The organism is Streptomyces spororaveus (assembly GCF_016755875.1).
Classification (GTDB): Bacteria; Actinomycetota; Actinomycetes; order Streptomycetales; family Streptomycetaceae; genus Streptomyces; species Streptomyces spororaveus.
The window spans coordinates 3,553,149-3,610,819 of record NZ_BNED01000005.1; the positions used below are offsets into that span (position 1 = coordinate 3,553,149).

A 57,671-nucleotide genomic window follows, 5' to 3' on the forward strand; every position below is an offset into this window, starting at 1 on the left:
CCCCCGCACCACAGCCCCGGCCCCGGCCCCGGCCCCGGCCTCAGGCCCAACAGGCCCGACGGGCCCGACCGCCACCACCGGAACCGCCGGAGGCTCCGGCGGCGACCCCGCCATGTCCGGGACCAGCGCCCCCGCGGCCTTCCGCAGTGCCGCCCACCGAATCTCCCGCACCCCGCTGTCGTGCCACCTGTCGTCCACGCCCACCACCCCGTCGCCGTCGGCCTCGGCATCGCCATCGGCGCCCCCCACCGCCGGCCCGATCGCCGGCCGGGTCCGCCACGCGTGCACCGCCACCGCCACCGGCACGGCCAGCACCGCCGTCCAGGCGAAGGCCGCCACCCCGGTGGTCCACCACACCGGCCCGAATTCCGACAGCCGCCGCGACCCCAGCGGCCCCGCCGAGGCCGCCGAGAGCCCGGCCATCGCCAGCCCGCACACCACCGCGCCGAGGGCGGCGGTGAGCGCGGTCTCCCCGTACGAGACCTCGCGCGCCCGGCGGACCGCGAACCAGCCCACCGCGAGCCCGGCGACCACCGGCACTCCGGCGGCCGCCCAGGTCAGCGGGGTTCCGGGCCCCTCGGCCGGGAGCGCGGCCAGCAGCGGGAAGCGGGGCAGTGCGGGCGCGCCCGGGAAGCCGAGCGGGGTGGCCGTCACGCCGGCGCCCAGGGCGAAGCCGGGCCCGAGCGCGTAGGCCGCGCCCCAGACCATCGCGTTGGGGATCAAGGCGAGCGCGAGCAGCAGGACGGCGAAGCGGCCCGACCACACCCCGGTCAGCGACAGGAACGAGGCCTGGACCTCGGCGCCGTGCCACGCGAGCGAGGCGCCGACCACGAGCGCGCCACCGCCCAGGAGTACCAGGGCACCGCCCGCACCCGCCCGGAGCGCGAGCGCGTACCGGGGGCGCGCGGCCGCCTTCCGTACGCCCCCCGGCAGCCAGGACGGCAACGGCCCGAGCGGGCGTCCCCGGGCTCCCCACACCCCGCCGGCGGCGGCGAGTACGGCCACCAGCGGGATGTGCCAGGCCGCGCTGATGGGGTCGGCCGACATGGGGCCGCCGGCGGCGTACACCGTGACGAGGGCCCCGACGGCGAGATAGCCGCAGAGCACGGCCGAGAGCACGGCTCCGGCGGGCAGCACCTCCTCGTCGTCCTCCTCGGCGGCGCTCCCCAGCCGGGCGGCCCGCCGCATGAGCAGCACGGGCAGTGCGACGAGGAGCAGGGGAGTCATCCCGACGGGTGCGGGGAGGCCGGACAGGGTGTCGTAGCGCACCAGCTCCGTCCCGTGGGCGAGCAGCCACAGTCCGGCGGCGAGGTGCAGGGCCCCGCCGGGGCCGCTGTCGGGGTAGGGGGAGCTGATCCACAGCACGATGACGAGCACGGCGAGGAAGCCGAGCCCGAGTCCGGCCGCCACGGCGCCGCCCACGACGCATGCGGCGGCGGCCGGTGAACGGCGCCGCACTCCGGCTCGCGGGGCCGCTGACAACGGGGTCCCGCGTTCGGTCACTTGGGTCACCCCGCCATGGTGCCAACGACACGCGCTATGAACGGGTAACAGGCGAATGCCCGTGGTGTCGCTCAATATACGTTTATGTACTTTTTCGCCCAGAGCTGCCGGTTTGCGGGGAGTGTGGCATGACACGAAGCGTCGAGACGACCTCCCCAGAGGACTCGGAGCTGAGCCTGCCCACCCCCAAGGAGCGCCGCAGGCTGCGCGAGGCGGCGGAACTGACACACGATGAGGTCGCGGCGGCGGTAGGAGTCACCGTGTCGACCGTCCGCTCCTGGGAATCGGGCCGCACGGCTCCCCGTGGGCGCAAGCGCGAGGTGTACTCGCAATTCCTGGCGCGTCTGGCGGCCCCGCCGCCGCACGCCGGTCCCGCCGGGGCGCCCGGGGAGGCGAAGACGGCGAAGGCTGCGGCGGAACCCGCCGCGGACCCACCCGCCGCCGACACGCCGACCCCGGCCGGCCCGACCACGGCCGGCCTCACCACGGCGGGCCTGACCACGGCCGGCCCAACCGCGGTCGGCCCAACCGCGATCGAACCACTCACGAACGGCCCCGTCACGGGCGGACCGGCGCCGAACGGACCGGACACGGACCGACCGGCCCCGGACGCGCCGGCCGACCCCGACGAGCCCGCGGCGGAGCACCCCGCGAGGGTCCCGGCACCGGGCCCCGCCGAAGCCTTCGACGCCCTCTACGCCCACGCCGCCCGCGACCTCGCCCGGCAGGCCTACCTGCTGACCGGCCGTCGGGCACTCGCCCTGGAGGCCGTCGAGAAGGCCTTCGTCCAAGCCTGGGACCGGTGGCCCGAGGTGGCCGCCGACCCGGATCCGGTGGGCTGGGTGCGCGCGATCACGTACGAGTACGCGCTCTCCCCCTGGCACCGCTTCCGGCGCGCCCACCTCCATCCCGACAAGCCGCCCGCCGAGCCCGCCGACCGGATCCTGCTCGACGCCCTGCTCTCGCTGTCCCCCGCGAACCGCCGTACCGTCCTGCTCTACGACGCCGTCGGGCTCGACCTCCCCGACACCGCCGCCGAGACCGAGGCCACCACACCCACCGCCGGCAACCGGCTCGTGCACGCGCACGCCGACCTCGCCGACCGGATCCCCGAACTGGCCGACGTACCGCTGGAGAAGCAGTCCGCGCTGCTGCGCGACCTGTTCACCGCGCTGCGACCGGCCGTCGACCTCGACCCGCGCGCGGCGGCCGCCGTGCGCGGCGGCGGCGAACGCCGCACCCGGCTGTGGACCCGCGCGACCCTCAGCCTGACGGCGATGATCGCCGTCTCGACGGCCTACACCCTCATGACCGCGCCCACCCACTACGAGCCCCCGCTGGCACCCGGCGAGAGCGTCTCCGGGGTGCCCCCGCTCGCCGGCCCCCCGCAGGTCACCGAACGGAGCAGGCAGCTCCACGACAAGCTCCGCGCCGACCCGGAGGCCGGACCGGCGCGGCTCGCCCCGAAGGCCGAATGAGAACGGGCGTGGCCCGCACCCCCCGAGGGGTGCGGGCCACGCCCGTGCGTTCGCGCGTCCGTACGTGGATCCGTGGATCCGTACGGCGACCGTCTACTTGGCGGCGAGGATCTCGCGCGCCAGCTTCGCGGTCTCGGTCGGCGTCTTGCCGACCTTCACGCCGGCGGCCTCAAGGGCCTCCTTCTTGGCCTGCGCGGTGCCGGAGGAGCCGGAGACGATGGCGCCCGCGTGGCCCATGGTCTTGCCCTCGGGGGCGGTGAAGCCCGCGACGTAGCCGACGACCGGCTTGGTGACGTTCTTCGCGATGAAGTCCGCCGCACGCTCCTCGGCGTCGCCGCCGATCTCGCCGATCATGACGATCAGCTCGGTGTCCGGGTCGGCCTCGAAGGCCTCCAGGGCGTCGATGTGCGTGGTGCCGATGACCGGGTCGCCACCGATGCCGACGGCGGAGGTGAAGCCGATGTCACGGAGCTCGTACATCATCTGGTAGGTCAGCGTGCCCGACTTGGACACGAGACCGATCTTGCCGGGCTTGGTGATGTCGCCCGGGATGATGCCGGCGTTGGACTGGCCGGGGGTGATCAGACCCGGGCAGTTCGGGCCGATGATCCGGGTCTTGTTGCCCTTGGCGGTCGCGTACGCCCAGAAGGCGGCGGAGTCGTGCACCGCGATGCCCTCGGTGATGACGACGGCCAGCGGGATCTCGGCGTCGATCGCCTCGACCACAGCGGCCTTGGCGAAGGCCGGCGGGACGAAGAGGACGGAGACGTTGGCGCCCGTCTTCTCCATCGCCTCGGCGACGGAGCCGAAGACCGGGACCTCGGTGCCGTCGAAGTCGACGGTGGTGCCGGCCTTGCGCGGGTTCACGCCGCCGACGATGTTGGTGCCGTCAGCCAGCATCAGCTTGGTGTGCTTCATGCCCGTGGCACCGGTCATGCCCTGGACGATGACCTTGCTGTCCTTGTTGAGGAAGATAGCCATGTGAGTCTGTGACCTCTGCCCTTACTTCGCAGCCGCGAGCTCGGCGGCCTTGTCGGCCGCACCGTCCATGGTGTCCACGCGCTGGACCAGCGGGTGGTTGGCGTCCGAGAGGATCTTGCGACCCAGCTCGGCGTTGTTGCCGTCGAGACGGACGACCAGCGGCTTGGTGACCGCCTCGCCCTTGTCCGCGAGCAGCTGCAGCGCCTGGACGATGCCGTTGGCGACCTCGTCACACGCGGTGATGCCACCGAAGACGTTGACGAAGACGGACTTGACGTCCGGGTCGCCGAGGATGATCTCAAGGCCGTTGGCCATGACGGCGGCGGAGGCGCCACCGCCGATGTCCAGGAAGTTGGCGGGCTTGACGCCACCGTGGTTCTCGCCGGCGTAGGCGACGACGTCGAGGGTGCTCATGACGAGACCCGCGCCGTTGCCGATGATGCCGACCTCACCGTCGAGCTTGACGTAGTTGAGGTTCTTCGCCTTGGCAGCGGCCTCGAGCGGGTTCGCGGCGGCGTGGTCCACGAACTCCTCGTGACCCGGCTGACGGAACTCGGCGTTCTCGTCGAGCGAGACCTTGCCGTCGAGCGCGATGACGTCGCCGCTCGCGACCTTGGCGAGCGGGTTGACCTCGACGAGGAGCGCGTCCTCGGCGATGAAGGTCGCCCAGAGGGTCACGAGGACCTCGGCGACCTTCTCGGCGACCTCGGCCGGGAACTGCGCCAGCGCGACGATCTCGCGGGCCTTCTCGATGGTCACGCCCTCGTTGGCGTTCACCGGGACCTTGGCGAGCTTCTCCGGGGTCTCCTCGGCGACCTGCTCGATGTCCATGCCGCCCGCGACGGACGCCATGGCGAGGAAGGTGCGGTTGGTCCGGTCGAGGAGGTACGAGACGTAGTACTCCTCCAGGATCTCCGGAGCCGTCTCGGCGATCATCACCTTGTGGACCGTGTGGCCCTTGATGTCCATGCCGAGGATGTCCGTCGCCCGGGCGACGGCCTCGTCCGGGGTGGCGGCCAGCTTCACGCCACCGGCCTTGCCGCGGCCGCCGACCTTCACCTGCGCCTTGACGACCGACTTGCCGCCCAGCCGCTCGGTGGCCTCGCGAGCCGCCTCAGGCGTGTCGATGACTTCACCGGCCAGCACCGGTACACCGTGCTTGGCGAAGAGGTCCCTCGCCTGGTACTCGAACAGGTCCACGCGCGTCCGTCCCTTGTCTTCAAAGATTCGCAGTGATTCGCGGTTGTCTGCTATCTGCGTGGGCGTGCCGCGGAGGGCAACGTGACGGCGCTGTCACAAGGAAGGCGCACACGGTGACCGTGGACGCGGCATGTCCGTCCCGCAGGTTATCCCCGAGGGACGTGGGTCCCTAAATCGCAGATCACACCTGAGCGGTGATACCTGTCACAGATCGCCTCACGGTTGAACTGGAAGTTCGTGTGATTCACCGATTCACACGACGGGCGTGGACGGCGCCGCGCCGGGGCCCGGACGGAGCCGTCAGGGGACCGGCAGGGGGCGCTTCTCCAGCGCCGCGGCCATCACCTCCGGAAACAGGTCGGGAGTGCAGGCGAAGGCCGGCGCCCCAAGTGCCGCAAGGGCTGTGGCGTGCTCGCGGTCGTAGGCCGGGGCGCCCTCGTCGGACAGTGCCAGCAGGGTCACGAACTCGACCCCCGCCGCCTTCATCGCGGCGACCCGCTTCAGCATCTCGTTGCGGATTCCGCCTTCGTAGAGATCACTGATCAGGACGACGACGGTATCGGCGGGGCGGGTGATCTTCGATTGGCAGTAGGCGAGGGCGCGGTTGATGTCGGTGCCACCGCCCAATTGGGTGCCGAAGAGGACGTCGACCGGGTCGTCCAGCTGGTCGGTGAGGTCGACGATCGCGGTGTCGAAGACGACCAGACGGGTGGCGATCGAGTGCATGGAGGCGAGGACCGCCCCGAAGACGGATGCGTAGACGACGGAGGCCGCCATCGAACCCGACTGGTCGATGCAGAGGATCACCTCCTTCTTCACCGACCGGGCCGCCCGGCCGTAGCCGATCAGCCGCTCGGGGACGACGGTGCGGTATTCGGGCAGGTAGTTCTTGAGGTTGGCCCGGATCGTGCGGTCCCAGTCGATGTCGTGGTGGCGGGGGCGGCTGATCCGCGCCGACCGGTCCAGGGCGCCGGTCAAGGTCGCCCGGGTCCGTGCCGCGAGCTTCTTCTCCAGCTGCTCGACCACCTTGCGGACCACGGCCCGTGCCGTCTCCTTCGTCGTCTCGGGCATCGCCTTGTTCAGGGAGAGCAGGGTGCCGACCAGGTGCACGTCCGGTTCGACGGCCTCCAGCATCTCCGGTTCCAGCAGCAGGGCGGCCAGACCCAGCCGCTCGATGGCGTCGCGCTGCATGACCTGGACCACGGAGCTCGGGAAGTACGTACGGATGTCCCCGAGCCAGCGGGCCACGTTCGGCGCGGACCCGCCGAGCCCGGCCGACCGCGCCCCCGGCGTCCTGCGGGACCCGGTTTCGCCGCCCCCGCCGTACAGCGCGCCGAGCGCGGCGTCCATCGCCGCGTCCCGCCCGGTCAGCGCACACCCGGTGCCGTCGGCCTCACCTCCGCCGAGCACCATCCGCCACCGCCGCAGCCGCTCGTCTCCGGCCGTGCCCATGTCCGTACCGCTCATCCGTCCGTCCCCCTCCACTCGTCGTGTCCACCTGTTCCAGCCCCTCGTTCAGCACCGCCGGCGTTCGAGGCGCGGGGGTCCCGGGGCGGCGCCCCGGAGACGGCGCCGCACCTCACCCGGCGAGCAGCATCCGCACCAGCCCGGTCACCGCGTCCGCCCGCCCGGGATCCAGCTCCGGGGCGAAACCCGCGGGAGCCGAACCACCGGGCACCGCGGCGGCGGAACCGCCCGGCCCCCTCCGCACCAGCTCGCCCAGGCTCCGCTTCACGCCCGGCTCGTACGCCCCGAACGTCCGCCGCAGCAGGGGGAGCACGTCGGTGAACGCGCGCTCCGGCACCTCCACCAGCCAGGTGTCGATCAGGCCCAGCAGCCGGTCGTCGTGGACCAGCAGCGTGCCCCCGCCCGAACTCCCGCCCGCGAAGCCCTCGATCCAGCCCGCCGCGTCGGCCGGGGCGGACGCCGGGGACAGGGCGAGCCCCATCAGCCGGGCCGTTTCCCCGGCCGGCAGCCTCCCGTCGTCCAGGAGCAGCCGGGCCGCCCGGCCGCGGATCAGCCCGGGCACGGTGTCCCGGCCGGCCAGTGTGGCGAGCACCGCGAACCAGCGTTCCCGCAGCCCTGCGTCGGCGTCCGCCAGCAGGCCGATCGCGCCGTGCACCCCGTCCACGTGGCCGCGCATCTCCGCCGCCGCGTCGGCGTCGAGTCCGGCCGTGCAGGCCGACGGCAGCGCCACGCATATCCGCTCGGCGAGCCCGGCCGCCACGGAGCCGAGCGCCGTCGCGTCGGTGCCGCGGACGTCCCCGTACCGCAGCGAACGGGCCAGGGCCGGCAGGGCCTTGGCGAGCCGCGCCACATCGGTGTCCAGCGCGGCCCGGTCCGCCAGGGCCCGCAGTACGGCGGGCAGCGCCTGCGCGAGCCCGGCCAGCAGGCACTGCTCGGCCAGGGCCGTCACCTCGCCCAGCTCCTCGGCACCGGCGGCGTCCGCCTCGGCCTTGGCGGTGGCGGCGCCGAGGACGGTGGTCCCCCAGATCCCGGCCTCGGCGATCCGTACCGACAGCTCCGGCTCCCAGCGCAGCCGCCAGGTCTCCCGGAAGGTTCCGGTGCCGGACCGGGAGGCGGCAGGTGTGCCCCAGCCGATCCCGAGCAGCCGCAGCCGGTGCAGCAGCAGGGACTTCGCCGTGTCGGTGTCCTTGCGCAGGTCCAGTTCCAGCTCGCGGTCCTGTGCCTCGGCCTTGAGCCGCAGCGTGCGCTGCTGCCGGGTCAGGTCCCGCTGGAGGGGTACGACGGGGGCTTCGTCCGGGACCTCTCCGAGTACGTCGCCGACGACGAGCCGGTCCTCGATGAGCGCGAGCGGTATGTCGGAGCCGTCGCACATCACCGCCCGGACCGCTTCGAGGGTCTCCGTCAGGCCGGGCAGCGGCCGGCCGCGCATCGCGGCCAGGGTCTCGGCCAGCCGGACCGCCTCGATGACGTGCGCCGAGGAGACCTGCCGGTCCTCCTCGCGCAGCAGGCCGGCGACCTTGGTCAGCCACCGCTCGACGGGCCGGTCCCGGGCGGTGAAGAGGTGGGCGTACCAGCCGGGCGAGGTGATCCCCGCGCCGTACCCGCCGGCGCGGGCGAGCCTGCGGTGGGTCCAGGGCACCCAGGTGGTCTCCACCTTGACCTTGGGCAGGCCGCTCAGCAGGGCCTTGTCGGCGGCCACGGTGGTTCTGGACCGCAGTGCGGGGACGTGCCAGGCCCCGCACACCACGGCGTAGGCGTCGCCGAACTCCCTGCGGGCGGCCCGCATCCGCTGCCGCATGTACGCCTCGCGCACGAGGTCGCGCCGGTGGCCTCCGTCGCCGTACGCCTCGCGCAAGGCTCCCATGGCCTCCCCGAGCGCCTCGAACGCGCCGAGCACGTCCTCCCCTCCTCCCCCGGCGCCGCGGTGCTCGACCACGTCCTCCCACCAGCGCTCGGGGTCGTCGTATCCGGCGGTCTCGGCGAGTACGGCGAGAGGGTCCAGCCGGACGGCGTCGGGCTCGCTCCCTTCCGGCCCGTCCGCTCCGGCGGCGAGCGAGTGCGCGGCCGGGAGGTCGATGAACCGGACCGGGACGTCGTGCTCCTGGGCCCAGCGGATGGCCACCCATTCGGGCGAGAACCCGGCCAGCGGCCAGAACGCGGCCCGGCCCGGGTCGTCCGCCGCGTGCGCGAGGAGCGCGACGGGCGGCCGCATGCCCTCGTCGGCGGCGAGCGGCAGCAGCGCGTCCCCCTCGGGCGGGCCCTCGATCAGCACCGCCCGGGGCCGGGCCGCCTCCAGGGCCGCCCGGACGGCACGGGCCGAGCCGGGCCCGTGGTGCCGTACGCCCAGCAGCAGCGGGCCCCGCGTCGGGCTCGGGCTCATACGGTCACCTCCCGGCAGGCCCGGTAGAAGTCCTTCCAGCCGTCGCGCTCGCGGACCACGGTCTCCAGGTACTCCTGCCAGACCACCTTGTCGGCCGCCGGGTCGCGGACGACGGCGCCGAGGATTCCGGCGGCCACGTCGGAGGGGCGCAGCACGCCGTCGCCGAAGTGGGCGGCCAGGGCCAGGCCGCCGGTGACGACGGAGATGGCCTCGGCGGTGGACAGTGTGCCGCTGGGCGACTTCACCTTCGTGCGGCCGTCGCCGGTGACCCCGTCGCGCAGCTCGCGGAAGACGGTGACGACGCGGCGGATCTCCTCCAGGCCCTCGGGCGCGGCCGGCAGGTCGAGGGCGCGGCCCATCTGGTCGACGCGGCGGGCGACGATGTCGACCTCGGCGTCGGCGGTGGCCGGCAGGGGCAGCACCACGGTGTTGAAGCGGCGGCGCAGTGCGCTGGAGAGCTCGTTGACCCCGCGGTCGCGGTCGTTGGCGGTGGCGATGAGGTTGAAGCCGCGCACGGCCTGCACCTCTTCGCCGAGTTCCGGTATCGGGAGGGTCTTCTCGGACAGGACGGTGATGAGGGTGTCCTGGACGTCGGCGGGGATGCGGGTGAGCTCCTCGACGCGGGCGGTCATGCCGTCGGCCATGGCCCGCATGACGGGGCTGGGGACGAGCGCCTCGCGGCTGGGGCCGTGGGCGAGCAGCCGGGCGTAGTTCCAGCCGTAGCGGATGGCTTCCTCCGGGGTGCCGGCGGTGCCCTGGACGAGGAGGGTGGAGTCTCCGCTGACGGCGGCGGCGAGATGCTCGGAGACCCAGGTCTTGGCGGTGCCCGGGACGCCCAGCAGGAGCAGGGCGCGGTCGGTGGCCAGGGTGGTGACGGCGACTTCGACGATGCGGCGCGGCCCCACGTACTTGGGTGTGATCACGGTGCCGTCGTCGAGCGTGCCGCCGAGCAGGTAGGTGGCGACGGCCCACGGGGAGAGCTTCCAGCGGGTCGGGCGGGGCCGGTCGTCGGCGGCCGCCAGGGCTTTCAGTTCGTGCGCGAAGGCGTCCTCGGCGTGCGGTCGAAGAGCCTCTGCTCGCTGCTCGTTCTCGGGCGTGGTCATGGTCCCCCTCCAATGCTCGGCAGCCGCTTCCGACTGCTGACCCCACGGTGCACCACGCCACTGACAACGGACCCTGCCGATCGCGTTGTTGCTGGTCAGAGCGATTGTCAGTGGGGGTCTCTACGGTGGTTCACATGACTGATCAGGGGGACCGCTGGACAGCGGAACAGGTACTGGATCTGGCTCCTGACGATGCCTCACGCAAGGCGGGGGGCAGACTCGGCGGGGCGGGGCCGTGGTTGCAGACTGGAGGTTCCGCTTCCGGTTCTGTATGGGGGTTGTGCAAGGGCAGCGGCAGCAAGCCGTACCGCACCGTCGTGGACCTGACGGGCCCCGCGTACAAGTGCTCCTGTCCGAGCCGGAAGTTCCCCTGCAAGCACGCGCTGGGGCTGTTGCTGCTCTGGTCGGCGGAGGGGGTCGGCGAGCCGGACGAGGCACCGGAGTGGGCCTCTCAGTGGCTGGCGGACCGGGCGGCCAAGGCGGCCCGGCCGCCCGGCGGGAGGGCCGCGCCGGTCGACGAGGAGGGGGCCCGGAAGCGGGCCGAGCGGCGGGCGGCGCGCATCGGCGCGGGCGTCACCGAGCTGGAGCAGCGGCTGGCCGATCTGCTGCGCGGCGGCCTCGCGGGCCAGGAGCAGGCGGGATACGCGGGGTGGGAGGAGACGGCGGCGCGCATGGTCGACGCTCAGGCGCCCGGACTGGCCGGTCGGGTAAGGGAGTTGGGGACGATACCCAGTTGCGGCCCCGGCTGGCCCGCCCGGATGCTGGAGGAGGCGGCGCTCCTGCACCTGCTCGACCGGGCGTGGCTGGGGGTGGCCGGGCTGCCGGAAGAGCTGGCTGCGACGGTGCGCGGCCGCGTGGGACTGCCGGCCTCCGGGGAGGGGGAGGCCGTACGGGACCGCTGGCTGGTGCTCGCCCAGTACGACACGGTGTCGCCGGACGGCCGGCTCACCACCCGCCGGATATGGCTGCGCGGGCTGGCGGGCGGGCGGCCCGCTCTGGTGCTGGACTTCGGACCGCCGGGGCGGCCACCGGGGCTGGCGCTGCCGGTGGGGCTGGTGCTGGAGGCGGAGATGCGCTTCCGGCCCGGGTCGGCGGGGCTGCGGGCGGACCTCGGTGAGAGGTTCGCGGCTGCCGTGCCGTGCGCGGAGGTTCCGGCCGGCGTGAGCACGGGGGCGGCTCTGGAGGCGTACGGGGCGGCGCTGCTGCGGGACCCGTGGCTGGAGTCCTGGCCGGTGGTGCTCGGTCCGGTGGTTCCGATACCGGGGGAGCTCGGCTGGCAGCTGGCGGACGCGGAGGGCACCTCCGCCCTGCCGGTGCCCCTCACCGGGGGCGCGAGCCGCTCCCGCGGGGGGCTCTGGCAGCTGGCGGCGCTGTCGGGCGGGGGCCCGGTGACGGTGTTCGGCGAGTGCGGTCACCGCGGCTTCACCCCTCTGGCCGCCTGGCAGCCGGACTCGACCGAGCCGGTCGCCCTGTCCTGATCAGGGGCGGGAACAAGGAAACACATCGCAGGGGGCCTGGGGGGTCCTGTGCCGTCACACGGGGGCGGCGAGGAGAGACGTACGGCGCCGGGGGGCGCCGCACGCGAAACGACGACGAGCCGGGGGGCTTGCATGAACGACAACCACGCCAGCTGAACTCGGGCGGGCAGACGGGGACATCGACGGCTCCGGTCCCGCGGAGGGGGCGGGACCGGAGCGCAGGACACGACGAGGGAGGGGTCCGATGGACAAGGGTGACGAGGGGTACGGGGACTGGGAGGAGCTGGTCGCCGCCGCCCTGCTGGGCACCGAGCGGCGCCGGGGCGGGGGCCCGGCGGGCTCGCCGGAGGCGCTGCTCGACGCGGCGGCCGTGCATGCCGTACGGCGCCGGGCCGGGCTGCGACCGGCCGAGGCCGGGCCGCGCCCCGAGCCCGCGCCCCGGGATCCCCGGCCGGTGCCACCGGAGGCGGCGGGCCGCAGGCTCGCGCAGCTGCTGGCCGGGCGCAGCGGCCCGGTCAACGGCGGCGGGCGGCGCGGCACGGCGCCGGACCTGACGGAGCTGCTGCCGCAGTGGCTGGCCGCGGCCGGGCGGTACGGCTACCGCGCGCCGGCCGCGCTCGTACCGGCGCTGCTGGACGCGGCCCGGGCCCGCACGGACCTTCGGCCGCAGGCCCTGGCCCTGGCCGGGACGCGGGGGCTGTGGCTGGCGCGGATGAATCCGGACTGGCGGTTCGCCCTGCGCGGCGGGTCGGGCGGCGCCGGGGAACTGCCGGCGGTGACGGACCCGGAGGCGGTGGAACGGCTGTGGCAGGAAGGACTGTTCGCGGAACGGGTGGTCCTGCTCGGGGCCGTCCGGGCCCATGAGGCGGCGGCCGCGCCGCGCCTGCTGGCGACGACCTGGGCCACCGAACGGGCCGAGGACCGGCTGATGTTCCTCGATTCGCTGCGGGTGGGACTGTCGGCACAGGACGAGCCCTTCCTGGAGGCGGCGCTGGGTGACCGCAGCCGCAATGTCCGCGCCACGGCCGCCGAGCTGCTGTCCGCACTGCCGGCCTCGGCCCTGGCGGGGCGGATGGCGGAGCGCGCGCTGGCCTGCGTAGGCCCCGAGGGGGTGACTCCGCCGGCCGAGTGCGACGCGGGGATGCTTCGCGACGGGGTGGTCAAGCGACCGCCCGCCGGACGCGGGGAACGGGCCTGGTGGCTCGGCCAGTTGGTGGAAGCGGCGCCGCTGTCGTGCTGGCGGGAGCGGTTCGGGGGGCTCGGCCCGGCGGAGATAGTGGCGCTGCCGGTGGCCGAGGGCGACGGCTGGACGGAGGAGCTGCACGCGGCATGGTGCAGGGCCGCCGTGCGCCAGCGCGACGCGCCGTGGTCGCGGGCCCTGCTCGGCCCGGCGTCCGCGCCGCCCGCGGCGGGTCCCGGTACGGCCTCGCTCGCGGAGCGGGCCAAGCTGCTGGAGACCCTCCCGCACGCGGAGCGGGCGGAGTGGGTCGCGGAGTTCATACGGGCCCACGGGCTGTCGGAGGCGTTCCAGCTGCTCGGGGTGTGTGGGGTGCCGTGGGCGGAGACGCTCGGCCGGGCGGTGGTGGACGCACTGGACACGGCCCGGGACGCGGGCAGCTATCCGTGGAGTTTCAGCGGGGTGATGGGCCTGGCGGAGCGCTGCCTCGATCCGGCGGAAGCGGGCCGGCTGGAGGCCCTGACCACGGCCGCGGAGGACCTGCCGGACGCGGCCCCCGGCGCGGCCGCGTACTGGGCCGAGGCGTTCCAGCGGCTCGTCTCGACCCTGCGGCTCCGCGCGGCGATGCTGGCCGAACTGACCCCGGCCTAGGCCGGGGCAGAGGCCGAGGCCGACCGGGGCCGCATGGGCGCGGCGCGGCGCCGCCCGGTCCGAAGACCGGGTGCGCCACGCAGAACCCGGCGCGGCAACGGCTCGCGGGGCTGAAGGTGCGCGCTACGGCGCTGCCCGGCCTCCGCCGGACCGCCGCAGGCTACTGGCGGACGTGGGCGTTGACCCACTCCACGATGGCGGTCGTCGTCGCGCCCGGCGTGAAGATCTCGGCCACGCCCTTCTCCTTCAGAGGGGCGATGTCGTCCTCCGGGATGATGCCGCCGCCGAAGACCTTGATGTCCTCCGCGTCGCGCTCCTTGAGGAGTTCCAGCACGCGCGCGAAGAGCGTGTTGTGGGCTCCGGAGAGGATCGAGAGGCCGATCGCGTCGGCGTCCTCCTGGATGGCGGTGTCCACGATCTGCTCGGGGGTCTGGTGGAGGCCGGTGTAGATGACCTCCATGCCCGCGTCCCGCAGCGCCCGCGCGATCACCTTGGCCCCGCGGTCGTGGCCGTCGAGACCCGGCTTGGCCACCACCACACGGATCGGACCGGTCACACCCATCGCACTGCCTCCCGAGTGAACGAACGTTAAGTACAGCATCGCGCACGCCGCCGTTTCGCGGTCAATCACGAGGGGGAAATCACACGTGGGACGGCATTGCGCCACCGTGCCGCCAGCCGCACGGCATGGTGGCGCGAGCGCCGCGGGTCCCGCTGAGGCTCAGGGGAGGCCGTCGATGGGGCTGTCCATACCCATGTCCATGCCCTTGTCCGGCGCCGCACTGCGGGCCGGCGCGCTCGAAGTGGTGGTGCTCGGCGGGCACCTCCTGCTGTATCCCACCGGAGTGTGCCAGGAGAAGGTCACCACCCGCCCGCCCGCGACACGGCCGCCGGTCCTCCTTCTGCACGGGTTCACCGACAACCGGTCCATCTTCGTCCTGCTGCGCCGCGCCCTCGGGGCGGGAGGCCGGCACGTGGAGGCGTACAACTACTCGCCCTTCACCCTGGATCTGCGCGTCGCCGCCCGCCATCTCGCCCGGCACGTCGAGGAGCTGTGCGAGCGCACCGGACAGGACCGGGTGGATCTGGTCGGGCACAGCCTGGGCGGGCTCGTCGGCCGGTACTACGTGCAGCGGCTCGGCGGCGGCACCCGCGTCCGGACCCTCGTCACCCTCGGCACCCCGCATTCCGGCACCCGGGTCGCCCCCTTCATGGACGCGCACCCGCTGGTGCGGCAGATCCGCCCGGACTCCGAGGTGATGGCCGAGCTCGCCGCGCCCGCGCCCGACTGCACCACCCGGTGCGTCGCGTTCTGGAGCGAGTTCGACGCGCTGATGACCCCGGCCGGGTCGGCGCGGATCGAACACCCGGATCTGTGTGTGGAGAACGTGCAGGTCACCGGTATCGGACATCTCGCACTGGTCGCCCATCCCGCCGTGATCGCGGCGGTCCGGCGCACCCTCGACGGGCCCGGACTGGTCGCCGTCACGGGCACGGACGCCGCCTCCGTCGCCTAGCCGACGAGCGACCAGTAGTCGAACTAATTTCGAACTCAAGGCCAAGGGTGAGCCTTTCGGCGACCGAAAGACGGCCGAATGCCCGGTTCCGGAGATCTGGGGACCCGGCGAAGATTGTCGATGCGAGTAACCGCCGGGTACAGTCACGCCACTGCTCTCCTCCGGTGAACCTTGAGTTCCCGGCCACCCAGGCCCCCACTGCCGAGGCGAAAGAGAAGTTGGTGAACGACCGCCCAACGTCGGGCCAGTATCCGGATTCCGGGTATGACGGCCTTTCCACCACCGCTTTCGCTGGTGATTCGACCTACGTTGCCTATGAAACGCAGGGCCAGGGGGTCAATTACGCCGCCTACGGCTCCTACGACACCGGTGCGTACGACGCCACCGCGTGGGCCTCGCAGGACAGTTACCTGTCCACGATCCCGGCCCAGGCCGCCCCCGAGGACACCACCGGCAGCTGGGACGCGAGCGCCTGGAACACGCCGAGCGCGGACTACTCGGGCTACGCGCAGTACCAGCAGCCCTCCTTCGGCTACGACACCTCCGGCGAGCAGACCGGGCACTGGGCGATGCCGGGCTACGGCACCACCGGCACCGAGACCGGCGCCTACGACGCCACCGCCTGGAACACCGTCGCCGAGGCCCCGGCCCAGCCCGAGGCCGGCTACGCGTACGAGTACCAGCCCGCGCCCGAGCCCGCCGCGCAGCAGGAGTACACGTACGAGGCGACCACCGTCGGCTACGCCTACGAGGCCACCCAGGCCGTCGTCATCGACTCCGGGCACCAGGGCGGATTCGAGACCGGTTTCGAGGCGGGTTACGAGAGCGGCTCCGTCGCCTACAGCGAGACCGCCGTCTTCGAGGTGCTCTCCGACGAAACCCCGCAGGCCCACGAAGCTCACGAGGCGCACGAGGCGCACGACACGCACGAGGAGCAGGATCTGCCCGAGGTCCACGACCTCCCCACCCAGGCCATGCCCGTGACCTCGGCTCCGCGCTCCGCGCGCCGGACCGCCGCCAAGGGGAACGGCAGGACGGGCGCCGGCGCCAAGGCGGGCACCGGCGGCACCAACGGCGCGGGCGGCGGCAGCAGCCGTCGCCGCAACCCGGCGAAGCGTTCCGCCCTGCTGACCGTGGCCGTGCCCTCCGCCTGCGTGATGGGCGTCGCGGGCGTCGCGGCCGCCTCCGTCGGCGGCCTCACCGGTACGGACCGGCCCGCCGAGGAGCCCACCACGATGGCCGCGCCCGACCCGGCCTCGGTGAAACCGGTCGCGGCGAACACCAAGCTCGACACCCAACTGGTCGCGCTCAGCGCCGACGCGGGCGACTTCGCGGACCGCGCGAGCCGCACGCAGGAGCGCATCGACCTGCGCGAGCGCCAGGAAGAGGAAAAGAAGAAGAAGGCGGAGGAGGCCGCAGCCAAGGAGGCCGCCCGCCCCAAGTTCGCCATCCCCGTGAACCAGCACGGCCTGAGCGCCAACTTCGGCCAGGCCGGCGGCATGTGGATGTCGGTGCACACCGGCATCGACTTCCCGGTCTCCTACGGGACCCCGGTCATGTCGGCCACCGACGGCACCGTGCGCACCCAGTACAACAGCGCCTACGGGAACATGGCGATCGTGACCTCGCCCGACGGCACCGAGACCTGGTACTGCCACCTCAGCTCCACCAAGATCCGCGGCGGCAAGGTCAAGGCGGGCGACGTCATCGCCTACTCGGGCAACTCCGGCAACTCCACCGGCCCGCACCTCCACTTCGAGGTCCGGCCCGGCGGCGGATCCGCGATCGACCCCCTGCCCTGGCTGCGCAGCCACGGCCTCGACCCGACGTAACCGCCCCGCGCAACCGTCCGAGGCGAGCGCCGCGCGGCCCGAAGGCCGCGCGGCCGTCTGTCGTCCTCCGGTCCTACAGCTTCTGGACCGGCGCGTAGCGCAGCAGCAGCCGCTTGGGCTTGTCGTCCCCGAAGTCGATGGTGGCCTGCGCGTCCGCGCCCGCTCCCCTGACCTCCATGACGGTGCCGAGCCCGAACTGGTCGTGCGTGACCCGGTCCCCGACCACCAGGGCGACGACCGGCTTGTCGGCGGCCCGCCGCGTGGCGAAACCGGACGGGCCGGACTTCGTACGCGACGAGGACAGGAAGGCCTCCGGCGAGGTGCCGAACGTCGCCTTGCCCGATCCGGACGACGAGGACCCGTACGACGACCCGTACGACGAGCCGCGCATCGGACCCGCCGGCTTCTGCGTCGCGCCCGTCCGCTTCCACTGGAGGTACTCCGCCGGAATCTCCTCCAGGAACCGCGACGGCGGGTTGTACGAGGGGGTGCCCCACGCGCTGCGCATGCTGGAGCGGGTCAGGTACAGCCGCTCGCGCGCCCGCGTGATGCCGACGTAGGCGAGGCGGCGCTCCTCCTCCAGCTCCTTGGTCTGGCCCAGTGCGCGCATGTGCGGGAAGACCCCGTCCTCCATGCCGGTCAGGAAGACCACCGGGAATTCGAGGCCCTTGGCGGTGTGCAGGGTCATCAGCGTGATGACGCCCGTGCCCTCGGTGTCCTCGTCCGGGATCTGGTCGGAGTCGGCGACCAGCGCGACCTGCTCCAGGAACTCGGCCAGGGTGCCGGAGCCGGGAGCCGGGGCCCCGGTCTCGGCGGCCTCGGCTACCGCGGCCTCCCGCGCCTGCTCGAACTCCAGCGCGACCGCCGCGAGCTCCTGAAGGTTCTCGATGCGCGTCTCGTCCTGCGGGTCGGTCGACGCCTGGAGCTCGGCGAGGTAGCCCGTCCGCTCCAGGACCGCCTCCAGCACCACCGCCGGGCCCGCGCCCGAGTCGACGATCGTGCGCAGCTCCTCCATCAGCACGTTGAACCGCTTCACCGCGTTGGTGGAGCGCGCCGCCATGCCGAAGGCCTCGTCCACGCGGCGCAGCGCCTGCGGGAAGGTGATCTTCTCGCGCAGCGCGAGGGCGTCGATCATCGCCTCGGCGCGCTCGCCGATGCCGCGCTTGGGCACGTTCAGGATGCGCCGCAGCGGGACGTTGTCCTCGGGGTTCGCGAGGACGCGCAGGTACGCGAGGACGTCGCGGACCTCCTTGCGCTCGTAGAAGCGGACGCCGCCGACGACCTTGTAGGGCAGTCCGACCCGGATGAAGATCTCCTCGAACACACGGGACTGCGCGTTGGTCCGGTAGAAGATCGCCACGTCGCCCGCCTTGGCGTCGCCCGCGTCGGTGAGCCGGTCGATCTCGTCGGCGACGAACTGCGCCTCGTCGTGTTCGGTGTCGGCGACGTAGCCGGTGATGACGGCGCCGGTGCCGGCCTGGGTCCACAGGTTCTTGGCGCGGCGGTTCTCGTTGCGCTCGATGACCGCGTTGGCGGCGGAGAGGATCGTCTGCGTGGAGCGGTAGTTCTGCTCCAGCAGGATCGTCGTCGCGTCCTTGTAGTCCTCCTCGAACTGGAGGATGTTGCGGATGGTCGCGCCGCGGAAGGCGTAGATCGACTGGTCGGCGTCACCCACCACGCACAGCTCCGCCGGGGGCAGGTCGGGATAGCCGGCGCCCACCAGCTCGCGCACGAGCGTGTACTGGGCGTGGTTGGTGTCCTGGTACTCGTCGACGAGGACGTGCCGGAAGCGGCGCCGGTAGTGCTCGGCGACGTCCGGGAACGCCTGGAGCAGGTGGACCGTGGTCATGATGATGTCGTCGAAGTCGAGCGCGTTGGCCTCGCGCAGCCGCCCCTGGTACATCGCGTACGCCTGGGCGAGCGTCTTCTCGAAACCGTCGGCGGCCTGGCCGGCGAAGGCGTCCTCGTCGATGAGCTCGTTCTTGAGGTTCGAGATCTTGGCGTTGAAGGCCTTGGGCGGGAACTTCTTCGGGTCCAGGTCCAGGTCGCGGCAGACGAGCGCCATCAGGCGCTTCGAGTCGGCCGCGTCGTAGATCGAGAACGAGGACGTGAAGCCGAGGCGCTTGGACTCGCGGCGCAGGATGCGCACGCACGCGCTGTGGAAGGTGGAGACCCACATGGCGTTCGCGCGCGGGCCGACCAGGCCCTCGACGCGCTCCTTCATCTCACCGGCGGCCTTGTTGGTGAAGGTGATCGCCAGGATCTGGCCGGGGTGGACGTTGCGCGCGGACAGCAGGTGTCCGATGCGGTGGGTCAGCACCCGGGTCTTGCCGGAGCCGGCGCCCGCCACGATGAGCAGCGGGGAGCCCGCGTGCACCACGGCCGCGCGCTGCTGCTCGTTGAGCCCGTCCAGGAGCGTCGCCGGGTCGATGACGGGCCTGGGGGCGCCGTCCCGGTAGTACGCGTCCCCGCTCATGGGTACGTCGAAGGCGCCCCCGAAGAGATCGTCCGCGCCCGCCTCCGGGGCGGCGTGGTCCTCGGGCGGCGGCGGGACCTCGTCGGAGGGAGTGAGGTCCGCCAGGAAACTGTCGTCAAAGAGGCTGCTCATCGCATTCCGAGTCTAGGGGGCGGGACCGACAGGCCAGCACGAGTTCGAGCAGACCGGGGAAACGGAGCTCCAGGTCCTCGCGGCGCAGCGCGAGGAAGAGCTTGCGGCCCTGGGGGCGCTGGCAGATGAGCCCGCTCTCCCGCAGCGTCTTGAGGTGGTGCGTGACGCTGGACCGGGGCAGGTCGGGGACGACCTCGCCGCAGAACGCCTCCTCGCCGGAGGCCAGCTTGCGGACGATCTCCAGCCGGACGGGGTGTCCGAGCGCCGCGAGGACCTCGACCAGCTCGATGCGGTCGGCGGCGGGGTGGGTCGGCTCGGCGGCGGCAGCAGGCATGACCCCACTGTACGCAGTTCTCGTACGGACACGGCCAGACCATTCGAAGATTTCGTACAGTCCACTCACACTCGGCCGTACGAAATCCTCGAACGGACGAGCCGACCCGCTTCTTCGGCCGACCGGAGCGCCTCGTACGCTCGACGCCATGGACGTACTCATCAGTGCCTTCGTCGGCCTGCACATCATCGGGATCGCCGCGCTGCTCGGCGGCTTCCTGACCCAGATGAAGGCGATGAGCGCGGGCACCGCCCGTTTCACGCCCGCCATGCTGCACGGCGCGCTCACGATGCTCGTCACCGGCGTACTCCTGGTCGGCTTCAACCAGATGGACGGGACCCCCGTCAACAACGTCAAGGTCGGCGTGAAGCTCGCGCTCCTCTTCGTGATCCTCTGCCTCGTCTACGTCAAGCGCGACGAGGAGCACGTGGACAAGGCGCTCTTCGGTGCGGTCGGCGGTTTGACCGTGATCAACATCTTCATCGCCGTTCTCTGGCACTGACCCACACCGGAACGATCCACTCCGGTCCTTGACGGCCGACTCCGGTCGTATCGAGCCACTTACGATCATCCCGTCATCCGCCCGTTACCTCCGGGTCTAGCGTCCTCCTCCAAGCACCGACCGAGGAAGGACGTGAGGCCCTCGTGGCCAGTCATCGAAAGCCCAGGCAGCGCACGCTCTCAGGCGGCCCGGTACGGGCGACCGCCGCCACCCTCGCCCTCGCGGGCGCTGCCACCGCCACCGCCTTCGAAGGCGCCGCCCAGGCCGACCCCCGCCTCACCCCCGCCCAGGTGAAGTCGGAGGTGGACCGGCTCTACGAGGAGGCCGAGGCGGCGACCGAGCAGTACAACGGGGCGAAGGAGCAGGCGGACGAGGCCGAACGCGCACTGACCGGACTGCGCGAGGAGACCGCCCGCAAGACCGACCAGCTCAACACCGCCCGCAGCGCGCTCGGCACGCTCGCCGCCTCCCAGTACCGCAGCGGGTCCCTCGGCACCGCCGTCCAGCTCGCGCTGGCGTCCGACCCGCAGGAGTACCTCTCCCAGGCCGCCTTCATCGCGCGCGCCGGGGACCGCAACGCCGCCGGGATCACCACCGTGCGCCGCCGGCTCGACGAGGTCGGCAAGCTCCGCGAGCAGGCCGCCGGGCGGCTCGCCGACCTCCGCTCCCGGCAGGACGAACTCGCCGGGCACAAGGCCGTGATCGAGGAGAAGCTCACCACCGCCAAGAACCTGCTGGCCCGGCTCACCGCCGAGGAGCGGGCCGCCTACGAGGCCCAGTCGCCCGGCGGTCCCGCCGCCGCACCCGCCCCGTCCGCCGCGTCAGCCGGGTCCCGGGACAGCACGCCCCCGCCCCCGTCCGACGGTTCGCGCGCGGCCCGCGCCGTGGCCTTCGCGTACACGGCGATCGGCAAGCCGTACGTCTGGGGCGCCACGGGCCCGGGGTCCTTCGACTGCTCCGGCCTGACCCAGGCGGCCTGGCGTTCGGCCGGGGTCTCCCTGCCCCGCACCACCTACACCCAGATCAACGCCGGCCGGCGCGTGTCCCGCGACCAGCTGGCCCCCGGCGACCTGGTGTTCTTCTACTCCGGGGTGACCCACGTCGGCCTCTACGTCGGCAACGGCCAGATGATCCACGCCCCGCGCCCCGGCTCGACGGTCCGGCTGGCGCCGATCGACTCGATGCCCTGGGCCGGAGCCTCCCGCCCCGCGTGACCCCTCGGCCCCGGGCGGCGTCCGCCGATCGGCGGACGCGGGGGTGTGCGCGGGCTACGGGGCCTTGACGATGCCGCTCAGCCAGCCGAAGGTCTGGGGCAGCTGCTTGGACCACGACTCGAGGTTGTGCCCGCCGACGACCTTCTCCGCGTGCACCGCGGTCGGGCTCTTGGCGATCGCCTTGAGGTCCGTGCCGGACAGGTAGCCGTCCTGCTCGGCCCCCGACATCCACAGCGACACCGGCGGCGGAGTGGGCGCGGCCTGCAGGACGTTCTTCAGGTTGTGCGTCTTGCGCAGTTCGGGGTCCTTGGCGACCAGCGACGAGGGCTCCTGCCCCGGGTCGTTGTAGCCGGACAGGGAGACGGCAGCGCTGTAGCGGTCGGGGTGGGCGATCGCGAGCTTGGCCGCGCAGTAGGCGCCGGCCGAGTAGCCGGCCACGCCCCAGGTGCGGGCCTCGTCCGAGGCCCGGAAGTTGTCGACGACCATCTTGCGGACGTCGACGCTGAACCAGCTGTCCGCGTTGACCTTGCCGGGGATGTTGGCGCAGCCGGTGTCGCCGTTGCCGAGCAGCATGGCGCGCGGTGAGACCAGGATGAACGGCTGCACCTTGCCGCTCTTCATCATCGGCTCCAGCACCTCGTGCGCCTTGAGCCCCTGGAACCAGGACTTGCCCGTGCCCGGTATGCCGGGTATCAGCTCGACCACCGGGAACTTCTTGTCCTTGTAGGCCGGGTCGTCGTACTGCGGCGGCAGCCACACCATGACGTCGCCCTTGACCCCGGAGATCTTGCCGTCGAGCTCGGTCTTCCTGACCCGGCCGCCCAGCCCCTCCACGGGCTGGAACTCCTGCTTGACCTTCGGCGCCTCTTCGACCTTCTTGCCGCCGAGCCCGTCCGGGCCGAGGTCGGGGGCGGCCGTGACGTACTTGCCGGTCCCGAACAGGTCGCTCCAGGACGCGTAGAAGTGCTCGGCCCGGTTGACCGCGACGAACACCACGGCGACGGCCGTGACCTGAGCGAACACCACCATCAGCGCGCGCAGCACGGTACGCACGGCGGCCGGGCCGCGCACCTTGCTCCACACGGCCAGCGGAAGGACGACGGCCATCGCCGTCAGGGCGATCACCGTCGCGAAGAAGGGTGTACCGGTCAAGCTCATCACGCCAGCCTAGAGGGCGGCGTATGCGCTCCCGGTTGCCAGGTCGGCCTGCGGCGTGGGTCACACCGCAGGTCAGACGCCGGACACCGGGGACTCAGACCAGACGGCGGGCCGTCGCCCAGCGGGTCAGTTCGTGCCGGTTGGAGAGCTGGAGCTTGCGCAGGACGGCCGAGACGTGCGACTCCACCGTCTTCACCGAGATGAAGAGCTGCTTGGCGATCTCCTTGTACGCGTACCCGCGCGCGATCAGCCGCAGCACCTCGCGCTCGCGCTGCGTGAGCCGGTCCAGGTCCTCGTCGACCGGGGGCGCGTCCGTCGAGGCGAACGCGTCGAGCACGAAGCCCGCCAGCCGCGGCGAGAACACCGCGTCCCCGTCCTGTACGCGGAAGACCGAGTCCACGAGGTCGGTGCCGGTGATGGTCTTGGTGACGTACCCGCGCGCACCGCCCCGGATGACCCCGATGACGTCCTCGGCCGCGTCCGACACCGACAGGGCCAGGAACCGCACCGGGTTCTCGGCGGCCGACATCAGCGGGGCGCAGCGCCGCAGCACCTCGACGCCACCGCCGCCGGGCAGGTGCACGTCGAGCAGGACCACCTCCGGCCGGGTGGCGGTGATGACGGTGACCGCCTGGTCCACGTCGGCCGCCTCGCCGACGACCTCGACGCCGGTGCGGTCGGTCTCTCCGATCTCGGCCTGTACGCCCGTACGGAACATCCGGTGGTCGTCGACGAGCACCACCCGGACCCGCCTGGTCTCCCCCACGCCCGCGTTCTCTCCGGCCTCGGTCATGCTGTGTTCGCCGCCCTCTCCATCTCCAGCTCGACTTCCGTGCCGCCGTCGGGCGCGGACCGCAGCCGTGCGGTCCCGCCGTTGCGCTGCATCCGGCCGATGATCGATTCTCGTACGCCCATGCGGTCGCCCGGTACCGCGTCGATGTCGAAGCCCGGTCCCCGGTCCCGTACGGACACGAACACCGTCTGCCCCTCCACCTCCGCGTACACCTGTACGGGCCCGCCCTCGCCACCGTACTTGGCGGCGTTGACCATCGCCTCGCGCGCGGCCTGGACCTGTGCGGCCAGCCGTTCGTCGAGCGGGCAGTCGCCGACGACCACGACCTCGATCGGGACGCCGTGGTGGTCCTCCACCTCGGCGGCGGTCTTCTTCACGGCCTCCGCGAGGGTGGCCGGCTCCTCCGCCTCGTCCTTGCCGGTGCCCTCGGGCTTGTAGAGCCAGTTCCGCAGTTCGCGTTCCTGCGCCCGCGCGAGGCGGCGGACCTCGGAGACGTCCTCCGCGTTGCGCTGGATCAGGGTCAGGGTGTGCAGCACCGAGTCGTGCACGTGGGCGGCGACCTCGGCCCGCTCCTGGGCGCGGATGCGCATCAGGCGTTCCTCGGAGAGGTCCTGGGTCATCCGGATCAGCCAGGGTCCGGCCAGCAGGGCCACGCCGACGAGGACGGCGAGCGTGGCCGTGAGGACGTTGCCGAGCTGCGCGGCGGAGCCCCGTACGACGATGAAGACGGTCAGGCCCACCCCGACCAGGGCGACGCCCGCGAGGGCCCGCGCGGCCTGGAAGAGCCGGCCGTTGCGTCCGGCGGCCGTCGACCAGTGGGCGCGGCGGGCGTTGTCGGCCTGTCGCCATACGAGCACCACCCCGGCCCCGACCAGCAGCGTCGGCCACACGTACCGGCCGGACGCACCGCCGGCCTGGACCTTGGAGATGAAGATGCCCGCGCCGACGAACAGCGCGATCAGCGCGGTGATCTGCCCCCGGTCGGGTTTGCGCAGCCGGCGGGTGCCGTCGGGGAGGTTCTCGAAGAAGGAGCGGTGCCCGGTCCGGCCGCCGACGCCGAGCGGTACGAAGACCCAGAACGCGGCGTACAGCAGCACCCCCAGTCCGTCGCCCCACATGAACAGCAGGAGGAACGCCAGCCGGACCCAGCCCACCGGCAGCCCGAGGTGCCCGGCGAGACCGCGCGCGACACCGCCGAGCATCCGGCCGTCGGCGCTGCGGTAGAGCTTGCGCTGCGGGACCTCGTCGGCGTCCGGTGCGTGCGGGGTACGGGGAGCGGCGGCTACGGGCATGTCACCAAGGGTCACATGCCCGGTGGGGGCGGGGCATCAGGGCATCCCCCCAGATCGACCGGGGGGATATCAGGGTTGCACCAGGGTAGGGCCGGATGCCGCGCGCTCCGGCGGCCCGTCACCATGGACCCATGACCGAAGTACACGACGCCCCGCCGACCGGGCACGGGGCCCCGCCGGCCGCCGATGCCAGGCCGCCCCTGCACCGCAGCAAGCGCGACAAGGTCCTCGCGGGCGTGTGCGGCGGCCTCGGCCGGTACTTCGACCTGGACCCGGTGGTCTTCCGCGTCGTCCTCGGTGTCCTCGCTATCACCGGCGGCGTCGGTCTGATCTTCTACGGCTTCGCGTGGCTGCTGCTCCCGCAGGAGGACGAGGAGGACAGCGAGGCGAAGAAGCTGCTGACCGGCCGGGTCGAGGGCGCCACCCTGGCGGCGGTGTTCGCCGCGCTGGTGGGCTGCGCGCTGTTCCTGTCGATGCTGGACAACGGCGGGCTGGCGGCCTTCTCGGTGCTGGTCGTCCTCGCGCTGGGCGGGGCCTCGTACTGGTCGCAGCGCAAGCGGCACTCCGGCCGGCCCGAGGCGCAGGCGCCCGCCCCGGCCGGTCATGCCTCCCGGGCCGCGCACTCGCCGGCCCCGCCGGAGACGCAGGCGCCGCCCACTCCCGGCGGCCCGTCCTGGTGGCGGGACCCGCTGGTCAAGGACGGTACGACCGGGCCGGTCGGCGGGACGGGCTACCTGTGGGGGCCCGACGACACCGCCGACGCGGCGGTGACCGGCCGCACCCCCGCGGCGGCCGCGAAGGCGCCCGTCGCCCCGGCCCGCCCGCGCGGCGGCATCGGCGGCCGGGTGTTCGTACTGGCGCTGCTGGCCGCGATCGCCGGGACCGCCGCCACTTGGGAGGGCAACCCGCTCGGCGAGGCCCTGCAGACCGGGCTCGCCGCCGCGCTGGTCGTCTTCGGTCTGGGCCTCGCAGTCAGCTCCCTGCTGGGACGCACCGGCTTCGGCACGATCGTGCTGGCCGTGTGCACCGCGGGCCTGCTCGCGGGCGCGGCCGTACTGCCCCGGGAGATCGGCACGGACTGGCGGGAGGTCGAGTGGCGTCCGGCCGCGGTGGCCGACGTGAAGCCCGTGTACGAGGCGGGGACCGGGCTGGCCACGCTGGACCTGAGCCGCCTGGACGTGCCGAAGGGCACCACGGTCGCCGTCGAGGCGTCCATCGACGCGGGCCGGCTCAAGGTGGTCCTGCCGCGGGAGGTCACCGCCCTGGCCGATGTCACCATCCGGCGGGTGGGCGACGTACAGATGCCCGGGGACCGGGCGGACCGGATCGAGCGGGCCGGACCGCAGAACCGTACGGAAACCCTCGCGCCGGCGGCCGGCACCGAGGCCGGCGGCACGATCGAACTGCACCTCGGCGCGGACTTCGGACAGGTGGAGGTGGCCCGTGCGGCGTCATGAGTTCCAGCCGGGACGGCTGATCGCGGGGCTGGCCCTGACCGTGGCGGGCGTGCTCTACCTGCTCGACAGCACCGGCGAGGCGGACCTGCCGTGGTTCGCGGTCGTCCCGATCGCCATGGGCGGGCTCTCGCTCGCCGCGCTGGTCGGGCTGGTGACCTATGCCGTGCGCCGGGACAGGCGCGACCGGATCACCGAGTCCAGCGACAGGTAGGGCGCCCCGGCGAGGATCAGCGGGGTCCACGCCATCATGTAGATCAGGTCGTTGCCGTAGTAGTACGGGGTCACCGCCCACGACACCGTGAGCCACAGGCTGAGCGCGATCAGCGCCCCGCCGACGGCCGCGATGCGGGTCAGCAGGCCGGCCAGGGCCCCGAGGCCGACCAGGATCTCCCCGATGGCCAGGGCGACGGCGAAGCCGACGGGTGAGTTCAGCGCCAGGTCCACCATGGCGGGGATCGCGGAGGTGTCGCGCACCCCGCGCATCAGGTCGCCGATGGAACCGTCCCCGGAGGCGGAGAGGAACGCCGGGTCGGTCAGTTTGTCGATCCCCGCGTACACGAAGGTCACGCCGAGGAAGAGCCGCAGGGGCAGCAGCGCGTGCCGGGAGGCCAGCTCACGCAGCCCCGCCGCGACGCTGGGGGTGCCGGTTTCAAGAACATCGGTTCGGTTCACGGGACATGTGTACCCCGATCACTCGGCAACATCGATGGTGCAGCGGTTGGATTCCACCCCTGCGGCGGTGACCACCTGGACCTCGACGCGGCCCGGCTCCACCTCCGCCGGGACCGGAACCGTCAGTACGGCGTCGGAGGGGTTGGTGAATCCGCCCGCCACCGGGACCAGCGGCACGTGCACGTGCACCGCCCCGATCCGTACCACCAGACGGGCCAGCATCTCCGGCGTCTGCGCGCCGGGCGGCACGAAGCCCACGCCCCGGATCTCGATGTCGTCCCCGGGGCGGACGGCCGCGTCCAGGTCCCCGGGCTCCCGTCTGCGCACCACCGACAGCACCAGCGGGCGGCTGCCCTCCGCGTACTTCGCCGCCAGGTACACCGCGGCCGACAGGGCCACCAGCAGGGCCAGCGCCCAGGGCAGCTGCGGCAGCCGGTCGGGGAAGCGCGCCAGCGAGGCCGCCGCGTAGGCGAGGACCACCGTCGAGACGAGCACGTACTGCGCGTCCGGGAAGCTCCCGCGGCCCGCGTCGTCCGTCAGGAGGTCCGCCCCGCGCGGCCGGTCGGCGGGCAGCTTCTGCAACCGCTGGCCCGCGATCCGCACGGAGACCACCCGGCGCACCAGCACCGCCACGGCCGAGGTCAGCGAGACCACCGCCAGCAGCGGCAGCGCCCGGTCCAGCGCGAGGCCCGCGTAGAGCGCCTGCCGTTCGGGCCCGGGCGCCGAGGCGGCCAGCCGCAGCGCGGGCAGCAGCGTGGCGAAGGCCGTCAGCACCACCCAGGCGCTGGGCACCGCCTTCGAGGTGGACAGCCGGTTGTCCTCACCGACCAGCGGGGCGAGCAGCCCGCCGCGCACGGACTGGGCGCGGGCCGCGACCGTGAGCAGCCCGGCCAGTACCAGGGCCGCCAGCAGCCCGGCGGTGCGCGCCGTGGACCAGCCGGTGCCGAGCGCGGCGGCGACCTGCACCAGCAGCAGGACCCCGGCGGCGATCCAGACGGCGAGGACGGCCCGCCGCGAGAACAGGTACAGCCAGGAGTTCCCTGCCTCCCGGCCCCGGTCGGCGACGGTGCGGGCGGACAGGGTCAGCTCGTCGGAGACCCACTGCCGGGAGGCGCCGAGCGAGTGGGCCACCGCGGCCGGCACGCCCTGCCCGGAGGCGAACTCGTCGCGCTTCTCCAGGAACGCGGCGACCGCGCGGCGGTGGCCCTCGCGGGCGCACTCGTCGCAGGCGCAGGCGGTCGTATGGGTGCTTCGGGACATCTCTTGGACAGCCACGTACGTGCCGCCTCTCTGAACTTCGGTGCAATGCCAGCGAATTGTGCACCACTGCGGCAGTGCTCCGGATTGCGCACGATGTCAGAGCAGGTGATTAACGGTTCATGATGTTGACGCCACCAGCTCCCTGAGTGGCTGGTAGCTCACCCAGGCGGCCAGATCGGACCCGAACCGCTCGCGCGTCAGGGCCGCGGCACGGTGGTCGATGGGCACCGGCTTCCCGGCGGCGCGGGCGGTCAGCTGCACCTGCGCGGCCCGTTCCGCCTCGATGAACCACCAGACCGCGGCGTCCACGGAGTCCCCCACCGTCAGCAGTCCCCGGTTGCGCAGGACCAGGGCCTTGTACGGGCCGAGCGCGAGCGCGGTCCGCTCCGGCTCGTCGGCTCCGGTGTACTCGTCGAGGAGCGCGTGGTCCTCGTAGAAGGCGCAGGCCTCCTCGGTGATCGGGGCCAGCAGCTCGCCCAGGGCCGCGAGGGCACGGCCGTAGGGGCCCTGCGCGCGGACGACGGCGACGACTTCGGGGCGCCGGCGGTGGACGGCCGCGTGCACGGCGAAGGCCAGCTGGTTGACCCGGCGCCCGCCCCGGACCACACGCCCGTCCCCGTCGACCAGCAGCAGGTCGTCGGCGGTGAGCCCGGCGAAGGCCCGGCCGAAGGGGTTCACCCAGTAGCAGTCCTCGAACTCCGGGTCCCGGGCGGTGACCTGCCCCGCCACCCCTTCGTCGTACCCGAGGCGCCCCAGCAGCCGCAGCGCCTCGGCGAGCCGCTCCTTGCGGTGGGCGCGCGCCGCTTCGGCGGTGTCGTGCACGGGCGGCATCTCGAAGCCCAGCCGCTCCACGGGCACGGGTACGGGCTGGTCCGGCATGGGCGCTCCTTCGGACGGCTCGGTTCGCCGCGCAAGGTACCCGGGCCCCTGCCAAGTGGCCAGAGGAACGGCGAAGCCGCCGCCCGCGGGTGCGGGGCGGCGGCTTCACGGCGATCCGGGTGGGACTACTCCCACTCGATGGTGCCCGGGGGCTTGCTCGTGCAGTCGAGGACCACCCGGTTCACCTCCGGTACCTCGTTGGTGATGCGGGTCGAGATCCGGGCGAGGACCTCGTACGGCATGCGCGTCCAGTCCGCGGTCATCGCGTCCTCGGAGGAGACGGGGCGCAGCACGATCGGGTGGCCGTAGGTGCGGCCGTCGCCCTGGACGCCGACGCTGCGGACGTCCGCGAGCAGGACGACCGGGCACTGCCAGATCTCGCGGTCCAGGCCGGCCGCGGTGAGCTCGTGGCGGGCGATGGCGTCGGCCTCGCGCAGCAGGTCCAGGCGCTCCTTGGTGACCTCGCCGACGATGCGGATGCCGAGGCCGGGGCCCGGGAAGGGCTGGCGCTGGACGATCTCGTCGGGCAGGCCGAGCTCCTGGCCGACCATCCGGACCTCGTCCTTGAACAGCTGGCGCAGCGGCTCGACGAGCTCGAACTCGATGTCGTCGGGGAGCCCGCCCACGTTGTGGTGGGACTTGATGTTGGCGGTGCCGGTGCCGCCGCCGGACTCGACGACGTCCGGGTACAGGGTGCCCTGGACCAGGAACGCGACCGCGGGGCCGTCCTCCTGGAGGATCTCCAGCTGCGCCTGCTCGAAGACGCGGATGAACTCACGGCCGATGATCTTGCGCTTGGTCTCCGGGTCGGAGACGCCGGCCAGGGCGTTCAGGAAGCGCTCCTGCGCGTCGACGACCTTCAGCTGCACGCCGGTCGCGGCGACGAAGTCCTTCTCGACCTGCTCGGTCTCGCCCTTGCGCATCAGACCGTGGTCGACGTAGACGCAGGTCAGCTGCGAGCCGATGGCCTTCTGCACGAGGGCCGCGGCGACCGCGGAGTCCACGCCGCCGGAGAGACCGCAGATGGCGCGCTTGTCGCCGACCTGCTCGCGGATGGCCGCGATCTGCTCCTCGACGATGTTGCCGGTGGTCCAGGTGGGGGCGAGGCCCGCGCCGCGGTAGAGGAAGTGCTCCAGGATCTGCTGGCCGTGCGTGGAGTGCATCACCTCGGGGTGGTACTGCACGCCGTACAGCTTCTTCTCGTCGTTCTCGAAGGCCGCGACCGGGACGACGTTCGTCGACGCGGTGACGGTGAAGCCCTCGGGGGCGGCGGAGCAGGCGTCACCGTGGGACATCCACACCGACTGGTTGTCGGGGGTGCCCTCGAAGAGGGTGGAGCCGGGCTTGGAGACGGCCAGCGGGGTGCGGCCGTACTCGCGGGCGCCGGTGTTGTCGACCTGGCCGCCGAGGGTGACCGCCATCAGCTGGAAGCCGTAGCACATGCCGAAGACGGGGACGCCGGCCTCGAAAAGCGCACGGTCCAGCTGCGGGGCGCCCTCCTCGTACACGGAGGACGGACCGCCGGAGAGGATGATCGCCTTGGGGTTCTTGGCCAGCATCTCGTCGACGGGCATCGAGCTCGGCACGATCTCGCTGTAGACCCGTGCTTCGCGGACTCGGCGGGCGATGAGCTGGGCGTACTGGGCGCCGAAGTCGACGACGAGAACCGTGTCCGGGGCGCTGTCGTGGGCGGCGGAGGGTGCTTCTGGCACGGGGCGGCCTTCCGGCGGAAGAGGTGGCTGTTTTGTCGATTCTAACGGGGGACGCCGGGCCCTCTTCGTCTCACCATCCGAATCGGGTTGGCCCGGAGGGGGACGGACCGGTAATAATCCGTTCCATGCGCAAGCAGCTGAGCTTCCTCTTTACCTATGGCACCGGTCGGTCCGGTCGCCATGGGTCCTCGTGATGCTCGCTTGAGCCACTGACTTCCCGCAAGCGCCCCGGTCCGACAGGACCGGGGCGCTTGCGCGTTTCCGCTCCTGCCGGCACGACACGACCCACAGGAGAGAACACCATGAGCGTCACCACCACCCCCGAGCAGCTGATCGCCGACTCCCGTACGCGCATCGACGCCCTCGACGACCGGATCATCGGCCTGATCCAGGAGCGGATGGCCGTCTCGACGGTCATCCAGGACGCCCGGATCGCGTCCGGCGGGCGCCGGGTGCACCTGTCGCGCGAGATGGAGGTGCTCTCGCACTGGAGCGACGCGCTCGGGAAGCCCGGCACCGCCCTCGCCATGACCCTGCTGGAGCTGTGCCGCGGGCGTGTGTGACGGCTGTTCGTCACCCGTCCGGACCGTGACCGGCCCCGGGGCCCTTCGTTGGTGAGGATGTCCGCGACAGCCAGCCGCGGAACCGCAACACCACGCGTGGATCCGCTGGAGCGATGAGACGCACGCCCCGTGGAGCGTGCGTCGTGGGACCTCGCTCCTTCGCGTGACCGGACGGCAGGGGACAGCAGCCCGGTCACCCCGTAAAGGACGGCCGGCCCTGGGGACGCCCCGGGCCGGCCGTTCTGCGTGGTCGCGCGTACGTGGCGTACGCGGTCAGGCGTGCCCGCCCGCCTTGCGGCGGAACGCCAGGAACAGCCCGCCGCCGACGGCCAGGAGCACCGCGCCGCCGAGCGCGATCGCCTGGGCGGAGCTGCCGGTGGAGGCGAGGCCGCCGCCGTTGGCCGTGACACCCGTACCGGTGGCCGAGCCGCTCGGCGTCGTGGTCGCGGTGGGCGTCGCGGAGCCGGTCGGGGCCGGCGAGGCCGTGGTGGTGCCGCTCGGGGTCGGGGACGGGGTCGGTCCGGTGCCCTTCGCGTTGATCACGAGGGCCGCCGTGTCGTTGCCGTGGTTCGGGTCCCAGCGCTGGCCCGTGGTGCCCTGCGGCGTCGCCCGGCCGACCGTGACCGAGCCCTTGGCGTCCGCCACGGCCTTCTCGATCTTCAGCTGGAACGGGTAGGAGAACGTCTCCTTCTCCCCGACGACATGGCCGGAGGAGCAGAAGTAGCGCGGCGCGCCCAGCGCCTGCTCGCGGTCGCCGCCGTCCGCATTGACACCCTTGCATCCGGCCGGGACCTTCGTGACCCTCGCTCCCGCCGGGATCACGACGTCGGTCCGGGCGATGTCGTCACCGAGGCGCAGGTCGGCGACCCACGCGGGGCCGTTGTTGCGGAACCCGAAGTCGACGTCGACCGTGTCACCGGCCTTGCCCGTGAGGGACGCGCCCGTGGCCACCAGGTCGGCGGTGTTGCGCGTCGCGAAGTCGAACTCCTGGATGTTGTTCCAGGGGTCGAGGTCCGCCGCCGGCTGGGCGGAGCGGGCCGCGGCCTTGGGAGCCTGCTTCGCCGCGGCCAGCTTGTTGCCGCCCGCCGGCTTGGCCGCGCTCGCGGGCGCGCGGTTCTTCGCCGCCTTCGGCTGGTCGCCGGCCGCGTACACCGCGTAGGTCAGGCCGTCCATGAAGGCGTGCGGGGCGGCCTTGAGGGTCAGCGGGCCGTCGACGCCGTAGACCGCGCCCGGCTCGTACTCGCCTTCCAGCAGGCACTGGACCGTGGTCCAGCCCGTGGTCCACGGCCGGCCCGGACGGGTGTCGTCGGAGTAGGAGCAGTTGTCGTACTGCTCGACCAGGTCGATGCCGTGCGAGGTGCGCATTTCGAGCACCACGCCGTCGACGGGGTCCGTGCCCTCGTTGGCGAAGACGATCGACAGGTTCTGCTTGTCGCCCGGCTTCTGCTCCGCCTTCAGCCTGGCCCGCTCCAGCACCAGGTCGGGGCCGCCGACGCGCACCTTGGTCGTCGCGGACTTGAAGGTGGCGCCTTCCGCCGCGCCGGTGACCGTCAGGTCCGCGGTCGCACCGACCTTGCTGTCCTTGGCCGCAGTGAGGTCCAGGTCCACGACGGTGCTCTCGCCCGTCCACAGGGCCCAGCGCTTGCAGGTCACGGCCGCGGCCGTGAGCTTGCAGTCCGCGCCCTGGTGCTTGGCGAGCGTCACGTCGGCGATGCCCTTGAGGGCGCCCAGGTCGATCGTGAAGGTGCTCTGGCGGTCGAACGTCTTGTCGGAGTCGTTGACGATCCGGAACTCGACCGAGGTCTTCTGCGGCTCACCGCCCTGTCCGGGGTGCGGGCGCAGGCCGATCCCGGCCGGTCCGGCCAGGGTGAAGACGGGGTCCGCGGCATGTGCGGGAGTGGTGGCCAGCCCCAGGGCCACGAGGGCACCGGCAGCCAGCAGGGAGGTGCGCTTTCTCATGCAGCCGTTGACTGCCGAACAGGAGTCGCAGTTGCACACTCCCCTGTGTGATCGACACCACAGCCCGGCCCTGCGGATTCCGGTACAACCATCAAGGCTGAACATCTGTCACGTATGTACCGCGGTGGGTACCGCGCTCGGAGGGGGAGCGCGGTACCCACCGCTGTCATCCGGCCGGTTCCGGATCCCGTGGGGGAATTTCGGGGACCGCCAGGAAAGGCAGCCTCAGCGCGCCGAACGCGTCCTTGGGGACCGCGGGGCGCACCGGCTCCACCGCCTCCAGGCGGACGTACGCGGATCCCTGCTCGGGCCGCGGGTCCCGCTCGCCGTTGTTCGGCCAGTACGACATCGCCCGTTCCGCCTGCGCGGTGATCGTCAGCGACGGGTTCACCCCGAGGTTCGCGGAGACGGCCGCGCCGTCCACCACCGAGATGCCCGGGTGCCCGTACAGCCGGTGGTACGGGTCCACCACACCTTCCTCGGGCGAGGCGCCGATCGGGCAGCCGCCCAGGAAGTGCGCGGTCAGCGGGGTCCCCATCAGCTCGCCGACGTTGCTGCCCGGGAAGCCGTTGATCTCCTCGGCCAGCAGGGTGGCGGCCTGTGTGGCCTCCGCGATCTGGACCGGGTTCGGGGTGCCGTGGCCCTGGCGGGCGGTGAGCAGGCCCTTCCCGATCCCGCCGGGCTTGCGGTAGGTGGTCAGGGAGTTGTCCAGCGACTGCATGACCAGGCCGATGATGGTCCGCTCCGACCAGCGCCGGTTGGACAGCGAGCGGGCGAACTGCACCGGGTGCCGGGCACTGCGCGCGAACCAGGCACGCACCCGGTGGGCGCTGTAGGGCACCTGCAGGACGGTCATGAACCCCATGGCGTTGGAGCCCTTGCCGTAGCGGACGGGTTCGATGTGGGTGTCGGCGTTGGGGTGCACGGACGAGGTGATCGCCACGCCCCGGGTGAAGTCGGTCCGGCGGTCGTCTCCGTGCCGCCTGCGGTAGCGGCGGTCGTCGGTCTGCGCGCCGACGATGCCCTCGGAGTTGGTCCGGGTCAGTTCCCCGAGCCGCCGCGAGAGCCGCGGGAGCTCGCCGCGGTCCTTCATCGTGTGCAGCAGGGTCTGCGTTCCGTAGGTGCCCGCCGCGACGACGACGTACCGGGCGCGCAGCACCTTCGCCCGGCCCCGGCGGCGGCCGTCGGTGGGGACGGTGCGGACGCGGTAGCCGCCCTCGGGGTGGTCGGAGAGCGCGGTGACCGTGGTCATCGGGTGGATGACGGCGCCGGCCCGTTCGGCGAGGTACAGGTAGTTCTCGTTCAGGGTGTTCTTCGCCCCGTGCCGGCAGCCGGTCATGCACTCGCCGCATTCGGTGCAGGCCTTGCGGGAGGGGCCGGCGCCGCCGAAGTACGGGTCGGGGACCTCGTCCCCGGGCCGGACCCTGGGCGCCGCTCCCTCCTGGCCGTCCTGCCCGTCCCCGAAGAAGACGCCGACCGGGGCCATGTGGAAGGAGTCCGCGACGCCCATCTTCCCGGCGGCCGCCTTGAGGTGGACGTCGGAGGGGGTCATGGTCGGGTTGAGGCGCACCCCGAGCATCCGCTTGGCCTGCTCGTAGTAGGGGGTGAGCTCGTCCCGCCAGTCGGTGACCGAGGCCCACTGCGGGTCCTCGAAGAAGGCGGTGGGCGGCACGTACAGGGTGTTGGCGTAGTTGAGCGAGCCGCCGCCGACACCGGCGCCCGCGAGCACCATCACGTTGCCGAGCAGGTGGATCCGCTGGATCCCGTACAGCCCGAGGGCCGGAGCCCACAGGTAGTTGCGCAGGTCCCAGCTGTTCTTCGGCAGGCTCTCGCGGGTGAAGCGGCGTCCGGCCTCCAGGACGCCGACCCGGTAGCCCTTCTCGGTCAGCCGCAGGGCCGAGACCGATCCGCCGAAGCCGGATCCGATGACGAGGACGTCGTAGTCGTACGACTCAGACACGGTGCTGCCCCTTAGCGGAGTCGGAGGGCCTTCATGACCTTGAGGCTGCGGGTCATGAACGCCGCGTACTTCTCGTCGTCCATGCCCAGCGAGGGCGCCATCGGGAGCAGCCGCTGGTGGGCGACGGTCTGGGCCTCGGTGTACTTGAGGATGCCCTCGGAGCCGTGGCGGCGGCCGAGGCCGGAGTCCTTCATGCCGCCCATCGGTGCCTGGGCGCTGCCGTAGGCGGGGGCGTAGCCCTCGTTGATGTTGACGGTGCCGGTGCGCAGGCGCGCGGCGACGGCGTGGCCGCGGCGTGCGTCCTTGGTCCAGACGCTGGAGTTCAGGCCGTAGGCGGTGGCGTTGGCCTCGTCGATCGCCCGGTCCTCGTCGGTGAAGCGGTAGATCGAGACGACGGGGCCGAAGGTCTCCTCACCGCACACCGCCATGGGTGCCTCGACGCCGTCGAGGATGGTGGGCTCGTAGAAGAGCGGGCCGATGTCGGGGCGGGCGGTGCCGCCGGCGACGAGGGTGGCGCCCTTGGCGACGGCCTCGTCCACGTGCCGCTGTACGGTCTCCAGCTGGCGCTCGCCGACCAGGGAGCCCATGTCCGCCCCGTACGCGAGGGAGGCGCCGAGCCGCATGGCCTTCGTACGGGCGGCGAACCGCTCGACGAAGGCGTCGGCGATCGAGGCGTGGACGTAGAGCCGCTCGATGGAGATGCAGAGCTGGCCGGCGGAGGAGAAGCAGGCGCGGACGGCGCCCGCGGCGGCCTTCTCGATGTCGGCGTCGTGCAGCACGAGCATGGCGTTCTTGCCGCCCAGTTCGAGGGACACCCCGACGAGGCGGTCGGCGGCGCCCCGGGCGACTTCGCGGCCGGTGCGGGTGGAGCCGGTGAAGGAGACGTAGTCGGCGTGCCGGACCACCTCGGGGCCGACGACCGGGCCCTCGCCGAGCACGATCTGGAAGACCTCGGCGGGCAGTCCGGCCTCGATCAGCAGGTCACGGGCCCACAGGGCGGTCAGGGCGGTCTCGGTGTCGGGCTTCATGACGACCGCGTTGCCCGACACGAAGGCGGGCAGGGCGTCGCCGACCGACAGTTCGAGGGGGTAGTTCCAGGGGGCGATCTGACCGACGACCCCGCGCGGCTGGCGCAGTTCGGTGACCTTGGTGAGGGTGGGCATGGCGCCGGTGTGGCCCTTGGGGCGCAGGTACCCGGGGGCCTTGCGGCCGTAGTGGCGGGACGAGACGGCGACCGCCTGGACCTCCTCGTGGGCGTGCAGGCGGGCCTTGCCCGTCTCCAGCTGGATGAGGTCGAGGACCTCGGCCTGCCGGGCGAGGACCAGGTCGTGGAAGCGCAGCAGGACCGCCGCCCGCCGGCGTACGGGGACGGCCGCCCAGGCGGCCTGGGCGGTGCGGGCCCGGTCGAAGGCCTCGGCGACGTCCTCGGGGGTGGCCTCCGGGAGCTCCGCCAGCCGGGCCCCGGTGAAGGGGGTGTGGTTGGCGGTACGACCGGAGCCGATCACTCCGCGGGTCAGCCGGGCGACCAGGTCGGGGGTCACCACATCGGCGGCGGTGCGGGCACCGGCCGGGGCCGGGGCCACCGGGTTGGTGGGCTGCGGTGCGGTGCGGAGGGGGGCGTCGGAGGCCTGCGAGTCCGTCATGCCGGTGAGCGTATTGCGCCCGGAGGCCTTTGGGTACCCGCCGGTAACCGGATTTTGCCTTTTCCGCCAGTGATCGCTGGCAGGATGCCGGGATCAGGGCTTCTTGGGCGGCTCCCAGCCGCTGAGCACGATGTCGAACTGCTGCTCGGTCGTGGCCCAGTCGGCGATCGGGCTCGACATGTAGATCGCGTATTCCGTGCCGTCCGGGGTGACGTACATCTGCTCCTTGGCCCGGCGCGGACCCGGGTGGGTCTGCTTCTCCGTCCAGGTGAAATCCCAGAGCGCGGCGCGGGTGCTGTCGCGGAAGGTGTTCTGGTTCAGCCGCACCTTCTTGTAGTCCGTCCGCTTCGCCACCTGCTTCTCCAGGTCGAGCAGGTGCGAGTACGGGTCCCGGTAGTCCGGGGTGGAGTCGGAGGCGATCCGGATGAAGTGCTTCCCGTCGTCCGGCGTGTAGTCGATCTGGTCGCCGTTCGCCTTGCGCGTCCAGCCCTCCGGGACGTACAGGGTGAAACCGGCGAGGGGGTCGGTCACCTTGGACCAGCCCGCCGGGGGCCCCGCCGTGGTGACCACCTCGTCCGGGCCGTCGTCCTCCCCCGTGTCCCCGGTGTACTTGAGCACCCCGAACACACCGCCGCCGCCGAGCAGCGCCGCCACCAGGGCCACGACCACGGCCCGCCCCCGCCAGCCCCGGGCCGGGTCGGCGGTGGTCGTGGTGGTGGTGGCCGCGGGCGTCAGGGGCTCCGCCAGTGCGGCCGTCGGTCCGATCTCCGCCGGCGGAGCCGGCGCCTGCGGCCGCTCCTGCGCCGGGGCCAGCTCCTCCGAACTCACCGCGCGCGTGGGCACGTACGCCTGCGCGGCCTTCGGTTCCCGGCCCTCCATCGCCTCCAGCAGCATCCGCTCGGCCTCCTCGGCCGAGGGGCGCTCCGTCGGATCCTTGCGCAGCAGGGAGGTGATGACCGGACCCAGCGCCCCGGCCTGGCGCAGCGCCGGCGGCTCGTCGTTGACCACGGCCTGCAGGCTGGAGATGGGCGACGTACGGCGGAACGGGGAACGGGCCTCGACCGCCGTGTACAGGGTGGCGCCCAGCGACCACAGGTCCGAGGACGGGTCGGGGATCCCCCCGGTGACGCGCTCGGGAGCCAGGTAGTCGATGGAGCCGACGATCTCGCCGGTGCGCGTGATGGACGAGTCGCCCTCGATCGCGGCGATCCCGAAGTCCGTGAGCAGCACCCGGCCGTCCTTGGCGAGCAGTACGTTGCCCGGCTTCACGTCACGGTGCAGTACGCCGACCGCGTGCGCGGCGCGCAGCGCGCCCAGCACGTGCAGTCCGATCCGGGCCGCCTCGCGGGGCTCGATCCGCCCGGCCGCCTTGGCCGCGTCCGCGAGTGAGGGCCCGTCGATGTACTCCATGACGATCCACGGCCGGTCGTCGTGCTCCAGGACGTCGTGGACGGTGACGACCGCCGGGTGCTGGATCCGGGCCGCGGCCCGGGCCTCCTTCTGCGTCCGGGCATGCATGACGTCCCGGTCGGCCTGGGCGACGTACAGACCCGCCGTCAGTTCCTTGACGGCGACGGTCCTGTGGAGGAGCTCATCATGCGCACGCCACACCTTGCCCATGCCGCCCCGGCCGATCGGCTCGACGAGCCGGTACCGGCCCGCCAGCACGGCGCCCCCACCTGTCTGCTGTTCCACGAAATCCCGCCGCTCTCTGCACTTCAGGCCAGATTACGGAGCCCGGAGGGGCTGCCGGAACCGCCCGGGCGCCGAAAGACGGCACTGTGACGCAATCGCCGTACTGATCAGTCGTCAGTATCCGTTCAACCGCCCGCCTTGTAACTCGCCGTGGCCTTCTCGAAGACCTCGGTGACTTTGGACTGCTCGTCCTCCGGACCGGTGACCAGGACGACGTGGTAACTGCCGCCCAGCGCCACGACGAAGTTGCGCGCGAAGACGTTGCGGCCGGTCCCGTCGATCCACGTGTACCGGCCCGTAGCCCGCAGTTGCTGACCCACTTTGGTGGTCTTCACATCGCCGACGGTCGACCAGGTGGACGTCCGGTACGGGGTCAGTTCCGGCTCCTTGTCCTTCTGGTAGGCCGCCGGATCCGGATTGCCCTGGACCTTGTCACGGCCGGGAACGACGGTCAGCACGAACTGCCCGTCGGTGTACCGCACCTGACCGGACTCATTGATTCCGCGACGCTCCCAGCCGTCGGGCACGGCGATCTCGAAGTGCTCCGGGTCCTGCTGGGTGGTGTAGCCGGCCGGGGCGGGGGCCGGGGCGGCCGACGATTCGGCGGGCGCCGTCGTCTGCGGGGCGGGCCTGGACTCGGGCGTACCCGAAGGGACCTGGGAGGGGCTGGGCTTCGCCGGTGCCTGCGTCGTGCTGCCCCGGGCGTCACCCGCGGGCTCCTGGTCGGCGGCCCGGGGCAGGAACAGCATCGCGTACGCCACCCCGCCGGCGAGGAGGACCAGGATCCCGACGAGCAGGCTCCGGCCGAGGGCCGGCGGCTTGCGGGGTCCCGCGGGATTGCGGTGCCGCCCGTGGACCTCGCCGCGGCGGCGTACGACGGGCAGCCGCGCCGGATCCGGCTCCGGCATCGGGAGCGTCGCGAACCCGGCGTCCGGCTCGGGCGCGGACCGTACGAGCGAGCGCAGCCAGCCGCGGAGCTCCTCGAAGTCGGGCCGCTCGGTGGGGTCCTGGCGCAGCAGCGACTCCACGACCGGCCGGAGCGCACCGCACTCCTCGGCGAAGGCGGGCGGCTCCGCGCAGACCATCTCGACCAGCTCGGCGACGCTGTCCTCAGGGTACGGGGCGTGCCCCTGGACCGCGCGGTAGAGCAGGGCGCCGAGCGCCCAGAGGTCGGTGGCGGGCCCGACGGGGGCGGCGAGCTGCCAGTGTCCGTGCACGGGGCCGGCCTGCTCGGGGGCCCACCGCTCGGTGACGGCCCCGACGACGGCCATCCGGGTCTGCCGCGCGCGCTCGGCGTCCAGGCCGGTACGGGGGCCGCCGGACCAGCCGTTCGGCCGGGGTCGGCCGGGGGCGGCCGGGGCCGGGGCCTCGGCCTGCCGGTAGCCCTGGGGCAGGGCGAGTTGGGCGGGCAGGGCGGGGCGCTCGGACTGTTCCTGCGGTGCCGGTTCCGGTTCCGGCACCGGTTCCGGCTGAGGTACGGGTACGGGTACGGACGCGGGCTCCGGTTCCGGTTCCGCGGCGGCCGCGGGCAGCTCCGCCCGGCGGGGGGTCGCGCCGTGCCAGGGGGCGGCGACGCCGGTCTCCGGGCCGCCGTACGGGTACGAGTACCCCTGCGGGAGGGTCGACCCCGCGGGCCTGCGCTCGGGCGGCGCGCCGGCCTCGACTTCGGCGCCCGCCCCGGCCCTGCGCTCCTCGGTCACCCGGGCGGCGGCCGCCCGGGCCCCGGCCCGGTAGGCGGCGATGGCCCCGGCCCGCGCGGCGGCCTGGAGGTCGGGGCGGTCCTGCGGCCGGCCGGGGGTGATGTGGTCGGTGTACCGCGGCCCGGTGTCGTAACCGGGGGCCACCAGCGGCGCGTACGCCACGTCGACCGGGTCGGCGGCCGGCGCCGGGACCGGACCGGGGTCGGGGTCGGGGTCGGGGGCATCGGCAGGGCCGGGGAGCGAGGCCGGAACCGGAGCTCCGACGCCGGGGGTGGCGGTGGCGCTGGCGCTGACGCTGGCGGCATCCCACCCCGCCCCTCCGCCACCGGAGTCCTCGGCGCTCGGGACGGGGTCGTACCCGCACAGGGCCTCCTCCGCCGCGCCGGCCGCGAGGCCCGTCAGCACGACGCGCCCGTCCTCACACACCAACACCGTCCGGACGGTGATGTTCCGGTGCGTCCAGCCGTGCGCGTGCAGCACCCTCAGCGCGGTCAGCACGTCCGACGCCACCTCGGCGGCCCGGTAGGGGCTCAGCGGTTCATCGGCTATCAGCGCGGCCAGCGGCCTGGCCGGGACCAGTTCGCTCACTATCCACAGCGACTCGCCCTCGGCGAACACGTCGAAGACCTGGTCCAGCCGGGGATGGTCCGGGATCGAAGCCGCCGCCTGTGCCGCCTCGATGGCGCGGCGCACGGCCGGCAGATCGGCGGGCGAGCGGCGCGCCGCCGGGACGGCCCTCGGCCCGTCCAGCAGCTCCGCGTCCACGACTTCCGGTAACGGCACCTGCCGTACCAGGACTTCCTGTCCGCTGCGCGTGTCGAAGGCGCGGGTCTCGATCAGTTCGTACTCATCGGACGGCGGCAGGGGCAGGCGGTAGCGGCCGGCCAGGATCCGGCCCGCGTACTCCTCCACATCGCCTCCCCCGAGTGCGGCGGGCTCCCCATGGCCCCTCCGACACGATACGTCGCCGGGGCCGCCCGCGTCCCGGGGTCAGCCGAGCGGCTGGAAGGTCTCGAAGGCGAGGTTGCGCATCTGGGTGCACTGAGGGCCGTCCCACTGGTCGGCGGCGCAGCTGATCATGATGGCGTACCCGTGCGTGGCGTCCACCTTGAACCCGCGGTTGAGCACCCGGATCGTGACGCCGTTCTCCTGGCGCTCGAACTCCCAGTCCGCGACGGTCGGGTAGCCCTTGTACTCCACCGTGTCTATTCGGATCTGCTTGTACCCCCTGCTGCTGGGACCCACGGAGCGGGCGAGCTGGACCCAGGCGGCGCGCGCGTCGTCGCCGGGCTGTCCGGTGTAGTCGACCTGGATCTTCGGGAAGTCCTTGGCGCGGCTGTAGATGGCGCCCGAGTTCTTGCCCGCCGTCTCCAGGTGCTTGAAGCCCTCGGGCATCACCATCGAGAAGTGGAACCCGAAGTCCTGCACCAGGGCGAATCCGGCCGGTACGGTACCGCCCGCTCCCCCGGAGGTGGCGCCCTGTCCCGCGATGGCGGCCGTGGGCTGCTGGCCCTGGCCGGCATCGCCGCCCGTACCGGTGGTGGTACCTGTACCGGTACCGGCTCCGGTGCCCGCGCTGCCGTTTCCGGCCGTCTCGCCGGTGTTCCCCGAGGGCTTCGGGGAGGTCTCCCCGGTCCCGCCGCTGCCGCTGCCGCTGCCCGGGTCCTTCGGGGCCGAGGCCGCCGGCGTGGGCTTGCCGCCGCCCTTGCTCTCGTCCTTGGGGTCCTTGTCGTCGCCGCTCAGGGCGTAGACGATGAGCGAGCCGACGACCGCCAGCACCACGACCACGGCCGCCGCCGCGAGCACCATGGTGCGGCGCTGCATGACGTCCGTGAGCGGCGCCTTGACGGGGGACGGCTTGGACTTCGGCGGCTCCGCGGCGGAGGCGGCCGTGGTGGCGGCCGCGGCCGTCGCGGCCTTGCGGGCGGCCTTCAGCGCGGCGCGGGCGCGTTCGCGCTGCTCGCGGTCACGGCGCTCGCGTTCCTTCTTCGCCGCCCGCTCGGCCGCCTTCTCCGCCTTGTCCGCGGCGGCCTTCTCCACGGCCTCCTTGGCGTCGGCCAGCGAGATCTGCCGGGTCTCCTCCGCCACCGGAACCGCCACGGGGGCCGGCACGGGCTCGGGCGCCGCGAGGACGGCCGTCAGCATGGCCCGGGTGCGGGCTTCGTCGAGCCGGTGGGTCGGGTCCTTGGCGAGCAGGCCGTAGATGACCTCGGTCAGCGGACCGGCGTTCTTGGGCGGGTCCACGGGCTCGGTCATCACCGCGGTGAGGGTGGCGAGCGCGGACCCCTTGTCGTACGGGGGCACTCCCTCGACGGAGGCGTACAGCAGACCGCCGAGCGACCACATGTCGGCGGGCGGGCCGGGCTTGTGGCCGCGGGCGCGCTCGGGGGAGATGTAGGAGGGGGCGCCGACGAGCATGCCGGTGGAGGTGACGGAGGGGTCGCCCTCGACCTGCGCGATGCCGAAGTCGGTCAGGACGACACGGCCGTTGCCGGCGATGAGCACGTTCGAGGGCTTCACGTCCCGGTGCAGGATGCCCTGGCCGTGCGCGGCGCGCAGCACGTCGAGCACCGCGAGGCCGACCTCGGCGGCGCGGTGCGGCGTGAGGGGGCCGTTCTCCCGTATGAACTCGGCGAGCGAGGCGCCCTCGATGAGCTCCATGACGATCCACGGCCGGCCGTCCTCGTCGACGACGTCGTAGACGGTGACGGCGCCGCCGCTGCGGATCCGGGCGATGGCCTTGGCCTCGCGGAGGGTACGGGTGATGAGGCGTCGCTTCTCGTCCTCGTCGACCCCGGTGCTGAAGCGGAGTTCCTTGACGGCGACGGTCCGGCCCAGGGTCTCGTCCTGGGCCCGCCAGACGGTACCCATCCCGCCCTTGCCGAGGACGGCCCCCAGCCGGTACCGCCCGGCCAGCAGCCGCCCCTCGTCCTGCCCGCTCTCGGCGGCCTTGGCCGCGGCGGCCTTGACGGCGGCGGCCATGGCATCGGCCTTCTCGACGACAGGATTGACCGCCGGCTTGCCGGCCTCGGCCTTCACGCCCTCAGGCTTGGCCTCGGGCACGGCCTTGCCCGGCCCCGGCTTCGCGGCCTCGGGCTTCACGTCCTCGGGCTCCGCCGCCGACGCAGCATCAGCCGCAGGCTTCGCACCCTCGGGCGCGGGCACGGCCTTGCCCAGCCCGGGCTTGCCACCCTCAGGCTTCGCCGCAGGCGTCCCGGCAGCCGAAGCCGCGGCGTCTGCCCCGGACTTCTCGCTGCTGGGCTTCGCCGCAGGCGACCCGGCAGGCGACCCGGCAGGCGACTCGGTGTGCTCCGGCTTCGACATGCGTCCCCTCTGCGATCGTGCCGCTGCTCCGCCTGCCCCAGCGGCTGAGCGACCCGGCGGCCGGGGCTCGCGATAACCCGCCCCGGCAGAACCCTCATTGTTCCTCACTCCGCAACGGACGGGCGCCCCGGGTCTGCGGTTCCCCCCTCCGCATCCCGGAGTTACAACGGAACGATGTCGGGCGCCCCCAGCCGCGCCGCGTCCGCCGTCTGGTCGTCCGGCTGGCGCTGCGATTCCCGCTCGGCCTGGACCCGCTTCTCGTAGTGCTCCACTTCCTTCTCGATCTGCTGCTTGTCCCACCCCAGAACCGGAGCCATCAACTCCGCACATTCCCGCGCCGACCGCGTCCCCCGGTCGAAGGTCTCGATCGAGATCCGCGTCCGCCGCGTCAGCACGTCGTCCAGGTGCCGGGCCCCCTCGTGCGAGGCCGCGTACACGATTTCCGCGCGCAGGTAGTCGTCCGCCCCGGACACCGGCTCCCGCAGTCCCGGATCGGCGGCCATCAGGTCCAGCAGTTCCTCCGTCAGCGACCCGAAGCGGTTCAACAGGTGTTCCACCCGCACCACATGAAGGCCCGCCCGGGCCGCGATCCGCGCCCGCCCGTTCCACAGGGCCCGGTACCCCTCCGCCCCCACCAGCGGCACGTCCTCCGTCACGCATTCCGCGACGCGCTGGTCCAGGCCGTGCACCGCCTCGTCGACCGCGTCCTTCGCCATGACCCGGTACGTCGTGTACTTGCCGCCGGCGACCACCACCAGCCCCGGCACCGGGTGCGCCACCGTGTGCTCGCGCGACAGCTTGCTCGTCGCGTCCGACTCCCCGGCCAGCAGCGGCCGCAGGCCCGCGTACACGCCCTGGACGTCGTCACGCGTGAGCGGCACCGCCAGCACCGAGTTCACGTGCTCCAGCAGGTAGTCGATGTCGGCGCTCGACGCCGCCGGATGCGCCTTGTCCAGGTCCCAGTCGGTGTCCGTGGTCCCCACGATCCAGTGCCGGCCCCACGGGATGACGAACAGCACCGACTTCTCGGTCCGCAGGATCAGCCCGGTGCTCGAATGGATCCGGTCCTTCGGTACGACCAGATGGATGCCCTTCGAGGCCCGCACGTGGAACTGGCCGCGTTCCCCGATCAGCGCCTGGGTGTCGTCCGTCCACACCCCCGTCGCGTTCACGACCTGCTTCGCGCGGATCTCGTACTCGACTCCGCCTTCCACGTCCCGTACCCGCGCGCCGACCACCCGTTCGCCCTCGCGCAGGAAGCCGACGACCCTCGCCCGATTGGCGCAGTGCGCCCCGTACGCGGCGGCCGTGCGCACCAGCGTGGTGACGTAGCGCGCGTCGTCCATCTGGGCGTCGTAGTACTGCAGGGCCCCCACCAGTGCGTCCTTGCGGAGCGCCGGCGCCACCCGTAGCGCACGTCCCCGCGACAGGTGCCGGTGCACGGGCAGGCCGCGTCCGTGGCCGCTGGAGACCGACATCGCGTCGTACATCGCGACGCCCGCTCCGGCGTAGATCCGCTCCCAGCCCTTGTGCTGCAAGGGGTACAGGAAGGGCACGGGCCTCACCAGGTGCGGGGCGAGGCGCTCCAGCAGCAGGCCGCGCTCCTTCAGCGCCTCGCGCACGAGGGCGAAATCGAGCATCTCCAGGTACCGCAGGCCGCCGTGGATCAGCTTGCTGGAGCGGCTGGAGGTGCCCGAGGCCCAGTCACGCGCCTCCACCAGCCCGGTCGACAGGCCGCGCGTCACGGCGTCGAGCGCGGTGCCGGCGCCCACCACGCCCGCGCCCACCACCAGCACGTCCAGTTCCCGCTCGGCCATCCGGGTGAGGGCCTCGGCCCGCTGCACCGGCCCCAGTGTCGCTGTCCTCACGGCTGCCTCCCGTTGGTGCGGATGAGATCCCGCTCACATGCCCCGTTCCACGATTCTGACCGCCCGCACCCACATCAGCCACCGCCTGTGGACAACACAACGGTGGCGTTCACCCCAGAATGCGACATATCTGTCATATATACGCCTAGTCTGACATTGCGCCAGCTCCCCTGCCCCCCGGAGAACTTGCGCGGCAGCCCCCTCATGTCAGGGAAGGGACGGCACCCCCATGCCCGCAGATCTCGCCGTCATCGGACTCGGCCATCTCGGCCTCCCACTCGCCCAGGCGGCCGTCGCCGCCGGAATCGAGACGGTCGGCTACGACAGCGGTCCGGTCACGGACTCCACCCTCACCGCCGCCGAGATCCGCCGCATGTCGGCGGCCGGCTTCCGGGTCACCACCAACCCCGCCGAACTCGGCCGGGTCCGCACGGCCGTCATCTGCGCACCCACCCAGCTCGGCGCCGACCGCGCACTGGACCTCTCCGCCGTCGGCGAGGCCGGCCACGCGCTCGCCGCCCGGCTGCGCCCCCACACCACCGTGATCCTCGAATCCGCCGTCCACCCGGGCGTCACCGAGGACTACCTCCGCCCGATCCTCGAAGCCGGATCCGGGCTGCGGGCAGGCCGGGACTTCCACCTGGCCTACTCCCCCAGCCGCCACGACCCGGGCAACCGCACCCACGGCATCTCCAACACCCCCAAGGTGATCGGCGGCCTCACCCCCGCCTGCACGGAGTCCGCGCACGCCTTCTACGCCCGCCTCACCGAGAAGGTGGTCCGCGCCCGCGGGCTGCGCGAGGCCGAGACCGTACAGCTCCTCGAAACGAACTACCGCCACGTCAACATCGCCCTCATGAACGAGATGGCGGTGCTCTGCCACGACCTCGGCGTCGACCTGTGGGACGTCATCCGCTGCGCCGAGACCAAGCCCTACGGATTCCAGGCCTTCCGCCCCGGCCCCGGCGTCGGCGGCCACGGCGTCCCGCTCGACCCGAACTACCTCCCGCACACCACGCGCACCCCGGGGCACCCCCTGCGCATGGTCGGGCTGGCGCAGGAGATCAACAACCGGATGCCGCAGTACGTCATCCAGCGCTCGGCCACCCTGCTGAACGAGCACGGCAAATCCGCCCGCGGGGCCCGCGTCCTGCTCCTCGGCGTCACCTACAAGCCCGACCTGGCCGACCAGGAGGGCTCCCCGGCCCGCGAGATCGCCAGCCGCCTCCTCGACCTGGGCGCGCTGATCAGCTACCACGACCCGTACATCACGGGCTGGCGGGTCAGGGACCAGCCGGTCCCCCGCGCCGAGTCGCTGTACGAGGCCGCCGCGAACGCGGACCTGACCATCCTGCTCCAGCACCACCGCACCTACGACCTGCAGGGCCTCGCCGTGAAGGCCCAGCTGCTCCTGGACACCCGCGGCGCCAGCCCGGTGGGCGCGGCCCACCGCCTCTGACCTCCGGAAAATCCCCCTACGGAATGTCCGGGGCCACTGCTAGCCTGCGGCGTCACTTATCTCGCACATACGTCCCCCGGGGATGTGCGCGCACATCCCCGGGGGGATCTTCCGTATGAGCCAGAACTTCACGCCGCCCGCGCCCGACTCCTTCACGGCGGCCCCCGCCCCCGCCCCGGCCCGCAGCGGCAACATCGGCCTCGCGATCCTCGGGGCGGCCGTCACCGCCCTGGTCGCGGGCGCCGCCTACGGCGGTCTCATGGGCGCGATCGAGTACCAGATCGGCTACGCGGCGGCCGGCGTCGGATTCCTGGTCGCCCTCGTCGCGGTCCGCCTCGGCGGCCGCAACCCGGTCCTCCCGGTCCTGAGCGCCGCGCTGACGCTCGCCGGCGTCTACGCCGGCTACGTCCTGGCCGAGGCGATCGCCATCTCCAAGGACTACGACGTCACGGTGACCGACCTGCTCACGAGCGAGATCTCCCAGGTGCACCAGTCCTACACGGAGACGTTCGAGCCGATCTCGGTGCTCTTCTTCGCGATCGGGGCCTACGCCGCCTTCCAGACGGCCCGCAAGGCCGCCGCCTGACGCACCGGCCGTCCCCCGCGGGGCACGGAGCCCGGAGTACCGGCGCCCGGCGTGCAGGCACGGCCGCCGCCCGCTGAGCGGGCCCACGGCCCCGGACACGCCGGAGGGCCGGCACCCCGAGCGGGGTGCCGGCCCTCCGTGCGTACCGGGGGAACGGTCAGCGGCTGTGCTGCGAGTCCGCGATCGTGACCTCGACCCGCTGGAACTCTTTGAGCTCGCTGTAGCCGGTGGTGGCCATCGAGCGGCGCAGGGCGCCGAAGATGTTCATCGACCCGTCCGGGGTGTGCGAGGGACCGGTGAGGATCTCCTCGGTGGTGCCCACGGTGCCGAGGTCGACCTTCTTGCCGCGCGGCACGTCCTCGTGGACGGCCTCCATGCCCCAGTGGTTGCCCTTGCCGGGCGCGTCGGTGGCGCGGGCCAGCGGGGAGCCCATCATCACGGCGTCGGCGCCGCAGGCGACGGCCTTCGGGATGTCGCCCGACCAGCCCACGCCGCCGTCGGCGATGACGTGCACGTAGCGGCCGCCGGACTCGTCCATGTAGTCGCGGCGGGCCGCGGCCACGTCCGCGACGGCGGTCGCCATCGGGACCTGGATGCCGAGCACGTTGCGCGTGGTGTGCGCGGCGCCGCCGCCGAAGCCGACGAGGACACCGGCCGCGCCGGTGCGCATCAGGTGCAGGGCCGCCGTGTAGGTGGCGCAGCCGCCGACGATGACCGGGACGTCGAGCTCGTAGATGAACTGCTTGAGGTTCAGCGGTTCGGCGGCGCCCGACACGTGCTCGGCCGACACGGTGGTGCCGCGGATCACGAAGATGTCCACGCCCGCGTCGACGACGGCCTTGGAGAACTCGGCCGTACGCTGCGGGGAGAGCGCGGCGGCGGTGACGACGCCCGAGTCGCGCACCTCCTTGATCCGCTGCCGGATCAGGTCCGCCTGGATCGGCGCGGAGTAGATCTCCTGGAGGCGGCGGGTGGCCGCCTCCTCGTCCAGCTCCGTGATCTCGTCGAGCAGCGGCTGCGGGTCCTCGTACCGGGTCCACAGGCCTTCGAGGTTCAGCACGCCGAGGCCGCCGAGCTCGCCGATGCGGATGGCGGTCTGCGGGGAGACGACCGAGTCCATGGGGGCGGCCAGGAAGGGGAGCTCGAAGCGGTATGCGTCGATCTGCCAGGCGATCGAGACCTCCTTCGGGTCCCGGGTACGCCGGCTCGGGACGATGGCGATGTCGTCGAACGCGTACGCCCTGCGGCCGCGCTTGCCGCGCCCGATCTCGATCTCAGTCACGTGTGGTGGCCTTTCCTCTGGGTCTGCCCGTCCAGTATCCCCGAACGCCGGAGAGTCGCGTTCCCCTGACCGCTGTGCGGACGCCGTGGCCCGGCAACGGGGAGGGGGCGGGCCCGGTCGTCCGGGCCCGCCCCCTCGTCACCGCTCGCGCGCGCCGACTCAGCCCTTGCGGGAGTAGTTCGGCGCCTCGACCGTCATCTGGATGTCGTGCGGGTGGCTCTCCTTGAGGCCCGCCGAGGTGATCCGGACGAACCGGCCGCGGTCCTGCAGCTCGGGGACCGTACGGCCGCCGACGTAGAACATCGACTGGCGCAGGCCGCCGACGAGCTGGTGCACGACCGCGGACAGCGGGCCGCGGTAGGGGACCTGGCCCTCGATGCCCTCGGGGATGAGCTTGTCGTCGCCGCCCACGCCCTCCTGGAAGTAGCGGTCCTTGGAGAAGGACTTCTGCTCGCCGCGGGACTGCATCGCGCCGAGCGAACCCATGCCGCGGTACGACTTGAACTGCTTGCCGTTGATGAAGAGCAGCTCGCCCGGGGACTCCTCGCAGCCCGCGAGCAGCGAGCCGAGCATCACCGTGTCGGCGCCCGCGACCAGGGCCTTGGCGATGTCGCCGGAGTACTGGAGGCCGCCGTCGCCGATGACCGGGACACCGGCCGCCTTGGCGGCGAGCGAGGCCTCGTAGATCGCGGTGACCTGCGGGACGCCGATGCCGGCGACGACGCGGGTGGTGCAGATGGAGCCGGGGCCGACGCCGACCTTGATGCCGTCGCAGCCGGCGTCGATCAGCGCCTGGGCGCCGTCGCGCGTGGCGACGTTGCCGCCGATGACGTCGACGGTGGAGTTCGACTTGATCTTGGCGACCATGTCGCCGACCAGGCGGGAGTGACCGTGGGCGGTGTCGACGACGATGAAGTCGGCGCCCGCCTCGATCAGGGCCTGGGCGCGCTCGTACGCGTCGCCGGCGACGCCGACGGCCGCACCGACGAGGAGCCGGCCGCCCTTGTCCTTGGCGGCGTTCGGGTACTTCTCGGCCTTGACGAAGTCCTTGACCGTGATGAGGCCCTTGAGGATGCCCGCGTCGTCGACCAGCGGAAGCTTCTCGATCTTGTGGCGGCGCAGCAGCTCCATGGCGTCCACGCCGGAGATGCCGACCTTGCCCGTGACCAGCGGCATCGGGGTCATGACCTCGCGCACCTGGCGGCTGCGGTCCGACTCGAAGGCCATGTCGCGGTTGGTGACGATGCCCAGCAGCTTGCCGGCGGGGTCGGTGACCGGGACGCCGGAGATGCGGAACTTCGCGCAGAGCTGGTCGGCCTCGCGCAGCGTCGCGTCCGGGTGCACCGTGATCGGGTCGGTGACCATGCCGGACTCGGAGCGCTTGACCAGGTCGACCTGGTTGGCCTGGTCGGCGATGGAGAGGTTGCGGTGCAGCACGCCGACGCCGCCCTGACGGGCCATGGCGATGGCCATGCGGGCCTCGGTGACCTTGTCCATGGCGGCGGACAGCAGCGGAACGTTGACGCGCACGTTGCGCGAGATGAGGGAAGAGGTGTCGATCGCGTCAGGCGACATGTCCGACGCGCCCGGCAGCAGCAGCACGTCGTCGTAGGTCAGTCCGAGCGTGGCGAATTTGTCGGGCACTCCGTCGGCGGTCATGACACCTTCCCAATGGTCTTGCTCAGCGCGGATGTCCATGCTAACGGGATCCCGACGCGTCTCATTCCACGACCAAGGTCATGCGGAAGTTTCGTCGTTTCCTACGACTGCGGCCCGCGACCGAGGCCCACGCGGAGCTACCGGCACGGACCGCGACGGCCGGCCCGCGTGAAACCCGAGAGACGCCGACGAGGCTTTCCAGGACCCCGGCAGGGCTCCGAGGGAGCCGACGACGGTCCATGCGGTCCGAGCGGCCGCCCGCCTACTGCTCGGCGAGGGCCCGCAGCCGGCTGAGCGCGCGGTGCTGGGCCACGCGCACGGCCCCCGGGGACATGCCGAGCATCTGCCCGGTCTCCTCCGCGGTCAGCCCGACGGCCACCCGCAGCACGAGGAGCTCGCGCTGGTTCTCCGGAAGATTGGCCAGCAGCTTCTTGGCCCAGGCCGCGTCGCTGCTCAGCAGCGCGCGCTCCTCGGGGCCCAGCGAGTCGTCGGGCCGCTCCGGCATCTCGTCGGAGGGCACGGCGGTGCTGCCCGGGTGCCGCATGGCGGCCCGCTGCAGGTCGGCGACCTTGTGTGCGGCGATCGCGAAGACGAAGGCCTCGAAGGGCCGCCCGGTGTCCCGGTAGCGCGGCAGCGCCATCAGGACGGCGACGCACACCTCCTGCGCCAGGTCTTCCACGAAGTGACGAGCGTCACCCGGCAATCGCGAGAGCCGGGTGCGGCAGTAGCGGATCGCGAGGGGGTGCACGAAGGCGAGCAGGTCGTGCGTGGCCTGCTCGTCGCCCTCCACCGCCCTGCGTACGAGCGCGCTGACGCCCCCGGCACTGCCGCCTTTGGCGGCGCCGGTCGGGCCTGTGGCCGCGGGTGACCCCAGGGCCTCGTCGTCGCGCATCAATCCATGGTGCCTTGGCGCCGGAGCATCCGCGCCGCCATGGCCCTTGTTGTGCATCGAAGCGTTATGAGCAGGTGCGCCGGAACTCATCATCTGCGCCCTCCCCTCCCGCTCGGCCGAATAGTCCCCGAGAGACTCCACACCCTCAAGGATGCGGCATCGCGCACGAAGCGAGTCGTCCCCCGGATTGTGCCCCGCCAATCCCCGGGTGCGCACCGGGTACGGCGGGGACAGAATGCCCTCGACAACAGGAGCCGCCGAGGGCGGCGCGCCACCCCGTCAGCGGGTGGCGGACGGGACCGCTCCCGACGATCCGCGACCTGCGGCGGGCCGGGCCGGGCCGGGCCCGGCCGCGACCGGGAGGTCAGCGGACCAGACCCCAGCGGAAACCGAGGGCCACGGCGTGCGCGCGGTCCGAGGCGCCGAGCTTCTTGAACAGACGGCGGGCGTGCGTCTTGACCGTGTCCTCGGAGAGGAAGAGCTCGCGCCCGATCTCCGCGTTGGACCGGCCGTGGCTCATGCCCTCCAGTACCTGGATCTCGCGCGCGGTGAGCGTGGGCGCGGCGCCCATCTCGGCCGAGCGGAGCCGGCGCGGTGCCAGTCGCCAGGTCGGGTCGGCGAGGGCCTGGGTGACCGTGGCCCGCAGTTCGGCGCGCGAGGCGTCCTTGTGCAGGTACCCGCGGGCGCCGGCGGCGACCGCGAGGGCCACTCCGTCCAGGTCCTCGGCGACCGTCAGCATGATGATGCGGGCGCCGGGGTCGGCCGAGAGCAGTCGGCGGACCGTCTCCACACCGCCCAGCCCGGGCATCCGTACATCCATCAGAATCAGGTCGGAGCGGTCGGCGCCCCAGCGGCGGAGGACTTCCTCGCCGTTGGCAGCCGTCGTCACACGCTCGACGCCGGGCACGGTGGCAACCGCGCGACGGAGCGCCTCTCGGGCAAGCGGGGAGTCGTCGCAGACGAGGACGGATGTCATGACCGCCCTCCGCAGCTGCTGATGCGCGTCACCTTGAGCCTCCAGGCTGGTACGTATCGTCACCTGTGCGGTCGATGCTCCCGGACACCTGTCCGAGAACTTGTTGGTTCAACCGCCTTCGCACTCTCAACGATGGTCACTCGAAAGAGTTACGGGTCGGACGGACACCTTCAGCACTCTACGTGAGGAAGCGATCACGGCGCAGGAGCCACGAGCCGCTTGTCCTCCATCTGGAGCTATGCCCTATTTGGCGGCTTTCCTTCCGTTTGGCACGTGTCTGAGGCTAGATTCCCAATGAGTCATATTTACATCTACTCCGACAGTAGGTGTGGAGACATGGACCGTATCCGCCTCAGTACCGGCACCAAGAGGGACTACCAATGGCAGATTTCTCCCGCCTCCCCGGACCGAACGCCGACCTCTGGGACTGGCAGCTGCTAGCCGCCTGCCGCGGGGTCGACAGCTCCCTCTTCTTCCATCCGGAAGGCGAGCGGGGCGCGGCCAGGAGCGCGCGCGAGGCCTCGGCTAAAGAGGTCTGCATGAGATGCCCGGTGCGTTCTGAATGCGCCGCGCACGCACTCGCCGTCCGAGAGCCCTACGGGGTGTGGGGCGGCCTCACCGAGGACGAGCGCGAGGAACTGATGGGCCGCGCCCGGCACCGCCTGATCCCCGCGTCGAGTGCGATCGGACCGATCGCGCCGAACTGAGAGCCGACGAAACGCCCGAAGGAACGTTTCCTCGAATCAACGGCACGCCCGGGCGTGTCGCCGCCCGGCCCGCGATTCACCCGTTCGGCCGTATCCGGCCGTCCGATGTGTTCGTCCCCGGCCACCGCCGGGGGCGGACGCGGGTCAGCGCGCGGCCGCCCGCTCCAGCTCGGCCAGGGTCGCGGCCACGGCCGGCACCCGGGCCAGGTCGGGCAGGGTCAGCGCCACGACCTCACGCTCGACGGCCGGCTCGACCGCCACCGTGCTCACGCCCTTGGCCCGTACGGACTCCACCGCGAGCTCCGGCAGCACCGCCACGCCCAGCCCGGCGCCGACCAGTCCGACCACCGCCGGGTAGTCGTCGGTGGCGAAGTCGATGCGCGGGGTGAAGCCCGCACCCTCGCACACCTCCACGAGATGACGGCGGCAGCGCGGACAACCCGCGATCCAGGGCTCGTCCGCCAGCTCCGCCATGCCCACGCGCTCCGCCCCGGCCAGCCGGTGCCCCTCCGGGACCAGCCCGACGAGCCGGTCGGTCAGCAGCGGCCGCACCACGAGGTCGTCCCACTCCGCGGCGGAGTGGGACGCCCCGCCGTAGCGGAAGGCCAGCGCCAGGTCGCAGTCGCCCTCGCGCAGCATCTCCACCGAACGCGGCGGCTCCGCCTCGACCAGCGAGATACGGGTTCCGGGGTGCTCGGCGCGCATCGCCGCGAGCGCGGTCGGCACCAGCGTGGAGCTGCCGCTGGGGAAGGACACGAGCCGGACCCGGCCCGCGCGCAGCCCGGCGATGGCCGCGACCTCCTCCTCGGCGGCGGTCAGCCCGGCCAGGATCCCGGCGGCATGGCGGACCAGGGCCTCGCCCGCCTGGGTCAGCCGCATCTCGCGGCCCGTGCGGATGAGCAACGGGGTACCGGCCGACTGCTCCAGCGCCTTCATCTGCTGGGAGACGGCGGGCTGGGTGCAGCCGAGCTCGCGGGCCGCGGCGGAGAAGGACCCGGTACCGGCGACAGCGCGCAGAACCCGGAGATGGCGTGCTTCGATCACCCTTCGAGCATAAGGGTCGCTTTGACTGTTGCGGAAATCTCCCGTCACCTCTTTGGGAAGCTCGGTTAGCGTGGTCCCATGGGCTCCATGCGATTGATCTCTGTGAACCTCGGCCGCGCCACGGCCGTCGACTACACGGACGCGGAGGCCGGGCTGACGGGCATCGGCAAGCGCCCCGTCCCCGGACCGGTCCACGTCACCGCCCCCGGCTCCAAGGCGGCCGGCCTCGGCAGCGGCCTGGCGGGCGACGCCGTCTGCGACAGGCGCCACCACGGCGGCGACCACCAGGCCGTCTACGCGTACGCCCGCGAGGACCTCGACCTGTGGGAGCGCGAGCTGGACCGCGAACTGCCCGGCGGGCTCTTCGGCGAGAACTTCACGACCTCCGGCGTCGACCTGAACACCGCGCGGCTGGGCGAACGCTGGCGGGTCGGCTCGGACCTCGTCCTGGAAGTGGCCTCGGCCCGCATCCCGTGCCGGACCTTCCAGGGAGCCATGGGCGAGGCCGGCTGGGTCAAGCGGTTCACGCGGGAGGCCCGGCCGGGTGCGTATCTACGGGTGATCGAGGAAGGCTCGGTCTCCCCCGGCGACCCGATCGAGATCATCCACCGGCCGGCCCACGAGGTGACCGTGCAGCTGTGGTTCCGCGCCTTCACCACCGAGCGGACCCTGCTGCCGCTCACCCTGGCGGCGGGCGAGGCGATGGAGCCGGAGGCCCACGAGCGGGTTCGCCTGTACGTGGAGAAGTACGGGGCGGGGGCCGGGGCGAGGTAGCACCGTCAGCCGGGGAAGCTAGGTTGCGCCTATGACGACTGCGTTGATCACGGGATCCACGGCGGGCATCGGCGCCGCCTTCGCCCGGCGGCTGGCCGCCCAGGGACACAATCTGGTGCTGGTGGCACGGGATACGAAGCGGCTCGGCGAGCAGGCCACCGAGCTGCACGACCGGCATGGCATCGAGGCCGAGGTACTGGCCGCCGACCTCTCCACGGAGGAGGGCATCACGGCGGTGGAGCAGCGCCTGGGCGACCGCACCCACCCGGTGGACCTGCTGGTCAACAACGCGGGCTTCGGCAACAAGGGCCGCTACCTCGAAGTGCCCATGGCCGATGAGCTGACCATGCTGAAGGTGCACATCGAGGCGGTCCTGCGGCTGACCTCGGCGGCCACGGAATCGATGCGCTCGCGCGGCCGCGGCGGTGTGATCAACGTGGCCTCGGTGGCCGCCTTCCTACCGCGCGGCACGTACGGAGCGAGCAAGGCGTGGGTCGTGCAGTTCACCCAGGGCGCGGCGCGGGACCTGACGGACTCCGGGGTGCGGCTGATGGCGCTGTGCCCCGGCTTCGTCCGGACGGAGTTCCACCAGCGGGCCGGCATGGGTACCGACAACATCCCCGGCTGGATGTGGCTGGACGCGGACAAGCTGGTGGCCACGGCTCTGGCCGACCTGGCCCGCGGGAAGACGGTGTCGATCCCGGACCCGCGGTACAAGGCGCTGATGGGCGTGGTGAAGCTGACGCCGCGCGGACTGCTGGGCGGGATGTCCTCGCGTACAGGCCGCAAGTACGGCCCCCAGTAGCCCGGGCACGTGGTCGGGCAGGTGCCCCGGCGTGCGCGAGGGCGTGCCCGGGAGGGGCCCCGGCGAAGCCCGGCACGAGCGGCCGATCGGGTGATATCTCCCTAAACTGGACCTGTCCCATCCAGCGCGGGAGGCGACGCGATGACATTCGTACAAGTGATCGATTATGAGACGACGCGGTTCGATGAGATGAACGCCCTCATCGACCGCTGGGCGGAGCAGAGCAGCGGCAGGCGCACCGCCACGCACACGATGATCGGCCAGGACCGCGAAGCCCGGAACCACTACGTGGACATGGTGGAGTTCGCGTCGTACGAGGAGGCCATGAAGAACTCCCAACTCCCCGAGACCGACCGGATGTTCCAGCAGATGGTGGCCCTCTGCGAAGGAATGCCGAAGTTCATGAACCTCGACGTGGTCCGCGACGAACACCTCAACAAGCAGCTCGCCCACCGGGTGTTCCAGGAAGCCGCCATGGAAGGGAACATGAGCGTCCTCGACGAGTGCTTCGCTTCGAACTACATCGACCACGACGTCAGCAAGGAGGAGTCCACCGTCATCGGACGCGACGCCATGCGCTCGGACATGGAGACCTGGCGCGCGGCCTTCGACATGACCTTCGAGCCGACGGCCCAGCTGGCCGAGGGCGATCTGGTCACCACGGTGTGGAACTGGCGCGGCACCCACAACAAGGGTCCGTTCATGGGGGTCGCACCGACCGGGAAGACGTACGAGATGTCGGGGAGCACCACCTTCCGCTGCCTGGGCGGCGAGATCGTCGAGGGCTGGTGGCACTACAACCCCGGAGCCCTGCAACGGCAGATGGGCGGAACGGGCACCCCCTACGGAACCTGAGGCGTCCGGACCACGGGGAGTACCGCACCGACGGGGAGCCGGCGGTGAGCGTCCGGGAAGCCGGCGGTGAGCCGTCCGGAGAGCCTACGGGGAAGGCCCCGTCCCGCGGCTGCGGGACGGGGCCTTCTCGGCGTGGTGCGTGCGATCAGTGGCTGTGGCCGTGACCGCCGTGGCCGTGACCGGCGTCGCCCTCGTCCTCCGCCGGCTTCTCGACGACCAGGGTCTCGGTCGTGAGCAGCAGGGAGGCGATGGAGGCGGCGTTCTCCAGCGCGGAACGGGTGACCTTCACCGGGTCGATGACGCCGGCCTTGACCAGGTCGCCGTACTCGCCGGTGGCGGCGTTGAAGCCCTGGCCCTTGTCGAGCTCGGCGACCTTCGAGGTGATGACGTAGCCCTCGAGGCCGGCGTTCTCGGCGATCCAGCGCAGCGGCTCGACGGCGGCGCGGCGCACGACCGCGACACCGGTGGCCTCGTCGCCGGCCAGGCCGAGGTTGCCCTCGAGGACCTTGACGGCGTGGACGAGCGCGGAGCCACCGCCGGAGACGATGCCCTCCTCGACCGCGGCGCGGGTCGCCGAGATGGCGTCCTCGAGACGGTGCTTCTTCTCCTTGAGCTCCACCTCGGTGGCGGCGCCGACCTTGATGACGCAGACGCCACCGGCGAGCTTCGCCAGGCGCTCCTGCAGCTTCTCGCGGTCCCAGTCCGAGTCGGTCGACTCGATCTCGGCCTTGATCTGGTTGACGCGGCCGAGGACCGCTTCGTGGCTGCCGCCACCATCGACGATGGTGGTGTCGTCCTTGGAGATGGTCACGCGGCGGGCGGAGCCCAGTACGTCCAGACCGGCCTGGTCGAGCTTGAGGCCGACCTCTTCGGCGATGACGGTGGCACCGGTGAGGGTGGCCATGTCCTGGAGCATCGCCTTGCGACGGTCGCCGAAGCCGGGGGCCTTGACGGCGACCGCGTTGAAGGTGCCGCGGATCTTGTTGACGACGAGGGTGGAGAGCGCCTCGCCCTCGACGTCCTCGGCGATGATCAGCAGCGGCTTGGAGGCGCCGGCCTGGATGACCTTCTCCAGCAGCGGCAGCAGGTCCTGGATCGAGGAGATCTTGCCCTGGTTGATCAGGATGTACGGGTCGTCGAGGACGGCCTCCATACGCTCCTGGTCGGAGACCATGTACGGCGAGAGGTAGCCCTTGTCGAAGGCCATGCCCTCGGTGAACTCCAGCTCCAGGCCGAAGGTGTTGGACTCCTCGACGGTGATGACACCGTCCT

At 72.5% G+C, this 57,671-nt stretch carries 45 protein-coding genes (2 of these 45 cut by a window edge); 16 read left to right on the forward strand and 29 right to left on the reverse strand.

Translation table 11 applies throughout. The features are described from left to right. Positions 1–1,512, reverse strand: the 5' portion of a protein-coding gene (locus Sspor_RS18160) for a cell division protein PerM (protein ID WP_202200092.1). Its footprint begins 156 nt before the window's first position; the window shows 1,512 of its 1,668 coding nt (coding positions 1–1,512); the start codon lies at positions 1,510–1,512; the stop codon falls past the left edge of the window. Positions 1,513–1,631: 119 nt separating this feature from the next. Here Sspor_RS18160 and Sspor_RS18165 point away from each other — a divergent pair, with 119 nt between their 5' ends. Then, on the forward strand, positions 1,632–2,981 hold the full coding sequence (locus Sspor_RS18165; protein WP_202200093.1) for a helix-turn-helix domain-containing protein: 1,350 nt from the start codon (positions 1,632–1,634) through the stop codon (positions 2,979–2,981). A gap of 93 nt (positions 2,982–3,074) precedes the next feature. On the opposite strand, the gene sucD is transcribed toward Sspor_RS18165, so the two are convergent. The 5 genes from sucD to Sspor_RS18190 all read right to left on the reverse strand — a co-directional run bounded on the left by sucD (position 3,075) and on the right by Sspor_RS18190 (position 10,112). Next, positions 3,075–3,962 carry a succinate--CoA ligase subunit alpha gene (gene sucD / locus Sspor_RS18170; protein WP_189733229.1) on the reverse strand — a complete coding sequence of 296 codons (888 nt, stop codon included), beginning with the start codon at positions 3,960–3,962 and terminating at the stop codon, positions 3,075–3,077. A 21-nt stretch (positions 3,963–3,983) separates the two neighbouring features. Further along, positions 3,984–5,162, reverse strand: a complete 1,179-nt coding sequence (gene sucC / locus Sspor_RS18175; RefSeq protein WP_030011549.1) for an ADP-forming succinate--CoA ligase subunit beta — start codon at positions 5,160–5,162, stop codon at positions 3,984–3,986. A gap of 300 nt (positions 5,163–5,462) precedes the next feature. Continuing rightward, positions 5,463–6,629 (reverse strand): vWA domain-containing protein, encoded by a 1,167-nt coding sequence (locus tag Sspor_RS18180; RefSeq protein ID WP_202200094.1) that lies wholly within the window; start codon positions 6,627–6,629, stop codon positions 5,463–5,465. 112 nt (positions 6,630–6,741) lie between these two features. After that, positions 6,742–9,009, reverse strand: a complete 2,268-nt coding sequence (locus Sspor_RS18185; RefSeq protein WP_202200095.1) for a DUF5682 family protein — start codon at positions 9,007–9,009, stop codon at positions 6,742–6,744. Further along, positions 9,006–10,112: an ATP-binding protein gene (locus Sspor_RS18190; RefSeq protein WP_202200096.1), complete on the reverse strand. Its 1,107-nt coding sequence runs from the start codon at positions 10,110–10,112 to the stop codon at positions 9,006–9,008. The genes Sspor_RS18185 and Sspor_RS18190 overlap by 4 nt, the downstream gene beginning before the upstream one ends. Before the next feature lie 134 nt (positions 10,113–10,246). Here Sspor_RS18190 and Sspor_RS18195 point away from each other — a divergent pair, with 134 nt between their 5' ends. Further along, the gene (locus Sspor_RS18195; protein WP_202200097.1) at positions 10,247–11,590 is read left to right on the forward strand and encodes an SWIM zinc finger family protein; all 1,344 of its coding nucleotides are present in this window, start codon (positions 10,247–10,249) and stop codon (positions 11,588–11,590) included. Positions 11,591–11,834: 244 nt separating this feature from the next. After that, positions 11,835–13,418, forward strand: a complete 1,584-nt coding sequence (locus Sspor_RS18200; RefSeq protein ID WP_202200098.1) for a DUF5691 domain-containing protein — start codon at positions 11,835–11,837, stop codon at positions 13,416–13,418. 160 nt (positions 13,419–13,578) lie between these two features. On the opposite strand, the gene icmB is transcribed toward Sspor_RS18200, so the two are convergent. Next, complete coding sequence (gene icmB / locus Sspor_RS18205; protein WP_030712743.1) at positions 13,579–13,980, reverse strand: coenzyme B12-dependent isobutyryl CoA mutase small subunit; 402 nt, start codon at positions 13,978–13,980, stop codon at positions 13,579–13,581. Positions 13,981–14,155: 175 nt separating this feature from the next. Here icmB and Sspor_RS18210 point away from each other — a divergent pair, with 175 nt between their 5' ends. Together Sspor_RS18210 and Sspor_RS18215 are read left to right on the forward strand one after the other, a co-directional pair. After that, entirely contained in the window at positions 14,156–14,935 is a 780-nt protein-coding gene (locus Sspor_RS18210; protein ID WP_202200099.1) for an esterase/lipase family protein, read from the forward strand. 221 nt (positions 14,936–15,156) lie between these two features. Then, positions 15,157–16,767: a peptidoglycan DD-metalloendopeptidase family protein gene (locus Sspor_RS18215; RefSeq protein WP_202200100.1), complete on the forward strand. Its 1,611-nt coding sequence runs from the start codon at positions 15,157–15,159 to the stop codon at positions 16,765–16,767. Positions 16,768–16,840: 73 nt separating this feature from the next. Here Sspor_RS18215 and pcrA read toward each other — a convergent pair whose 3' ends face one another. Further along, complete coding sequence (gene pcrA, locus Sspor_RS18220) at positions 16,841–19,375, reverse strand: DNA helicase PcrA (protein WP_202200101.1); 2,535 nt, start codon at positions 19,373–19,375, stop codon at positions 16,841–16,843. Then, positions 19,359–19,709 carry an ArsR/SmtB family transcription factor gene (locus Sspor_RS18225; protein ID WP_030712754.1) on the reverse strand — a complete coding sequence of 117 codons (351 nt, stop codon included), beginning with the start codon at positions 19,707–19,709 and terminating at the stop codon, positions 19,359–19,361. The genes pcrA and Sspor_RS18225 overlap by 17 nt, the downstream gene beginning before the upstream one ends. A gap of 148 nt (positions 19,710–19,857) precedes the next feature. Between Sspor_RS18225 and Sspor_RS18230 the strand changes: the two genes are divergently transcribed. Further along, a complete protein-coding gene (locus Sspor_RS18230; protein WP_202200102.1) occupies positions 19,858–20,211 on the forward strand; it encodes a hypothetical protein in 354 nt (117 codons plus the stop codon). A 143-nt stretch (positions 20,212–20,354) separates the two neighbouring features. Next, a complete protein-coding gene (locus Sspor_RS18235) occupies positions 20,355–21,425 on the forward strand; it encodes a C40 family peptidase (protein WP_202200103.1) in 1,071 nt (356 codons plus the stop codon). Between the two features lie 54 nt (positions 21,426–21,479). On the opposite strand, the gene Sspor_RS18240 is transcribed toward Sspor_RS18235, so the two are convergent. The 3 genes from Sspor_RS18240 to Sspor_RS18250 form a co-directional block, all read right to left on the reverse strand. Then, positions 21,480–22,583, reverse strand: a complete 1,104-nt coding sequence (locus tag Sspor_RS18240; protein ID WP_202200104.1) for an alpha/beta hydrolase — start codon at positions 22,581–22,583, stop codon at positions 21,480–21,482. Positions 22,584–22,677: 94 nt separating this feature from the next. Next, positions 22,678–23,376, reverse strand: coding sequence for a LuxR C-terminal-related transcriptional regulator (locus Sspor_RS18245; protein ID WP_202200105.1), 699 nt, complete (start codon positions 23,374–23,376; stop codon positions 22,678–22,680). Further along, a complete protein-coding gene (locus Sspor_RS18250; protein WP_202200106.1) occupies positions 23,373–24,668 on the reverse strand; it encodes an ATP-binding protein in 1,296 nt (431 codons plus the stop codon). The genes Sspor_RS18245 and Sspor_RS18250 overlap by 4 nt, the downstream gene beginning before the upstream one ends. Before the next feature lie 131 nt (positions 24,669–24,799). Between Sspor_RS18250 and Sspor_RS18255 the strand changes: the two genes are divergently transcribed. After that, positions 24,800–26,125, forward strand: coding sequence for a PspC domain-containing protein (locus Sspor_RS18255; protein WP_202200107.1), 1,326 nt, complete (start codon positions 24,800–24,802; stop codon positions 26,123–26,125). Further along, entirely contained in the window at positions 26,112–26,336 is a 225-nt protein-coding gene (locus tag Sspor_RS18260) for a hypothetical protein (RefSeq protein ID WP_202200108.1), read from the forward strand. The genes Sspor_RS18255 and Sspor_RS18260 overlap by 14 nt, the downstream gene beginning before the upstream one ends. Here Sspor_RS18260 and Sspor_RS18265 read toward each other — a convergent pair. The 4 genes from Sspor_RS18265 to guaA form a co-directional block, all read right to left on the reverse strand. Next, a complete protein-coding gene (locus tag Sspor_RS18265) occupies positions 26,282–26,797 on the reverse strand; it encodes a TQO small subunit DoxD (protein WP_202200109.1) in 516 nt (171 codons plus the stop codon). The genes Sspor_RS18260 and Sspor_RS18265 overlap by 55 nt on opposite strands. 18 nt (positions 26,798–26,815) lie before the next feature. Then, entirely contained in the window at positions 26,816–28,072 is a 1,257-nt protein-coding gene (locus tag Sspor_RS18270; RefSeq protein ID WP_202200110.1) for a hypothetical protein, read from the reverse strand. A gap of 102 nt (positions 28,073–28,174) precedes the next feature. After that, the gene (locus tag Sspor_RS18275) at positions 28,175–28,936 is read right to left on the reverse strand and encodes a class II aldolase/adducin family protein (protein ID WP_202200111.1); all 762 of its coding nucleotides are present in this window, start codon (positions 28,934–28,936) and stop codon (positions 28,175–28,177) included. 125 nt (positions 28,937–29,061) lie between these two features. Then, positions 29,062–30,648, reverse strand: a complete 1,587-nt coding sequence (gene guaA, locus Sspor_RS18280; RefSeq protein ID WP_202200112.1) for a glutamine-hydrolyzing GMP synthase — start codon at positions 30,646–30,648, stop codon at positions 29,062–29,064. 302 nt (positions 30,649–30,950) lie between these two features. Here guaA and Sspor_RS18285 point away from each other — a divergent pair, with 302 nt between their 5' ends. Further along, a complete protein-coding gene (locus tag Sspor_RS18285) occupies positions 30,951–31,211 on the forward strand; it encodes a chorismate mutase (RefSeq protein ID WP_030712793.1) in 261 nt (86 codons plus the stop codon). Positions 31,212–31,484: 273 nt separating this feature from the next. Here the strand turns inward: Sspor_RS18285 and Sspor_RS18290 are convergent, their stop codons facing one another. From Sspor_RS18290 to Sspor_RS18320, 7 genes are all read right to left on the reverse strand, one after another. Then, positions 31,485–33,170: an LPXTG cell wall anchor domain-containing protein gene (locus Sspor_RS18290; protein ID WP_202200113.1), complete on the reverse strand. Its 1,686-nt coding sequence runs from the start codon at positions 33,168–33,170 to the stop codon at positions 31,485–31,487. 166 nt (positions 33,171–33,336) lie between these two features. Further along, the gene (locus Sspor_RS18295; protein WP_202200114.1) at positions 33,337–35,130 is read right to left on the reverse strand and encodes a GMC oxidoreductase; all 1,794 of its coding nucleotides are present in this window, start codon (positions 35,128–35,130) and stop codon (positions 33,337–33,339) included. A gap of 11 nt (positions 35,131–35,141) precedes the next feature. Beyond that, on the reverse strand, positions 35,142–36,773 hold the full coding sequence (locus Sspor_RS18300) for a succinic semialdehyde dehydrogenase (RefSeq protein WP_202200115.1): 1,632 nt from the start codon (positions 36,771–36,773) through the stop codon (positions 35,142–35,144). Between the two features lie 93 nt (positions 36,774–36,866). Next, positions 36,867–38,468 carry a serine/threonine-protein kinase gene (locus tag Sspor_RS18305; RefSeq protein WP_202200116.1) on the reverse strand — a complete coding sequence of 534 codons (1,602 nt, stop codon included), beginning with the start codon at positions 38,466–38,468 and terminating at the stop codon, positions 36,867–36,869. Between the two features lie 125 nt (positions 38,469–38,593). Beyond that, positions 38,594–41,080 carry a serine/threonine kinase C-terminal domain-containing protein gene (locus Sspor_RS18310; RefSeq protein ID WP_202200117.1) on the reverse strand — a complete coding sequence of 829 codons (2,487 nt, stop codon included), beginning with the start codon at positions 41,078–41,080 and terminating at the stop codon, positions 38,594–38,596. A gap of 78 nt (positions 41,081–41,158) precedes the next feature. Further along, positions 41,159–43,150 (reverse strand): serine/threonine-protein kinase, encoded by a 1,992-nt coding sequence (locus Sspor_RS18315; RefSeq protein WP_202203722.1) that lies wholly within the window; start codon positions 43,148–43,150, stop codon positions 41,159–41,161. Between the two features lie 503 nt (positions 43,151–43,653). Next, on the reverse strand, positions 43,654–45,360 hold the full coding sequence (locus tag Sspor_RS18320) for a glycerol-3-phosphate dehydrogenase/oxidase (protein ID WP_202200118.1): 1,707 nt from the start codon (positions 45,358–45,360) through the stop codon (positions 43,654–43,656). A gap of 229 nt (positions 45,361–45,589) precedes the next feature. On the opposite strand from Sspor_RS18320, the gene Sspor_RS18325 reads away from it, so the two are divergent. Together Sspor_RS18325 and Sspor_RS18330 are read left to right on the forward strand one after the other, a co-directional pair. Beyond that, on the forward strand, positions 45,590–46,819 hold the full coding sequence (locus tag Sspor_RS18325; protein WP_202200119.1) for a nucleotide sugar dehydrogenase: 1,230 nt from the start codon (positions 45,590–45,592) through the stop codon (positions 46,817–46,819). A gap of 115 nt (positions 46,820–46,934) precedes the next feature. Continuing rightward, a complete protein-coding gene (locus tag Sspor_RS18330) occupies positions 46,935–47,405 on the forward strand; it encodes a hypothetical protein (protein ID WP_202200120.1) in 471 nt (156 codons plus the stop codon). 157 nt (positions 47,406–47,562) lie between these two features. Here Sspor_RS18330 and Sspor_RS18335 read toward each other — a convergent pair whose 3' ends face one another. The 4 genes from Sspor_RS18335 to Sspor_RS18350 all read right to left on the reverse strand — a co-directional run bounded on the left by Sspor_RS18335 (position 47,563) and on the right by Sspor_RS18350 (position 52,214). Then, complete coding sequence (locus Sspor_RS18335) at positions 47,563–48,687, reverse strand: GuaB3 family IMP dehydrogenase-related protein (protein ID WP_030767410.1); 1,125 nt, start codon at positions 48,685–48,687, stop codon at positions 47,563–47,565. Positions 48,688–48,846: 159 nt separating this feature from the next. Beyond that, the gene (gene guaB, locus Sspor_RS18340; protein WP_202200121.1) at positions 48,847–50,346 is read right to left on the reverse strand and encodes an IMP dehydrogenase; all 1,500 of its coding nucleotides are present in this window, start codon (positions 50,344–50,346) and stop codon (positions 48,847–48,849) included. Positions 50,347–50,608: 262 nt separating this feature from the next. Next, entirely contained in the window at positions 50,609–51,238 is a 630-nt protein-coding gene (locus Sspor_RS18345; RefSeq protein ID WP_030389108.1) for a sigma-70 family RNA polymerase sigma factor, read from the reverse strand. Between the two features lie 364 nt (positions 51,239–51,602). Then, positions 51,603–52,214, reverse strand: coding sequence for a response regulator transcription factor (locus tag Sspor_RS18350; protein WP_003948568.1), 612 nt, complete (start codon positions 52,212–52,214; stop codon positions 51,603–51,605). A gap of 380 nt (positions 52,215–52,594) precedes the next feature. On the opposite strand from Sspor_RS18350, the gene Sspor_RS18355 reads away from it, so the two are divergent. Beyond that, positions 52,595–52,921 (forward strand): WhiB family transcriptional regulator, encoded by a 327-nt coding sequence (locus Sspor_RS18355; RefSeq protein ID WP_030011164.1) that lies wholly within the window; start codon positions 52,595–52,597, stop codon positions 52,919–52,921. Positions 52,922–53,065: 144 nt separating this feature from the next. Here Sspor_RS18355 and Sspor_RS18360 read toward each other — a convergent pair whose 3' ends face one another. Further along, positions 53,066–53,965 (reverse strand): LysR family transcriptional regulator, encoded by a 900-nt coding sequence (locus Sspor_RS18360; RefSeq protein ID WP_202200122.1) that lies wholly within the window; start codon positions 53,963–53,965, stop codon positions 53,066–53,068. Positions 53,966–54,052: 87 nt separating this feature from the next. Here Sspor_RS18360 and Sspor_RS18365 point away from each other — a divergent pair, with 87 nt between their 5' ends. From Sspor_RS18365 to Sspor_RS18375, 3 genes are all read left to right on the forward strand, one after another. Further along, positions 54,053–54,739 (forward strand): MOSC domain-containing protein, encoded by a 687-nt coding sequence (locus Sspor_RS18365; protein WP_202200123.1) that lies wholly within the window; start codon positions 54,053–54,055, stop codon positions 54,737–54,739. 31 nt (positions 54,740–54,770) lie between these two features. Further along, positions 54,771–55,544 (forward strand): SDR family NAD(P)-dependent oxidoreductase, encoded by a 774-nt coding sequence (locus Sspor_RS18370; RefSeq protein ID WP_202200124.1) that lies wholly within the window; start codon positions 54,771–54,773, stop codon positions 55,542–55,544. A gap of 156 nt (positions 55,545–55,700) precedes the next feature. Then, positions 55,701–56,399, forward strand: a complete 699-nt coding sequence (locus tag Sspor_RS18375; protein ID WP_308295999.1) for an ester cyclase — start codon at positions 55,701–55,703, stop codon at positions 56,397–56,399. A 145-nt stretch (positions 56,400–56,544) separates the two neighbouring features. Here Sspor_RS18375 and groL read toward each other — a convergent pair whose 3' ends face one another. Further along, positions 56,545–57,671 carry the 3' portion of a chaperonin GroEL gene (groL, locus tag Sspor_RS18380; RefSeq protein ID WP_202200126.1) on the reverse strand. The gene runs 505 nt beyond the window's last position, so the window shows 1,127 of its 1,632 coding nt (coding positions 506–1,632); the start codon falls outside the window, past its right edge; its stop codon occupies positions 56,545–56,547.

Bases quoted from the DNA above. Each gene is read 5' to 3' on its own strand.
- Sspor_RS18165 (WP_202200093.1), top strand. From the start codon at position 1,632: ATGACACGAAGCGTCGAGACGACCTCCCCAGAGGACTCGGAGCTGAGC.
- sucD (WP_189733229.1), bottom strand. From the start codon at position 3,962: ATGGCTATCTTCCTCAACAAGGACAGCAAGGTCATCGTCCAGGGCATG.
- Sspor_RS18180 (WP_202200094.1), bottom strand. From the start codon at position 6,629: ATGAGCGGTACGGACATGGGCACGGCCGGAGACGAGCGGCTGCGGCGG.
- Sspor_RS18185 (WP_202200095.1), bottom strand. From the start codon at position 9,009: ATGAGCCCGAGCCCGACGCGGGGCCCGCTGCTGCTGGGCGTACGGCAC.
- Sspor_RS18190 (WP_202200096.1), bottom strand. From the start codon at position 10,112: ATGACCACGCCCGAGAACGAGCAGCGAGCAGAGGCTCTTCGACCGCAC.
- Sspor_RS18195 (WP_202200097.1), top strand. From the start codon at position 10,247: ATGACTGATCAGGGGGACCGCTGGACAGCGGAACAGGTACTGGATCTG.
- Sspor_RS18200 (WP_202200098.1), top strand. From the start codon at position 11,835: ATGGACAAGGGTGACGAGGGGTACGGGGACTGGGAGGAGCTGGTCGCC.
- icmB (WP_030712743.1), bottom strand. From the start codon at position 13,980: ATGGGTGTGACCGGTCCGATCCGTGTGGTGGTGGCCAAGCCGGGTCTC.
- Sspor_RS18210 (WP_202200099.1), top strand. From the start codon at position 14,156: ATGGGGCTGTCCATACCCATGTCCATGCCCTTGTCCGGCGCCGCACTG.
- pcrA (WP_202200101.1), bottom strand. From the start codon at position 19,375: ATGAGCAGCCTCTTTGACGACAGTTTCCTGGCGGACCTCACTCCCTCC.
- Sspor_RS18225 (WP_030712754.1), bottom strand. From the start codon at position 19,709: ATGCCTGCTGCCGCCGCCGAGCCGACCCACCCCGCCGCCGACCGCATC.
- Sspor_RS18230 (WP_202200102.1), top strand. From the start codon at position 19,858: ATGGACGTACTCATCAGTGCCTTCGTCGGCCTGCACATCATCGGGATC.
- Sspor_RS18240 (WP_202200104.1), bottom strand. From the start codon at position 22,583: ATGAGCTTGACCGGTACACCCTTCTTCGCGACGGTGATCGCCCTGACG.
- Sspor_RS18245 (WP_202200105.1), bottom strand. From the start codon at position 23,376: ATGACCGAGGCCGGAGAGAACGCGGGCGTGGGGGAGACCAGGCGGGTC.
- Sspor_RS18250 (WP_202200106.1), bottom strand. From the start codon at position 24,668: ATGCCCGTAGCCGCCGCTCCCCGTACCCCGCACGCACCGGACGCCGAC.
- Sspor_RS18255 (WP_202200107.1), top strand. From the start codon at position 24,800: ATGACCGAAGTACACGACGCCCCGCCGACCGGGCACGGGGCCCCGCCG.
- Sspor_RS18275 (WP_202200111.1), bottom strand. From the start codon at position 28,936: ATGCCGGACCAGCCCGTACCCGTGCCCGTGGAGCGGCTGGGCTTCGAG.
- Sspor_RS18285 (WP_030712793.1), top strand. From the start codon at position 30,951: ATGAGCGTCACCACCACCCCCGAGCAGCTGATCGCCGACTCCCGTACG.
- Sspor_RS18290 (WP_202200113.1), bottom strand. From the start codon at position 33,170: ATGAGAAAGCGCACCTCCCTGCTGGCTGCCGGTGCCCTCGTGGCCCTG.
- Sspor_RS18300 (WP_202200115.1), bottom strand. From the start codon at position 36,773: ATGACGGACTCGCAGGCCTCCGACGCCCCCCTCCGCACCGCACCGCAG.
- Sspor_RS18315 (WP_202203722.1), bottom strand. From the start codon at position 43,150: ATGGCCGCCGCCGTCAAGGCCGCCGCGGCCAAGGCCGCCGAGAGCGGG.
- Sspor_RS18325 (WP_202200119.1), top strand. From the start codon at position 45,590: ATGCCCGCAGATCTCGCCGTCATCGGACTCGGCCATCTCGGCCTCCCA.
- Sspor_RS18330 (WP_202200120.1), top strand. From the start codon at position 46,935: ATGAGCCAGAACTTCACGCCGCCCGCGCCCGACTCCTTCACGGCGGCC.
- guaB (WP_202200121.1), bottom strand. From the start codon at position 50,346: ATGACCGCCGACGGAGTGCCCGACAAATTCGCCACGCTCGGACTGACC.
- Sspor_RS18345 (WP_030389108.1), bottom strand. From the start codon at position 51,238: ATGCGCGACGACGAGGCCCTGGGGTCACCCGCGGCCACAGGCCCGACC.
- Sspor_RS18350 (WP_003948568.1), bottom strand. From the start codon at position 52,214: ATGACATCCGTCCTCGTCTGCGACGACTCCCCGCTTGCCCGAGAGGCG.
- Sspor_RS18355 (WP_030011164.1), top strand. From the start codon at position 52,595: ATGGCAGATTTCTCCCGCCTCCCCGGACCGAACGCCGACCTCTGGGAC.
- Sspor_RS18365 (WP_202200123.1), top strand. From the start codon at position 54,053: ATGCGATTGATCTCTGTGAACCTCGGCCGCGCCACGGCCGTCGACTAC.
- Sspor_RS18370 (WP_202200124.1), top strand. From the start codon at position 54,771: ATGACGACTGCGTTGATCACGGGATCCACGGCGGGCATCGGCGCCGCC.